Here is a 57,671-nt window from a genome sequence, read left to right as displayed (position 1 = left end):
TACATCAGGTGCTGGTCCTTGACGGGGTTGAGCGGGGCGCCGGCGCGGAGGCGGTCGATGAGGTCGGGGTTCGCCAGGAAGGGACGGCCGAGGGCGACGAGGTCGGCGCCCGCCGCGACGAGGCGGCCGGCCTCGCGGGTGACGTCTCCGGTGGTGACGTCGGGCAGTTTCGGGTTGGCGATCAGGGTTCCGGGCCACGTCCGGCGGATGGTGTGGAAGAGGGCGCTGCCGGGATCGGCGTAGACGATGTGCAGGTAGGCCGGGGAGATCTCGGCCAGGGCCTGGACGAGGGCCGGGTAGAGGTCGTCGATGTCGTCCTCGTACATGCCGTTCGCGGTGACGCCGGGTGAGATCCGCACGCCGACGCGGCGAGGGCCGATGGCGGCGGCGACGGCACGGGTCACTTCGACCATGAAGCGGATGCGGGCCGCGATCGAGCCGCCGTACTCGTCGGTGCGCCGGTTGGTGTCGCGGGACAGGAACTGGTGCAGCAGGTAGCCGTTGGCCGAGTGCACCTCCACTCCTGCGAAGCCCGCGGCGACGGCGTTGCGGGCGGCGGTCACGAAGTCCGTGATGGTGGAGCGGATGACGGCGGCGGTCATCTGACGCGGGACGACGGCGGGCTGGGGCCCCAAGGGCGTGTGGATCGTGTCCGGAAGCGGGACGGGCGACGGCGCCACCGGGTGCAGGCCGCTGTTGTCGGGATGACCGACACGGCCGCCGTGCTGCAACTGCAGGAACATCCGGCCGCCCGCATCGTGCACGGCATCCGTGACGCGCCGCCATCCGGCCACATGCGCCGGGGCATGGATCGCCGGAATGTTCGGGTACGTCTGGCCGACGGCGTTCGGGGTGGCGGCCTCGGCGATGATCAGCCCGGCGGCGGCGCGTTGCGCGTAGTAGGTCGCCATCAGCTCGCCCGGGACGCCCTCGGCGTCCGCGCGGTTCCGCGTCATCGGTGCCATCACCAGGCGGTTCGGCAGGGCGAGTCCGCCGAGGCGGGCCGGTTCGAGAAGACCGTGAAGCTCCATGGTGGTGTCCTTTCAGCGGTGTGAGGGGAATCCGTGGGTCCGGGCGCCGAGGACGACCGCCAGGACCGGCGCGAGGAGCGCGAGGGTGCTCCACGCGAACGAGGCCGAGCCGAACAGGTGCAGGAGGGCGCCGCCGGCGATGCCGCCGCCGGCCATGGCCGCGTTCCAGAGGGTGACGAGCATGGCCTGCGCCGCGTCCGCCGCGTCGCCCCCCGCGTCACCGGCGGCGGTCTGCAGCAGGGTGGGCGCGCCGCCCCACCCGAGGCCCCACAGCGCGACGGCGGCATAGACGAGGGCGGGGCCATCGGCCCACAGCGCCAGGACGGCGGCGGCAGCGGCGACCAGCAGCGTCCCGGCGACGGTCAGCGCGCGCAGGCGGCGGTGGATGTGCGTGCCGACGATCCAGATCCCGGCCAGGGACGCCGCCCCGAAGACCAGCAGGACCAGGTCTGTGGACGAGCCCATGCCGAGCGTGTCGAGGAACGTCGCGATATAGGTGTAGAGGATCGTGTGGGCCAGGACGAAGACGAACGTCACGAACAGCACCGGCGCCACGCCGGGGACGCGGAGGACGTGCTGCCGGGCCGCCCGCTCGCCCGCGCGGCGTCCCGGGAAGTCCGGGACGGACGCGGTGATCCAGCCCAGCAGGACGAGGCTCAGCCCGGTCATGATCAGGAAGGCGGCCTGCCAGCCGAGCGCCGTCCCGAGGAACGTGCCCGCCGGGACGCCCAGGGACAGGGCGACGGGGATGCCGGCCATCGCGATGGCGATCGCCCGTCCCTCCAGGTGGGGCGGTGCGAGGCGGCGGGCGTAGCCGGCCAGCAGCGCCCAGGCGAGCCCGGCCGCGACCCCGGCCGCGAAGCGCGCCGTCATGGTCAGCAGGTAGTGCGTCGACAATGCCGTCACCGTGTTGGCGATGGCGAACCCGGCGACGGTCGCCAGCAGCAGGCGACGGCGACGCCAAGCCGCCGTCGCGGCCGTCAGCGGGACGGCCGTCAGCGCCGTCCCGAGCGCGTAGACCGTCACGGTCTGCCCGGTCGCGGACTCGCTGACGTGCAGGTCGCCGCTCATCGCGGGCAGCAGTCCGGCGGGCAGCGTCTCGGTCAGGCTCGTGATGAAGACCGCCGTGGCCAGCGTCAGCAGCGCGGGCATGGGCAGTCCACGGGCGGACGGCGTCTCTTCGCCGGTGGAGGTCAGTTCCGCGGTAGGCATGGAGCCGACTGTGCCGGGGGGCGCTTCGGAAACGCTGATGGTCCGCTGACGGCCGCCGAAGCACCGCCGGGTACGGTGCGGACATGCGGTTTGGCGTGCTCGGTCCGCTGATGGTGTGGGACGGCGCTTCCGGGGAGTCTTCCGGCAACGGGGAGCCCGTACGGATCCCGGAGGCGAAGGTCCGGGCACTGCTCGCTGATCTGCTGGTGCACGAGGGGCGGCCCGTCTCCGCCGACCGGCTCGTCCACGACCTGTGGGGCGACGACCTGCCCGGCAACCCCGCCAACGCCCTGCAGGCCAAGGTCTCCCAGCTGCGCCGCGTCCTCGGCCGGGACCGTGTGGTGCGGCAGGCGCCCGGGTACCGGCTCCGCCTCGACGGGCCCGGAGACGAGGTGGACGCCGACCGGTTCCGCGCACTGGCGGACCGAGCCCGCGCGGTGGACGAGCCGCGTGCGCGCGCCGGCCTGCTCACCGAGGCGCTGAGCCTGTGGCGGGGGGCGCCGTTCGCCGACTTCGCGGACGAGGAGTTCGCGCGGGCCGCGGCGGACCGCCTGGCCGACGAGCGGCTGGCCGTGCTGGAGGAGCAGGCCGAGGCGCGGCTCGAAGCCGGCGAGCACCTCCTGCTCGCCGGGGAGCTCGCCGGCCTCGTGGCGCACCACCCGTTCCGGGAACGGCTGCGCGCCGTCCAGATGCGGGCCCTGTACCGGGCGGGTCGCCAGAGCGAGGCCCTGGAGACCTACGCCGACCTGCGGAAACTGCTGGCGGACGAGCTGGGCCTCGATCCGGGCCCGGAGCTCGCCGTGCTGCACGAGGCGATCCTGCGGCAGGACGAGCCGCTCGCCCCCGAACCGGGCGCCGCGCCGCGATCGCACCTCCCGGTCCCGCTGACCGAGCTGATCGGCCGCGACCGGTGCCTGGACGACGTCGAGCGGCTCCTCGGCGCGGCGCGCCTGGTCACGCTGACCGGGCCGGGCGGCGTCGGCAAGACGCGGCTCGCCGTCGAGGCGGCCCGCCGGCTCGGCGGAACCGGCTTCCCTGACGGGGTGTGGCTCGTCGAGTTCGCCGGTCAGCGCGGCGGCGCGGCCGAGCTGGCGCAGGAGGTGTCGGCCGTGCTCGGGCTCCGCGACGACGTGCCGTCCGGAACGCCGGCCACCGCCGAAGGCCCCGCGGAGCGGCTCGCGGCGGCGCTGCGCGCCGCGGAGCGGCTCGCGGCGGCGCTGCGCGACCGGCGGCTCCTGCTCGTCCTCGACAACTGCGAGCAGGTCGCCGGCCCCGCCGCCGAACTCGCCGGCCTGCTGCTGCGCTCCGCCGCCGGACTCCGGATCCTGACGACCGGCCGCGAACCGCTCGGCCTGACGGGCGAGACCGTCTACCTGGTGGAGCCGCTCCAGGAGGCCGACGCGGTGCGGCTCTTCGCCGCCCGCGCCGCCGCGTCCGCCCCCGGGTTCTCGCTGGACGACGGCCGCGAGGCGGTCGCGGAGATCTGCCGCCGCCTCGACGGCATCCCGCTCGCGCTGGAGCTGGCGGCGACCCGGGTCCGGGCGCTCGGGGTGCGGGAACTGGCGGCGCGGCTCACCGACCGGTTCGGGGTCCTCACCACGGGACCGCGCGGCGCGCCCGCCCGCCAGCGCACCCTCCGGGCGGTGATCGACTGGAGCTGGGAGCTGCTCGCCCCGTCCGAACGCATCGTGCTGCGCAGGCTCGCCGTGCACGTGGACGGCTGCGGCCTGGACGCGGCCGAGGCCGTCTGCTCGGGCGACGGCGTGCGCCGCGACGACGTTGTCGACCTCCTCACACGGCTGGTCGACAGGTCCCTTGTCGTGATGGCGGACGGAACGTCAGGCCCGCGTTACCGCCTGCTGGACTCCGTGGCGGCGTACGCGATGGAGCGCCTGGAGGAGAAGGACGACCTGACCGGCACCCGCGACCGCCATCTGCGCCATTACCTCGACCTCGCCGAACGCGCCGAGCCGCAACTCCGCGGGGCGGACCAGCGGGCATGGCTGGATCGGCTCGACGCCGAGGCGGCGAACATGCGAGCGGCGCTGGACGAGGCGATGGGACGGCCCGATGCGGCGCGTCTCGCCACGGCCCTGTGCTGGTGGTGGCTGCTGCGCGGCCGCCTGCACGAAGCGCGCCGCACCCTGTCGGCGGTACTCGACGCGGCCCCGCGGCAGGACGCCGAACTCCGGCTGCTCCGCGACGCGTTCGCGCTACTGACAGGAGACCGGCCCGGGGCATCGACGGATCGGAAAATGCCGGGCCGGGCCCTCTGGCTTTACGCCTACGGTCTGTTCCACATCGGTGAGCCCGATGCGAGCGAGAAGACCAACGCCCGCGCGCTGGCCCTCTTCGACGAGGCCGGCGACCGCTGGGGCACCGCCGCCTCGCTCAGCCTGCGGGCGATGCTGGCGCTCGTCCGCGGCGACCTCCGGACCATCGGACGGGACGGCCCCGACGCCGCCCGCCTCTTCCGTGAACTCGGCGACCGCTGGGGCGAACTTCAGACCGTGTCGCCGCTGGCCGTCCTCGCCGAGATCAAAGGGGACTACGCGGAGGCCGAACGCCGCCAGAACGAGGGCCTGCGCATCGCCCGGGAGCTGGACCTCCGGACGGAGGTGGCCGCCCGGCTCTCCGGCCTCGGCAGGCTGGCGCTGCTCGCCCGCGACTGGGACCGGGCCCGCGACCTGCACGAGAGAGCTGGGCGGCTGGCCGTCGAGCAGGGCTACATGTACGGCGAGATGCACGCGCTGATGGGGCTCGCCCTCGGCGCCCGCCGTTCCGGCGACCTCGACGCGGCTGAGACCCTCCTGCACCGCATTCGCGACGAGTACGACTCGTCCGAGATAGGCGAACACCTACTGGAGGCGGAGCTCGGCTTCACCGCCGAACTGCGCGGAGACGCCTCGCGGGCTCTCGCGCATCACCGCCGCGGGCTGGAGATCGCCCGATCGATCGGGGAACCCCGGGCGGTGGCGCTGTCCCTGGAAGGGCTGGCGGGCGCGGCGGTCCTCGGCGGCGACGCGGAACGCGCCGCACGCCTCCTCGGCGCGGCGGACGCGTTCCGCCGCAGCGTGGACGCCCCGCTCCCGCCGGCCGAACGCGGCGACGTCGACCGGATCACGGCCGCCGTGGGCAGGGCCCGCCGTCAATCCTGATGACGGGACGCGTACATCTCGGTGTAGTCGATCATCTCCTGAACGTACTTGGCGACACGGCGCGGGCACCGGCCGTGCTCGTCGGCGTCCTCGGGCGGGGAGACCAGGCTGCGCGCATGGCGCGGGGTGTCCCGGATCTGGACGTCATGGCCATCGGGATGCGGGCAGGGCCGGTCGAGGGCGGAGAGGTCGAACGTCTTGAGGGCCTCGTTGTAGAGGGCGGCCACGGACGGAGCGGCCGAGCCCCAGTAGCAGTGCTGGGCCAGGTGCGCCACGGCCAGGGCGAGCGGCGCGCGCTCTTCGGGGAGCGCGTCCCCCAGCAACCTGCGGGCCGCCCAGACGGCGGCCTTCTCGGCGGTGGGATCGATGCTGCTGTACTTCTGCCGTTCGATGTCGGAGAGCACGGCGTCGAGGTTCGTCCGGCCGTCCCCGGTCAGGTAGCGCGCATCCAGCTCGGGATCGGCGGTCGGGGCCTCGAACCGCTCCTTCCGTGCCTCCGTGAGGTCCGCCACCGTCTGGGCGGCCAGGCCCGCCAGGAAGCCGGAGCAGTTCATGGCATCGAGGTCCACGCCCTCATCGGTGAGGAACCCGTCGTAGGCCTTCCACGCCTCGGGGTCGCCGATCAGAGCCATGACCTCGGCCGCCCCCTCGGGGTCCTCACCGCGGATCACGGGGTGCTTGTGCTCGCCGGGCGACGGGCAGACCGCCTCCCCGTAGACCTCCCCGGCCCGGGAGGCGGCGTCGATCAGGTCGTCAAAGAGAGAGACCTCGGTGATCTGCCACTTGACGTACCAGCGGCCGGCGTACGCGGCGACCATCATCGCGCGCCCCTGCCGGCTGCCGGGATCGGCCCCCAGCTCATTGGCGATCATGCCCAGCGTGTCCGGCGGCTCGCCGTACGGATAGCCGTGGAGCATGTTGGCGAGTTCGTTCGCCAGCTCCTTGAAGTCGATCGAACCGTCGTCCGTGTAGTACACCAAGGCTCCGAATCACGAGGAGATCAGGTGATCTTCAGACGACCCCGCCCGCACATCAGTTCCAACCGGGATGGTCAGCACGTCGAGTGGAACAGGCCGCCGACGGCAGTCGTCTCGGCAAGCCGGTTGTAGAGATCGACGGCCGCGACCGTCTCCTCCACGTGTGCCTCCACCCCTGCCTCCTCCAGCAGCTCCAGGGTCGCGGACATGGTCAGGAGCCGCAGTTCCATACCGCGGCTGAGCACGATGACCGCGCAGCCGTGGTCCAGGAGTTCGGCCGTTCCCTTCGAGAGCTGACCAAGCCCGCTCATAGTGCCGCACGGCAAGCGTTCGCGTCAGGTACGGCGTAGGCCGGAGAGGTCGCGGGTTGTGACCGTGTTGCGGTCGGTGGGGCGGTTTCCCAGAGACAGTTGAGGCCATTGGCCGGAGAGTTCCTGGCGGCTGCGTTCGCTCCAAGCGCGAGCCTCGTCACTGCGGGTCTTGTAGAAGTTGAGGGCGTAGCCACCGGTATGGACGCGGAGAAGCTTGACTGCCTCTCCCCCTGAAGGGAGGAGTTCCTACGGCTCGCGCCGTGGGTGTTTCTGCTTCGTAGCCGACTGCGGAAGGGAGGACCCTTGCCGTCTGACATCAGCTCCACAGACCTCGCCGGGGGTGCCCCCGGCTACGGCTCGACCAGCCGCAAGGATGTTCTTGGCCGCGTTGACGTCCCGGTCATGCCGGGTGCGGCAGCCCGGGCACGACCAGTGCCGGGTGGAAAGACTCAGCTCGGCCAGCAGGTGCCCGCAGTGCGAGCAGGTCTTGGACGAGGGGTACCAGCGGTCGATCACGATCAGGGTGCGTCCGGCGCGTTCGGCCTTGTACTCCAGCTGGCGGCGGAACTCGCCCCACCCGCAGTCGGAGATCGCCTTGGCCAGGCTGTGGTTGCGGACCATGTTGGCGACCGCGAGGTCTTCGATCACGATCACGTCTGCTTGGCGGACGAGGCCGGTGCTGGTGCGGTGCAGGAAGTCGGCGCGCGCGTTGCGGACCTTGCGGCAGGCGCGGGCGACCTTGGTCTTGGCCTTGCGGCGGTTGACCGAACCGGGCTGTTTGCGGGCCATGCGCCGCTGATAGCGGGCCAGGTTGCGCTGCTTCTTGTCCAGGTGGCGGGGGTTGGGAATGGACTCCCCGTCGGAGGTCACCGCGAAGTCCTTCACCCCCAGGTCGATGCCGATCTGGTGCCCGGCGGCCGGCAGGGGCTCGGGGGTGTCGGTGTCGACGGCGAAGGTCACATACCAGCGGCCGTCCGGCTCCCGCGAGACCACCACCATTGTCGGGTTCAGCCCGGCGAGGTCCACCTCATCGAAGGACCACACGAACGTTAACGGCGCGGTGGTCTTGGCCATCCACAGTTCGCCTTCGCGCATGCGGAACGCCGAGCGGGTGTAGTGCGCGCTCTGGCGGGAGGTGCGGGTCTTGAAGCGCGGGTAGTGGGCACGTCCGGCGAAGAAGTTGGCGAAGGCGGCGTGCTGGTGCCGCAGCGCCTGCTGCAGCGGAACGCTGGACACCTCGGACAAGAATGCCAGGTCCTGCGTCTTCTTCCAGGCCGTCAAGGCGGCGTCAGTCTGCTTGTAGGACGTGCGCTTGCCCTCGGCATGGTAGGCGCGGTGCCGTTCGGCAAGGGTCTTGTTCCACACCAGGCGCACGCAGCCGAACGTGCGGCCAAAGGTGGCCGCCTGTTCAGGGTCGGGGTAGGCCCGGCACTTGTACGCCGTCCGCATGACCAATCACCTTACACACCGGATCGGTGCGCGTAAGGTTTTCCGGATGCCAGCGGACCCGGTTCTTGGAACGTCCCGGCTGCGCCGGGCCGCTTCTGACCGAGTCCGAATTACTCCCCAGCCTGAAGTCCGGTCGCAGCGGCCGGACCCCCGCGCCAGGCCCAAACGCGGAAGGTCAGCCGGCGGCGACGGCCTGCAGGCGTTCCTCGCGGAGGCGGCCCGCCCAGGAGTCGTCCAGCGGCTGCAGCTCGGTGCCGACCGCCCAGCGGAGCAGGAGGTCGGCCAGGCCCGGGTTGCGGACCAGGGCCGGGCCGTGCATGTAGGTGCCGAGGACACGGCCGCTGTACGCACCCTCGAAGCCGTCGCCGCCGCCGTTGCCGACGCCGTGCACGACCTTCGCGAAGGGGCGCGCGTTCTGCCCGAGGTGGGTGACGCCCTGGTGGTTCTCGAAGCCGGTGATGCGCGGCACGTTCAGCTCGCCCGCGACGTCCCCGACGATCTCGCCGACCGCGCGCTGCTCGCCGCGTCCCGAACGGATGTCGAGCAGGCCGAGGCCGGGGACGGGCTGCCCCTCCTCGCCGCCGAACTCGTGGCCGAGCAGCTGGTAGCCGGCGCAGACGGCGAACACGACCGCCCCCGACTGGACGGCGCGGGCGAGCCCCCCGTCGCCCCGCAGGCGCTGCGCCGCGAGGATCTGCGGCCGGTCCTCACCGCCGCCGAGCAGGTAGATGTCGCCGTCGGCGGGGACGGGCTCGTCCGACCGGAGGCTGACGGTCTCGGTCGGGATGCCGCGCAGCGCGGCCCGCCGCTCCAGGACGATCGTGTTGCCCTGGTCGCCGTAGGTGCTGAGCAGGTCCGGGTAGATCCAGACGATCTTGATGCGGTCAGACGACACGGCCGTACCTCGTTCGGATGTTCTGGAAGGCGGTGTAGTTGGCGATCACGTCCAGGTGCCCGGGCGGGACGGCCATGACCGCCTGGTCGATGTCGTCCACCAGCGTGAAGGACACCTCCGCGGCCTCCAGCCGGGCGGCGAGGTCGATGCGGCGCTCGCCGGCGACCCACACGGGACGGCCCCTCAGGATGCGGTAGTCGACGTCCCACAGCCAGGAGGTGTCGCGGCCGTCCGGACCCTGCGCGTTGATCGACAGGGCGACCGGGCCGGGCGCGGGCTGCAGGACGTCGAACGCCTCCAGCCAGCCCGCCGGGTTCTTCGACAGCAGCAGCCGGATCGAGCGGCCCTCGTGCTCGACCGTCGTGTACCGGCCGGCGACCGACGTGACCTGCGACAGCAGCGGCAGCGCCTGCTCGGGCGCGACCCCGAACTGCGCGACGACCGCCAGCGCGATCAGGGCGTTCGAGCGGTTGGCCCGCCCGGGCAGGGAGAGCCCGGTCAGCGAGAACGTCCGGCCGTCCGGGCCGGTGATCAGGTCGCCCTTCAGCGCCCAGTCGGGACGGGGACGGGCGAAGTGGCACTGGCGGCAGCGCCAGTCGCTGTCCTCGTCGGTGTCCTGCCGGTCGAGGGGGCCGCCGCACTCGGGGCAGCACCAGGAGTCCTCGCGCCAGTGCTGGCCCGCGGCGACCCACGTCACGCTCTTGGCGGTGGACGCGCCCCAGGTGACCAGCGGGTCGTCGCAGTTGGCGATGACGTGGCTGGTCGGGGACGCCTCCAGCGCCTTGCGCCACTTGCCGGCCAGCAGCCAGATCTCGGCGGCGCGGTCCATCTGGTCGCGGCTGAGGTTCATCAGCGCGACGATGTTCGCCCCGGTCTCCTTCAGGACCATCGGGACGTACTTCTCGTCACACTCCAGCACGCCGTAGCGGGCGGACGGCGCGGACGCGAGCGCGGACACGTGCCCGGTCGGCATGTTCGCGCCGAACGCGTTGGTGGCGACCTCGCCCAGCGGCGTCATCGCCGAGGTGATCAGCCGGGTCGTCGTCGTCTTGCCGTTGGTGGCGCTGACGAGGACGAGCTTGCGGTCCTTGGCGAGCCTGGTCAGCAGCTCGGGGTCGAGGCGGAGGCCGACCCGCCCGCCGATCACCGAGCCGTCCCCGCGGCCCGCCATTCGGGACATCTTGGCGGCCGTACGACCGAGCGCGACGGCCAGCTGCGAACGCAGCGGAAGATCGCTCATGGACTCCGTCTTCTCTGGATGCGCCGGGAAACCGCTCCGAGCCTAGCCGGTGAGCGCGGCGCGCGCGGCGTGCCGGCGGGGTTGAGGGGCGTCCCCGGCGACCGGAACCTGAATTGTGAGCAGCATCACAGCATTTCAGGTAAACCACCTGCGGCAATCTTGACCATTGCCGACATGTCGTGATTCGGTGCCACCTCCGACTGCGGTGTGCCAGATTGACAACCACGCGTCCGAGAACGGCGTCACCCACTACTTTTGTCGGGAGCCCTGCTGGATCGCGGGGAGGCGGTGCCCGCCCCGGCCGGCGGGCCTGGATCGCAAGCGTGGGCAAGCGGCTATAAGGCGAGGTCAGAGCGATGCAGTGTCCGACGTGCGGTAATGACACGCCTGGGACGCTCGGCAAGTGTTCGCACTGCGAGGCGCCGATCGACGTGTACTCGGTCGGGCCCGCCGTTCCCATGGGGGCTCCCGTCGCGGACACCGCCCCGGCGGGCGTCGCCGCCGAGGTGCCCGGCGACCGGACGATGATGACGCCGCCGCCCACCCCGTCCTGGGGCACGGGCGCGCAGCCGGCCGTGAGCCCGGACCTGGCGATGCCGCCCCAGCCGTCGCCGCAGCAGACGGCCCCCGAGCCTCCGGCGCGGCCGCCGCTGCGGCTGTCCGTGGAACCGTCGGACCCGACGCCCGCGGCCGCGTCGCCGCTGCCGCCCGTCGACCCCGAGGACACCGCGGCCTGGACGTTCAACCCGGACGAGGACGACTCAGGCGGCTTCAGGCCCCCGCCCGCATGGGGGAACGAGCAGCCGGCGCCGCCTGCGGAGGAGAAGGCCGCCCCCGCGGCCGGCCCTCCGCCCTCGAACCCGTTCGGGCTGGGCGAGCAGGCCTCGCCCGGCGAGTCGATCGTCCCGGACTCGTGGTTCGCGCAGCCGCGCAGGCCCGAGGGGCCTGAGGCCGAGCCGACGCAGGTGTGGGGACAGCAGCCTCCCGCCGGGCAACCGGCCACCATGCTGGACGCCGACGTGACGCAGTTCGACCCCGGCCCGGGGTCGGCCCCCGGCGCCCAGGGGTTCGGCGAAGACCTCGACCGGACCCGGATGGACCCGGGCTCCCCAATGGGCGCCCCCATGGGCGCCGCTCCCCTCATGGGCCCGATGAACCAGCCGCCGATGGGGCCGGGTCCGATGGGGCCGGGCCAGATGGGCGCGCCCCCCATGGGCCCGGGGATGCAGCCCATGGGCCCGATGGGGCCGGGCGACCCCGCCTTCGGCTACCCGCCGGGCCAGGTGCCGCCGGGACCGAACAAGAACGGGACGAGCAAGCCGCTCATCGCGGCCGTCGCCGCGCTGGTCACGGTCGCGGCCGGCGCCGTCGCGGTCGTCGCGTGGCCGTCCGGCGGCTCGCCCGGGGACGCGAACCCGTCTCCGGCGGCGTCCCAGAAGCAGGTCGCGCAGAAGAACGCGATCCCGCCTGAGACCAAGCAGCAGGCCGCGACGGTGAACAAGCTCATCAACGACAGCGTCGCCACCCGCCGCGTCCTCGCCGGGGCGCTCGGCCGCGCCGGCAAGTGCAAGACGCTGCCGCAGGCGATCCAGGGGTTCCAGACGGTCGCGCAGCGGCGCACGAACCAGCTGAACCGCACGCGGGCCCTCAAGGTCGACAAGCTCGCCAACGGCGAGCGGCTGCGCGGCTCGCTGTCCCAGGCGCTGACGGCGTCGCTGCAGGTCGACCAGGTCCTGCTGCAGTGGGCGCAGGCGAACCAGCGCAAGTGCAAGGGCAAGCCGCGTCCCAGCGCGGCGCACGTTCCGGGGCGCGCCGCCGGTGAGCGGCGCGCGACGACGGCCAAGAAGCAGTTCGTCGTGCTGTGGAACCCGGTCGCGAAGCAGACGGGCCAGCCGCTGCGGAGCTGGAAGCGCGTATAACAGGCGGTAGCGCAGTATTCTCTGACCGTTCGTATTCACGGGGCCAGGGGGGCCGTCATGCGGTGTCCGAACTGCGGAACCGAGACCTCTTCGGCGTCGCCCAGATGCCTGCGCTGCAACGCGCCGCTGCCGCCGTCCCGCGCAGACGACTCGACGGTCCGCGACCCGGAGGACGGCATCCCCGTCCCCCGTGAGCCGGTGCCGCCGCCGTGGGCCGGGCAGGCCCCCGCCCATTGGGGGGCGCCCCCGGACCACACGACCCCCATCGCGCCCTCCGACGACCGGACGGCGGCCATGCCCTCGGAGGAGCGGACGGCGCAGATGCCGCCCTCGTCGGAGGGGACGGCTCACATGCCGCCGTCCGTGGAGCGGACCACGCAGCTCTCCCCCGAGCCGTGGTCCGAGCCCTGGTCCGAGCCCGCGATCTGGCAGCCGCCGGCCCCGCCCAAGCGCAGCAATCTCCCGTACTTCCTGGCCGCGGCGGGCGTCGTCCTTCTGATCGGGCTCGCGGCGGGCATCGTGCTCTGGCCGAGCGGCTCGGACACGCCGCCGGCCGCCACCTCGCCGTCCGCGGTCGAGAGCCAGGGCGCCTCACCAGCGACCGAGAACACCTCCACCGGCACGAACGGCGATCTCGAAGCGCAGGCCGGCGCGGTGGACAAGCTGCTGGCCGACATGGGCGCGACCCGCTCCGAACTCGGCACGGTCGTCACCAGCGGCTGCCCCGTGGACGGTCTGCAACGCATCCTCGACGCGCGCAAGAACCAGCTGGAGCAGGCCCGCGCCCTCGAAGTGAGCGCCCTCGACAACGGGACCCAGATGAAGGACGCCCTCGTCCGTGCCCTGGAGGCGTCGACCGAGTCGAACCAGCGCTACCTGGACGGCGCCCCCGGCTGCCCGTCCGAGGGCGAGGTCGCCGACGTCAACCAGCGAGCGAGCTCCGCCAAGAACGAGTTCATCGGCTATTGGACCCCCATCGCCGAAAAGGCCGGCCTCCCCACCCGCGGCGAAAGCGACATCTGAGTCACCCGGCGCCCGGGGGGTTGAGGAAGGGGAGGCCCTTGGACGGGTCTTCGAAGGGGGTTATGAAGCGGTCGAACCAGCTCAGGACGGGCTCCAGCCATTCGGTCACGCGCATCGTCTCGGCCACGTGGTCGATCTGCTCGTCCTCGTCGAAACCGATCGCGACGGTGGAGAGGTCCTGGAAGAAGCCGGACTGGTCGTCGTCGCCGTAGAGCGCGCTCACGGCGATGGGGCGGTTGCGCTCCAGTTCCATCGACAGCGGGTGGCGGCGCAGGGCGCGGAGGCGGTGGCCGAGTTTGGCGTCCGGCGGCTGCTTGAGGCCCGGGAGCTGGTAGTCCATTCGCGGCGCGAGGGCGTGCTTGTCGGGGGCGCCGCCGCCGTAGGGGAAGAGGCGGTCGAGCTCGTGCAGCCATTTGACCTGCGGGATCACCCACTGCGGGCCGGGGGCGGTGGCGGGGGCGCCGCCGCCCAGCAAGCGCTGGGCGACCTCGGCGACGGCGGCGGTGAGGTCGGCGGGAAGGTAGGCGTTGCGCAGCGACCGTGACCGCCGGGTCACGGCCCGTTCCAGGACGGTCGCCAGCGCGCATTCGCGGAGCCGGGGGGCGAGCCGCGACCAGGCGCGGCCGAGGTCGGGCGGGACGGCCGGCATCGGGCGGTTCACGACGTGCGCCAGCACGAGCGTGTCGGCCCACAGGCGGAGCCAGGCCCAGTCGGCGTGGCCCGCGATCAGGTCGGCCTCGCGGAGTTCCCACAGGGTGCAGGCCCGGCCCGAGCGGCATTCGCAGCCGCAGGCGGCCGAGCGGCGGCCGTCCACGGGCGGCGGCGGGCCCGCCAGCTCGGCTTCGCGGCCCTCCCCCAGCGGGACGCGGACGCGGAGCGGACGGTCCATGCCGTCGGCGAAGACGGCGGCGACGCCCGGGCGCAGCGACACCACCTCGCGGGACTGGTCGGCGTCCAGGTTCATGGCCGCGCCGACCTGGTGCCGGTCGTCGTACGCCGGCAGCCGGTGGACGACCTTCAGCGCGGTGTTCTTGATGACGTCCGGGACGAGCTTCGTCGGGATCTGCTCGGCGACGATGATGCCCTCGCCGTAGGCGCGGATCTCGGCGAGCATCCCGGCGAACAGCTCGACGGCGTGGGAGCTGCCGCGTTCCGGGCCGCGGTTGCGCAGCAGGCGGTGCGCCTCCTCGATGACGATGACGTGCCGGAGCGCGGAGCCGGCGGCGCGGTCGCGGTTCCGTTCCCGCATCCGCAGGTGCTCCACGATGCGGATGATCAGGGTGCCCATGAGGAACGCCTTGTCCTCGTCGTTCGCGACGTCCTCGATGGCGAGGACGATGTTGTCGCGGAGCATCCCGCCGATGTCGGCCGGGTGGCCGCCCTCGAAGAACCGTCCGGCGGAGCCGATGCGCAGGGAGCGGAGCCGGACGTCCACGAAGCCCTGCACGTCGGCCATCAGCTCGCGCCCGTACCCGACGTCCTGGATGACCTGGAGCGCCGCGTTCTGGAGCTGCTCCAGCGTCGGGACGGCGGGCTCGATCAGCGAGCCGGGCACGCCCGCGCCGGTCACGACGTCCCACCCGTTGTTCTCGTAGACGCGCTGGAGCGCCTGCGCCATGATCTGCGGGAACGGCTCCTCGGCGTCGAACGCGGCCTGGAACAGGGCGCGCACCATGTCGATGTGCGCCTGGACGGGGTAGCCGGGCTCGGGCGCGAGCGGGTTCACCGACAGCGGCACCGAGTCCGGGTCGGACGGGTTGACGACCGTGACGGGCCCGCCGAGGTCCTGGATGCGGCCCGCCATCGCCGCGTACTCCGACTTCGCCGGCTCGATCGCCAGCCACGGGACGCCGGCCCGGGTGAGCTGCTCCAGCAGGTGCCGGACGGTCTGCGACTTGCCCGCGCCGGTCGCGCCGGTGACGAACACGTGCCGGTTGATCGTGGAGCGCGGGACGGTGAACCGGCCGACCTCCCGGTCCTGGCCGTCCAGGATGGCGCCCAGCTCGATCTGCGCGTCCCCGGCGCCGGGCGCCGTCTCCGACGTGACGTCGAAGTACCCGGCGTCCAGCACCCGCAGGCCGGGGACCTCGCGGCGCGGCAGCCCGGCGAGCGCGGCCAGCGCCCCGGCCGTCGCGACGAACGGGAACCGCTGCTCGGACTCCGCCATCGGGCGGACCGGCGCGGGCGCCGTCCCCGGGCTCAGCATCTCGGCGAACGATCCGCTGCCCTGCCCCGACCGCAGCCGGTACGGGTGGTGGCCGAGTTCCATCGACCCGACCAGCACGGGCGCGATCTGCCCGAGCTCGTCCTGCGACGCGGCCCCGGCCACGACCCGGACCTGCCACAGCCCGGCCTCGCGGAACGCGTCCAGCTCGGCGAGCCGCCGGTCGGCGCGGGCGACGGCGAGCCGGGCGTTCTCGTCCTCGCCGCGCCGCAGCATCCGCAGCTCGTGGTGCAGCTCCCGCATCTCGGTGTCGATCAGCCGCTCGTCGCACGGCTCGGCGACCACGAACCAGCCGAACGGCCGCTCCATCAGCGTGACGAGCGTCGCCTCGAACAGCCCGGGGCCGCCGTCCGCCCCGGCCCCCTGCGGCGCGAGACGGCCGGGGCAGCGCGTCCACGCCATCCGCTCCGCCCGCCGCAGCCACCCGTCCCCGACCGGGACGCCGCGCGCGCCGCTCGGGAACAGCAGCCCGTGGGTCTCCGCGTCGGGCTCCGGCGTCCCGATCGGCCCGGCGTTGGTGATCAGCTCCAGCGGGGCGCCTCCTCCCGCCGACAACCAGCCGACGACGAACGGCCTGCCCAGCCGCGCGGCCGAGAGCGCGGCGGGCAGCACGCTGACGAAGTCCCACTCGGCCGACGCGTCCCGCTGCGGAGCCGGAATCGCCTGAATCCGGTACCAGGGCCCCGGCAGCACGAACGGCTCCGCGGCGCGCATGGCGGGCGGCGGCCCTCCCGGGGGTGGGCCCGGCGCCCTGCGGTAGGGCGGCATCCCGGGCGGCGGCGATCCAGGGGGCGGGGTCACGTCAGCATCCTTCCGCGCCCCCGGCCCGCACGCCAATGCCCCGTCAGGAAGCGGACGGGGGGTCGGCCTTGTGCCTGCCGTTGGGCTTCAGTGGCGGGACGATCCGGGCCGGGCGCGACCCGGCGCCGCGCGGCAGTGCGTGGCGGGCGCGCGGCACCCGGGGCGCGGGCACCTCCTGCGGCGCCTCGGGGGGCTCCGGTGTCTCGTCGTCCGCCTGTTCCGGGGCCCGCTGCTGTTCGCGGAGGTACTCCTCGTACTCCATCGAGTGCGCGGTCGGCAGCGTGATGATGCCGGGGTTGGCGTCCACGAGCAGGGTGCGGCGGCCCGTCGCGCCCGAATGGGTGAAGACCATCGCGGTCGGCGGCAGCTCCTGCAGTTGCGGCGGCTCGACGAGCAGTTCCCGGAACCGCTGCTTGTCGGGACGGCGGCGGTCGGCGACCGTCCGGCCCCACGCGGTCGCCGAGCTGATGCCCTCCACCAGGACGGAGTCGTCGGCGGCGGGCGCGGGCAGCGGCGACCAGACCGGGTCGGTGAGGCCGTCGCCGCGCGGCCGCGCGAACGCGACCGTGCTGGCGTAGCTCTCCCCCGCCACGTCGAACAGGGTCTCCCCGGCCGCGTCGGTGATCTCGGCGACGAGCAGCGGCTGCCCGGCGCCGATGTGCTCTGCGGCGACCCGCGCGTCCTCGGGGTTGCCGAGCCGCATGAACCCGACGGCGGCGTGCCCGCGCCGGCCGAGCCGCTCCCGCACGTGGCCGGGGATCGACCGGTACATCAGGACGAGCCCGGTCCCGGTGGCCTCGCAGGCGTCGATGAGCCGGTCCAGGACGTCGCCGCGCAGCTTCTCGGCGCCGCAGAGGAAGAGTGTGTGATCCCAGCGGCCGCCGGGCGGGGCCTCGCGGACGCGGTGCGTGAGCGCGGTCGTCACGTACGTGCCGAGGATGCGGTTGGTGAGGACGCCGGCACGCCGGTCCATCGACACGACGTGGAGCCGGGACGGCGGCAGCCGCACCGGCTCGGTGGCGAGCTTCTCCAGCTTGCGGAGCTGCGCCTCAAGCGCCCACGCGCGGCGGACGACGATCCGGTCGGTCGCGTCCCGCCCGAACAGCGTCGCGATGCGTTCGAGCTGCTCGTCGTCGAGGAGGCCCTTCCGCAGGTCGTCGCGCGGGTCGCCGACCTGGGCGAGGACGCGCAGCGCCGCCGTGATGCGCGGGATCGTCGTGTCCGGGCCGAGCACCTCGATGAGCCGTTCCAGGATCGAGTTGTCGAACGACAGGTCGCGGGTGCCGCCCTCCTCCTCGCCCGCGCTGACGACGAGCGACAGCACGTCGGCGAGCGCCTCGGGGTTCAGGCCGCGGGTGACGTCCAGGCGCGGGAGGTCGGCCGGCAGCACCCAGACGAGCGGGTCGTCGCCGCGGTCGGCCGCGAGCCGGAGCAGGTCGTGCGCGACCGCGCCCTCGGACAGGTCGATGACGGTCAGCCGGGCGCCGACGGCGAGCCGGGCGGCGCCCATGGTGGTCACCGCCGCGGACCATCCGGCGAGCGTCCCGCCGACGACGTCCACCCGGTCGACCCCGGGCGGGACGGCGACCGGGTACCACTCGCGCTGGCTCTCGTACGCCGAATGGCGGCGCTCCCACTCGGCCCGTTCCTTCGCGTACGCCTTCTCGGCCGCCTCGCGCCTGCGTTCACGGGCGGCCCGCTCGCGCTGCTCCGCGTCCCGCTCCTGCGCGAGCCTTTCCCGGACGCCCTTCTCGTCCCGCCACAGCCCGCCTCCGGTGATGGCGAGGACGACCGCGCACGCCAGCAGCGCCACCCCGGCGAACGCCCACGGGATGATGCCGGCGATGCCGCACAGCAGGAACAGGGCGACGAACACGAGCGTCCCGCCGAACGCGATCCGCAGCGGCCGGCCGGCCATGTCCTCGCCGGGGCGCCGCGCGGGCGGCGGCAGCGGGGCCCGTTCGGGCGCCTCAGGCCGGCTCGGGGGCGGCCCCGGATCGGGGTGCACCTGCGCGTAGCGCCAGCCCACATGGACGCGGTCGGCCTGTGTGAGCCGCGCCATCGCGGACCCGCTCGCCATGTCCGTCACGTCGAGAGACCCCTGGGAGTCGCGGGAATGTAGGGAACGCCTGGGGGTTGCCTGTTCGGTTGCTTATGGTCGGTTTGCTACAAGCACAGGGTAAAGAGCTTCCCGCGTTCCCGCGCCGCGTTCAATGGAACAGCACCCCGAACACCCGACTTCTCCCGTCAATTCGGTCACCAGGTCAGCCCGTGGGAAAGATCGGACACCCCGCTTCCGCGGGTTGTCCGCATCCGGCCACCCTCAGGCGCCGGGGGCCGCCTTCACCGGCATGAAGGTCTCCAGTTCCATCGTCGGGTGCGGGTACTTCCACTCGACCCCGTCGAACGGGACGTACATCCCCTCGGGCGTGTCGGCCAGGAAGTAGTTGCCGTTCCACTGGTTGGGGTTCGTCACCGGCGAGCCCTGGGGGTACCGCGAGCCGAGGGCCTCGTACTTCACGCCGACGCCGAACATGGCGTAGACGGCGGCGTCCACGAAGTTGAAGTACGAGATGTCGCCGCGCAGGTGGGTGTCCTGGAGCGCGACACCGTGAATCCGGTCGCGGGCGAAGTACAGCGAGCTCAGGTCCTTGACGACCTGGTTGAAGTCGTGCGCCCCGTCGTGGTGGATCAGCGCGCGCGTCGCCTGCTCGGCGCGCAGCACGTTCGCCACGTAGGTCGGCAGGTCCCCGTGGAACATGCGGACCCGCGTCATGGCGCCCGGGAAGATGCGGCGCACCCGTTCGCGGGCGAACCGGAGGAACACCGGGTTGACGTCGACGAGGTCGAGTTCGAGTCCCATCGGCTCGACGCAGCCGGCGAGCACCGCGGCGGAGCCGCCCATGAAGACGCCGACGTCGACGAGCCTGGTCAGCGCCCCCCGCTCGCGCTCGACGCAACCGAAGACGTCGTAGTAGTGCTGCGCGCTGCACTGGTCCTCGTAGGCGAGGTTCACGTCCTGGGACCGGGACGCGATCCGGTCGAAGACCGTGTTGCGTCCCTTGAAGACGGTGAGGTCGGCGTGGTGCCCGCTGAGGATGGGAATGCCGAGCCGCTCGTGCAGGTTCTCGGCGTCCTCCAGGGCCGGGTCAGGTTCGAGGAACGTCCCCCACGTGGCCTCGTGCATCGCCACGGTCGCGACGTAGTCCGTCATTGTCGGCTCCCTCTGCTGGAGATGTGGTCATCGCGGCCGGCCGGGCGTCCTGCGCAGCCGGGCGGAGAGCGCCCGCCCGAGATGCGACACCGCCTCGCCCAGTTCGGGCTCCCCGGCGGGAGGCGCGACGCTCTGACCCGGTTTCTCTGCCGGCTCCTGCGGTTCCCGGCGCCTGGCCGCGAGCTCGGTCCTGGACCGGTCGAGCTCGGACCGCAGGCGGGCGATCTCCCGCTGCTGGGCGGCGACGGTCTCGGTCAGGCGGTTCGTGTCGTCCGTGCGCGCCTCCGCCTCGTACTGCAACTGCAGGATGCGGGTGTAGGAGGCGATGCGGTTGTTCTCCATCGCCGCGAGCAGACGTGAGGACGTGTAGGGCCGCAGCGCCTCGAAGATCTCGTCCGCTCCGGGCGACCCCGCCCTGGCCAGCACGCCGAACCCGAACACGGCCGGGACGATCCGGAACCTCCAGTCACCGGCCTCGTCCAGCGCGTCCTCGACGGCCGTGAGCACGCCGTTGCGCGGGCCCCCCGCGTGCTCGGCCACCGTGAACGCGCCGCCGCCGACGAAGCCCGCGGGGGTGAGGTCGTCGTGCCACACCGTGGGGCCGTCCGCCGTGGCCGGGTGCAGGTCCTCCGGGTCCAAGGGCGACGGCTGGTAGTAGAAGTCGCGGCGCCCGCACGGCCACAGCACGTCGTGCAGGACGACCACCGCGTCCGGCGCGTTCGCCATGATCCAGGCGAGTTCGTCGCGGACCACCGCGTAGTTGTGGTCGCCGTCCAGGACGTAGAGGTCCGCCACCGGGAGTCCGGGGAGCACCGCCGGGGACAGGCCCTCCACGAGGTTCAGCCGCGGGTCCTCGGCGAGGACGGCGCGCAGGTCGTCGTCGGGCGCGGGCTCGACGCAGTGCACGGTCGCGCCCAGATCGGCGTACAGCGAGCTGACCTGCCCCGACTCCACGCCGACCTCGACCACCGTGGCGATCTCCCGGCAGCCGGAGATCGCCTCGTACAGTTCCCGGAACACCGACATCGAGTGCAGCAGCAGCGGCTGTTCGCGGGCGGCGCGGGCCTGCTCGTGCGGGTCGCCGGGAGACCCCGCGGCGGCCGCCCCGAAGTCACGTCGTGTCACCGAGCTTCCTCCTGGCCACTCGTCCCGCACCGGCGGCGACGCCCTTGACGCCGGCCGCCCGGTACTCCTCGCGGAGCCGGTCGGTGAGCCGCGCGGCCCGGGCGGACCGCTCCGCCTTCCGGTCGACCGGCATCCGCGGCGCCATGCCGGTCATCGACTGCGGCAGCATCGCGAACGCGATCGTGACCTGTCCCGACGACACCGCCGGCACCCCGGCGCGGCGGGCGAGCGGGAGCCACACCGCCGCGTAGAAGGTGTCGAACTCCATCAGGTTCCCGCCGAGGTAGCGGCAGTCGGCGTAGTGGAGGCCGACGAAGTCCTCGGGCTTGTCCCAGCGCAGCACCCGCTCGCGCTGCCGGCCGCCGGCGATGACCCTGGCCTCGATCCAGTCGACCCGCACGATCGCGGGACGGCCGGGGATGGCGAGCGAGATGTCGACCGTGTCGTGGTGCTCGAACGACAGCCGGGAGAACGACAGCCCGTTGTGGTTGATCCGGACGCGGCGGCGGATGGGCTCGTGCCACCGGTCGTCCGCCGTCCGGTACCGCAGCCGCGTCTCGTACCTCTCCCCGGACGGGTCGAACGCCGCCGCGTCGACGGCGCCGTCCGCGACGGCCCGTGCCATGGCGCCGAGCCCGGTGTCGGAGGCGGCGAGCAGCCCGGGCCAGAACGAGTCGCGCATGTTCAGGTCGTCGAGGTCGCCCGGCGACAGGTAGGGGACGGCGGGTTTGAGGTCGGCGGGCAGCAGCGTCGTGACCAGGGACGAACCGAAGTTGTCCTCGTGGGTCCAGTTGCCGAAGACGGCGGCCTCGTCGGCGGTGGGCGACTCCAGCGCGGCCACCAGGATCCGGGCCAGCCGGTCCCGCGCCGCGCGCGGGCGGGCGAGGTCCGGCCACGCCCCGCCGGAGGCGGCGACGTATCTGTTCCACATCCGCTGGAACGCCAGGACGCCGTCCTGCACGGTCCGGCGCTCGGCGTTCTGGGACGGCGAGTCGGCCGTCTGGCCGAGGACCGGCGCGCCCTCCTCGGTGTAGCCGATCAGCGATCCGCACAGCGCGTTGACGCACTGCTCCACGATCTCGGGGCTGCGCGTGACGGTCGCCGCGACGTGCGCCGGGTGCCCGGCCTGCGCCAGATAGCCCTCGGCGCGCAGCCCGGCCATGTAGACCCGCTCGGCCCGGTTGTCGGTGGCCAAGTACAGCCCGGCCGGCCGGACGTCGATGCGGGCGATCTCCAGGGCGCGCGCGAGCTGGCGCTGGATCGTCCCGCCCCAGCCGAGGTCGACGAGCGTCAGCTCGCCCGCGGCGAGCGCCTCGTCGTCGAGCGCGCCCGCGTCCCGCAGCGACTTGATCATGCGTTCGCGGGCGGCGGTCACGGTCACCGCGAGCCGGTTGCACAGGTGCGGCGTCTCGGTCAGCGCGCGGGCGACCCGGTCGGCGATGTCGCCGTTGTCGATGACGGTGTCCAGCTCCGTCGCGAGGCCCGGCACGTCGCCGGGCTGCAGTTCCAGGACGGACAGGGCCTGCCGGACGGTCAGCCGGTAACCCGTGCGGACGAAGGCGTGCACCGCGGCCGTGTCGTGCGGGTCGAGCCCGGCGAGCGAGGTCACGAAACGGGACAGCCACACGGGGGCGGCGCGGACGTCCCAGCCGCGCGCCGCGGCGGCCTCGTTGATCAGCCGGGAGAGTAGCTCGCCCTCGCGCATCGAGCACCAGAGCCGGCGCGTCCCGGCCTCGTGCGCCTTCCACGCCGCCCACTCCGCGAAGCCGGTCAGCACCGGGCCGAGGACGCCCGCCCCGTACCGCCACGCGACGTCGAGCGCGGAGGTGGTGAACGGGACGCCCGAGTGGACGGCCTTGGCGCGCAGGCTGGTGAGGCCGAAGTCGCCGTGCCGGTCGTCCAGGTCGGGCGCGTGGTCGCCGAACGGCTGGACGGGCTCCTTCTCCCGCTTCAGGACGTCCAGGTAGTCGTCGTCGAGCCTGCGGTAGTGCACCGTGCGGATGCCCAGCTCGCCGGGGACCTCGTGGTCGGCGACCTCGTGGTCGCCGATGTGCACGATCTGCTCCGGGCTGCGGCCGAGATCGCGCAGCACGATCTCCCAGAGCCCGGACGCCTTGGCGGTGCCGTGCTGGTTCGACCGGAAGATCCGGACGCCCTCCATCGGGCCCAGCTCCGGCCGGTCGAGGAGCCGGGCGAGCTGGTCGTCGGTGAAGTACGTGTCGGAGACCAGGACGACCTGGATGTCCTGCTTGCGCGCGGCCTTCACGATCTCGGCGACGTCCAGGTCCACGACGGTCAGCTCGCGCTCCAGCAGGAGCTCGGCCTCGACCAGCTGCTCCAGGGGCGCGGCGCCGAAGACGCCGTCCGGCATGGCGCGCCAGATGTCGAACAGCGAGACCTCGGTGCCGAGGGCGTCGCGGCCGCGGCGGGCGGTGTCCTCGGCGGCGATCCGCATCCGGCGGAGCGTCGCGTCGGTCACCCACCGCGGGCAGAGCCCCGCGTCCCGCATCCGGGACGCGAGCAGCGCGAACGCGTCGGCGGGCCGCGGTACCCGGCGCCAGAGCACGGTGTCGAAGATGTCCAGGGACAGGACGGTGCACGCCTTGTCGGCGATGATTCGGTGGACGTTGTCGAGCAACGGACCGCCGGATACCTGCTTGGTCAACGCCGCACCTCTCCCCTGGTCCTGCACGCGCTCCCGGCGGCCCCCGCCGCGGTCCGGGACACCTTATCCACCGAAAGCTCCCGATCCGCCGAGATCCCCCGGTGCGGCCCCCATGCGGACGCCGGCATCGCCCGCGGCGGCTTCGCGGGCGGCGGCGCGGCGGGCGGCGCGGTCCTCGCGCACCAGCCGGCCGGCCTCCTCGGTCGGCCCATCGAAGATCACCCGGCCCTGCCGCATGGTGACGCCGCGGTCGCAGAGCCCGACGAGCATCTTGATGTCGTGCGCGACGATGACCATGGTGCGGCCCTCGCCGCGCAGCTCGCGGATGCGCGCCAGGCACTTCTCCCGGAACGGCGGGTCGCCGACGGCCAGCACCTCGTCGATCAGGAACACGTCCGGCTCGGTGTGCGCGGCGATCGAGAAGGCCAGCCGCATGAACATACCGGACGAGTAGAACTTCACCTGGTCGTCCAGGAACCGCTCGACCCCGGAGAACTCGACGATCGCGTCGAACTTCCGGGTGATCTCGGCCTGCGACATGCCGAGGATCGCGCCGTTGAGGAAGACGTTCTCCCGGCCGGTCAGCTCGGGGTGCAGGCCGGCGCCGACGTCGATCAGCCCGGCGATCCGGCCGCGGACGAGGACCGACCCGGCGTCCGGGCGCATCACCCCGGAGATGAGCTTGAGCAGGGTGCTCTTGCCGGAGCCGTTGAGCCCCATCAGCCCCACGGTCTCGCCCTGGCTGATGGTGAGGCTCACCTCGTCCAGCGCCCGGAACCGGTCGGACAGGCTCTGCCCCCGGAACGCGCGGACGCTCATCTCCTTGATCGAGCGCGCGTGCCGCAGCGTGAAGTTCTTCGTGACGCGGTCGATCACGATCGAGGGGGCGGACGGTGCCAACGGTGGGGAGGTCAACGGTCACAGCTCCTGGGCGAAGCGCGTCTGCATGCGGGAGAACGCCGCGTGGCCGGCGGCGAACACGAGCACGCTCACCGCCAAGGAGACGGCGGCGTGGGCGTACAGGTGGGGCGGGAAGGCGAAGTCGCCGTGGGTGCCGGAGAACCAGAAGGCCCGCTGAAACAGCGAGACCGCGCTGACGAGCGGGTTGGCGAGGTAGACGTCCAGCACCCAGCCGGGCGCGTGCGTCTGGACGTGGGTCCACGGATAGATCATCGGCACCGACCAGGTGATGACGATCATCGAGATGTCCACGACCTGCTCCAGGTCGCGGAAGAAGACGTTCACGGCCGAGCACAGCAGCCCGAGACCGAACCCGAAGACGAGCACGATCGCGAAGCCGAAGGCGGCCGCGCCGAGTTCGGCCGGCGACGGGCGCCACCCGGCGGCGACGGCCCCGCCCAGCAGGATCATGAGCCCGGGCAGGAAGTGCACCAGCGAGACGAGCACCGAGGCCGCCGGGAACAGCTCGCGCGGCAGGAACACCTTCCGGACGAGCGGCGCGTTCCCCGTCACCGACCGGGTCGCCGAGTGCAGCGTCTCGGTGAACAGGTTGATCAGGACCATGCCCGAGAACAGGTAGACCGAGAAGTCCTCGACCCGGTCGTCCATGCCGAGGAAGATGCCGATGACGTAGAAGTAGACGGCGAAGTGCACCGCCGGCCGCACATAGGACCAGCCGAGACCCAGCAGCGAGCCCTTGTAGCGCGCCCTGAGCTCGCGGCGGACCAGCAGCCGCAGCAGGTACTTCTCCCGCAGCGTCTGGCGCAGGCCGCCGTCGCCTCCCGGCGCCCGCAGCCCCTCGTCCGCGCGGATCGGCGTGACGGTCACCGGGGCCCGCTCCCGTCCGCCGTGTTCCGTGCGGGGGGACGACCCCCCGCACCCCCCGGAACCGCATTATCGAAGGTCGCCCGCCACGCCTCGGGTGAGGAGATCTCGGCCATGGCGGCCCGGTACCGGCGGCTCAGCTCCGGCCATTCACGGCTGAGCCTCGCGTGCAGCAGCGACGTGCGTCTGAGCAGCGTCCGGAAACGCTCCGGGTCGCGCTGGTACCAGGCGACCTTGGTGCCGTCGGCCGAGGAGACAAGGGCGCTGTCGACCTGCGACAGCAGGCTCCAGTGCCGGTCGATGTGCGGGACGACCACCTGCGGGTTCCCCTCCGAGCCGGAGTCCACCGGCCGGAGCTGCCTGAGGGTGCCGAGCATCGCGCTCGTCAGCACGTTCACCTTGCCCTTCGGCGGCTTGAACCCGCGCCCGCGCTTGGGCGGCTTGTTCCTGCGGACCTGCGGGAACTCCTCGTGGCTGGTGCGGTTCTGCGCGTCCGGGAACGCGGCGCGGAACGCCAGGATGTCCGGGAGCTTGGTGGAGATCCCCGCGTGCATGTGCTCGGGGCCGCTCAGCACGTCCTCGATCGCCGACAGCATCAGCTCGGCGGTGGAGTACTGCATGGCGAGAGCGTGCTTCACCGAGATGATGTAGCTCTCCTTGACCAGGTTGCCGCCCCGCTCGTACGGCGAGTGCATCAGCGCGGTGACCAGGCGGTTGCGCTCGTGGAAGTACGCCTGCCAGTCGATGCCGTCGTCCTTGTCCTGCCAGGGGACGTGCCAGGCGGCCATGCCGGGCAGCGACACGGTCGGGAAGCCCGCCTCGCCTGCGCGGACGCAGTACTCGGCGTCGTCCCACTTGATGAACATCGGCATCGACAGCCCGACCTTGCGGACGACGTCGGTGGGGATGAGGCACATCCACCAGCCGTTGTAGTCGACGTCCACGCGCCGGTGCAGCCACTTCGTCTTGCGGAGGCTGCCCGAGCTCGTCTTCGCGCGGGGGTTCGGGTCGGGCGGCAGGGCGAAGTCGTGCTCGCGCTTGGTGTGCGCAGCCTCCTCCCACCACCAGCGGTACCGGCCGATGGTCTCGCCGTAGGCGTGCAGCTGCGAGCGGACGAACAGGTTGAACATGTGCCCGCCCACGATCGTCGGCGTGCGGGCGAAGTCCCCGAACGCGACGGCGCGCAGCACGCCCTCGGTCTCGGTGACCACGTCGTCGTCGAGAAGAAGGACGTAATCGCTCGTCCCGGCCTTGAGGGTCTCGTCCATGGCCCGGGAGAACCCGCCGGATCCGCCGAGGTTGCCCTGCTCGATGACGCGCAGCTTCGGGCCGAGCGCCGCCGCGGCGCGCTCGTAGTTCGCGTCGTCCCGGACGCGGTCGCTGCCCTGGTCGACCACGTAGACCGCGTCCACCACGTCCAGGACCTCCGGGGCGCCGCCGAGCGCGAGGAGCTGGTCGACGCAGAAGCCGGGACGGTCGAACGTGGTGATGCCGAGGCTGACCCGCCCCTGCCGGACGGGCCCGGACGCGCTCATGTCCGCGCACCAGTCGGCACGCTCCAACACAGCGTTGCCCTCCCCGGCGAGGATGTCCATCCAGTACCAGCCGCCGTCGATGAACGGGCGCAGCGGCAGCCGGAACGTCTCCTCGCGGGATGTCTCGGAGTCGACGCGGACGGAGTCGACGCGCTGGATGTGCCCCTTCGCGCTGGACCGGTAGACGATCACGGTGGCCTCGCCGCGCACGCGGACCCGGAGGACGACCTCCTCCACCGACGTCCAGCGCCGCCAGTAGCTGGCGGGGAAGGCGTTGAAGTAGGTGGCGAACGAGACCCGGCGCCCCACCGGCACGACCACGCTGCGGCGGCCCACGTCCTCGGCCAGGCCCGTGACGATGCCGTCCTCCGCGGCGGCCTCGGCGGCGACCGCCTCCGCACCCCGGGCGATCTCGCCCTCGACGTACAGCTTGAGGACGTCGAGGTCGCGGTCCACCGGCATCACGACGCGCTGCAGCACCCGCAGGCCCGCGGCGTCGCCGGACTCGCCGGACGTCTCGGCATGCTCGGTCACTCGTCCACACCTCCACGTAGCCCGGGCTGAGGGGACGGCCCCCGAGATCCCCCGGGTCTGTTATTAAGACGCGAGCCCTCGCCGAAATGGGGACGCAGCCTGTTGTCGACCATGCTGAGCGCGCTCGCGATGGCCATGTGCATGTCGAGGTACTTGTAGGTGCCGAGCCGCCCGCCGAACAGCACGCCTTCCTCGCGGCTCGCCAGCTCGCGGTAGGCGAGCAGGCGGGCCCGGTCGGCGGCGGTGTTGACCGGGTAGTACGGCTCGTCGCCGCGCGCCGCGGCACGGGAGTACTCCCGCATGATCACCGTCCGGTCGGCCGGGTACTCGGCACGCTCCGGGTGGAAGTGGCGGAACTCGTGGATCCGGGTGTACGGGACGTCCTCGTCGGCGTAGTTCATGACCGGTGTGCCCTGGAAGTCGCCCGTCGGCACGACCTCCGTCTCGAAGTCCAGCGTCCGCCAGCCCAGCTCGCCCTCGGCGTGGTCGAAGTAGCGGTCCAGGGGGCCGGTGTAGACGACGGGCACGTTGCCGACCACGTCGTCCCGCAGGTCGAAGAAGTCGGTGTTCAGCCGGACCTCGATGCCCGGATGGTCGGCCATCCGCTCCAGCCAGGCGGTGTAGCCGTCGACCGGGAGCCCCTCGTGAGTGTCGCTGAAGTACCGGTTGTCGAAGGTGTACCGCACCGGCAGCCGCGTGATGATCTCCGCGGGCAGGTCGCGCGGGTCGGTCTGCCACTGCTTGGCCGTGTACCCGCGGATGAACGCCTCGTACAGGGGGCGGCCGATCAGCGAGATCGCCTGCTCCTCCAGGTTGGCCGGGTCCGTCACCTCGGCGGCCTGCCCGGCGATCAGCGCCCGCGCCTCGTCCGGGGTGAAGGCCCGGCCGAAGTACTCGCAGATCGTGCCGAGGTTGATCGGCATCGAGTAGACCCGGCCCTTGTACGTGGAGTACACGCGGTGCCGGTAGCCGGTGAAGGCGGTGAACCGGTTCGCGTACTCCCACACCCTCTCGTTGGAGGTGTGGAAGAGGTGCGCGCCGTAGCGGTGCACCTCGATGCCCGTCTCCGGCTCCGGCTCGCTGTAGGCGTTCCCGCCGATGTGGTCGCGGCGGTCGAGCACGAGCACGCGCAGGCCGAGCGCGGCGGCGCATCGTTCGGCGACCGTGAGCCCGAAGAACCCCGAACCGGCCACCACGAGATCAACGTTCACTGAGCGGTGTCCATCCCGTCTCGTGCGGGGAGCGAAGGACCTGGCCGCGCCCGGGCACCGCCGATCCATATGTACGGAATGCGGCTAAGATACCCGGGGTTCGATCGGTACCGGCGCAGGAATCCCAAGGATCGCGGTGGCCCCACCCACTCCCGGCAGTGCGGCACAGAGTCCGCGCCCCGCGGTCTTCCTGCATGTCGGGGCGGCCAAGAGCGGCACGACGTTCCTCCAGCACGCGCTGTGGCACAACCGGCACCGGCTGCGCGAGCACGGCGTCCTCTACCCGGGCCGCGACCTCGCCGCCCACGTCCGCGCCGCCTTCGACCTGCGCCGGACGTTCTTCCGGGAGGCATCCGACCCGGCCACCCGGGGGGCGTGGCGGGAACTGGTCGCCGAGGCCCGCGACTGGCCCGGAACCGTCATCATCTCCCAGGAGCTGTTCGCGCCCGCCAGGCCCAAATGGATCCGCCAGGCCATGACCGACCTCGATTTCGCCGATGTTCACGTGATCTTCACCGTGCGCGACCTCGGCCGGCAGATCCCGGCGCACTGGCAGGAGGACGTCAAGAACCGGTTCACGACCCCCTTCGGCGAGTTCGTGACGGCCCTGCGGCGGCAGGACTGGCGCGCCTACGAGAGCGCGCGCCTGTTCTGGGGGCTGCAGGACCCCGTCGGGGTGCTCGGCCGCTGGGGCGCGCACCTGCCGCCGGAACGCGTCCACGTCGTCACACTGCCCCCGCCCGGGGCGCCCCGCGACCTGCTGTGGAGGCGGTTCTGCAGAGCCACCGGCCTCGTCCCGGACGCCTACGACCTGTCCCGGACGTTCGGCAACCCGTCGCTCGGCCTGTCCGAGACGCAGTTCCTGCTGCGCCTCAACGAGGAGCTCGGCGGCCGCCTCGGCTGGCACGTCTACAACGAGGACGTCAAACTCTTCCTCGCCCAGCACGTACTGGCCGGGCGTCCTCATCCGGTCAGGATCGAACTGCCCCGCGAGCACGTCCCGTGGGCGACCGGGCGGGCCATCGAGACGGCCGAGGCGCTGCGCGCCGCCGGATACGACGTGGTGGGCGACCTGTACGACCTGATGCCGCAGCCGGCCTCCGGCCCCGCCCTCGGACGCGCGGTCGCGCCGCCTCCCGACGAGCCGCGCTGGGCGGAGATGGCCGACGTCGGCGTCGATGCCATCGCGGCCCTGCTGCGGCGCGTCCAAGAGAGGCGGGAACGCGGCGACGCGGTGCCGGGCGCGGAGATCCCCGTCCGGGACCAGATCGACATGCTGCGGGCGGGCTCCGCCGATCTGCTGGACACGACCGGCCGGCTGGTCCAGGACGCCGCGCCGCTCGTGGAACGGGCCAAGCGCAACGCGAAGGAACGCTATCCGGCGGCCGGGCGCCTGCGCGGCGCCTACCGCAGGATCCAGGGCCGGCCGGGACGGCCCGACGCCGACACGAGAACGAGGTGAGCGCCCGCATGGGGGACCGCGGAAAGTCCGTCTACCTGCACGTGGGAGCGCCCGCCGCCGAGGCGGCCTTCCTGCACCGCGCGCTGTGGCTCAACCGGCGGCGCCTGGGCGACGCCGGGGTCTGCTACCCGATCGCCGGTCCGCAGGAGCACTTCGCGGCCGTGATGGACCTCCGGGAGATGAGCTGGGGCGGCCACCGGGACCCGAACTGGGACGGCGCCTGGGACCGGATGGCGCGCCGCGCCCGCGACTGGGACGGCCCCACCGTCGTCTTCTCCCAGGCCCTGCTCGGCGGCGCGACCGAGCAGCAGGTGCGGCGGGCGGTGGAGGCGCTGGAACCGGCCGACGTGCACGTGGTCTACGCCACGCGCGACCTGGGCTGGCAGCTGATCCTCGACTGGCAGGAGCAGATCCGGCACACGCACACCATCACCTTCGAGCGCTTCGTCGACGATCTCGTCGCGCGCGGCATCGACGCGCCCGAGCCGTACGGGGAGATGTTCTGGGGCCTGCACGATCCTGTCCGGGTGCTGGGGACGTGGGAGCGGGCGGTGCCGAAGGAGCGCGTCCACGTCCTCACTTTGCCGGCGCCCGGTGACCGTCCCGGCCTGCTGTGGGAGCGGTTCCGGACGCTGATCGGCGTCGACGACGGGGTCTGCGATCTCGGCGGCATCGCCGGGGACGAGCCCATGCCGGCGATCGAGGCGGAGCTGCTGCGCCGGCTGAACGAGCGGATCGGCCCGGCGCTCGGCGGCGACTACGAGCGCATGGTCCACGAGCACCTCGTGGGGCAGGGCCTCACCAGCGGGACCGCCGGCACGGGACGTACCCGTATGGGCCTGCCCGCGCGGCACGCCGACTGGGCCGCGGAGCGGACCCGCGAGCTCGCCGGCTCGCTGCGCGCCTCGGGCTACGACGTGGCCGGCGACCTGGACGAGCTGACAACCTCCCGGGCCCCGGAGGCCGCCATGCTGCCCGGCGACGTCCCCGAAGAGCTGGTCGCGACCGCGTCCGTCGGGGTGGTGGCGCACCTTCTGGAGGAGCTGGCGCTGGCCCACGAGCGCGTCGGCCTCGCCCACCTGAACAGCGAGATGGAGGGCGTGCGGGAGAACCTTGAGCGGCTCATGGACGCCGCCGCGTCTCCGTCGCCGGCGCTGCAACGCGCCGCCCGGCGCGCCACGGGCAGGCGGAACGCGTGAAGCGGGGCCCGAAGACCCGCGGCGGTCCGTCCGTCACCGCGGTCGTCGTCACCTACAACCGGCGGGACCTCCTGGACGAGTCGCTGACCGCGCTCGGCGCCCAGACCCGCGTCCCGGACCGGATCATCGTCGTGGACAACGCGTCCGGCGACGGGACCGCCGCGATGGTCGCCGACCGGTTCCCGGACGTGGACCTGCTCGTCCTGTCCCGCAACATCGGCGGGGCGGGCGGCTTCAGCGCCGGAATGGCCCGGGCGCTCGGCAGCGGCACCGCGCTGCTGTGGCTGCTGGACGACGACACGGTCCCCGAACCCGGGGCCCTGGAGGCGCTGCTGTCCGCCCGCGAGAAGGCCGCGACCGGGGAGGACGGGCCGCCCGCGCTCCTGGCCAGCCGGGTCGTGTGGACCGACGGCCGGGACCATCCGATGAACACGCCGCGCCCGAAGCCCCGGGCGACGGTCGCCGAGTCGCGGATCGCCCGCGCGGCGGGCTGCGTGCCGATCCGGTCCGCGTCCTTCGTGTCCGTGCTGGTGGACGCGGCGGCGGTACGGGAGCGCGGGCTGCCGGTCGCCGACTACTTCCTGTGGAACGACGACTTCGAGTTCACGACCCGGCTGCTGCGGGGCCGCCGCGGGCTGCTCTGCCCGGCGAGCATCGTGGTGCACAAGACCAAGGAGTTCGGCGGGGCGGACGCCGACCCGGGCGACCGGTTCTTCTACGAGGTGCGCAACAAGATCTGGCTGTTCACCGGCAGCCCCGGGCTCGCTCCGCCGGAGCGCGCCCTGTACGCCGGTTCCACGGTGCGCCGCTGGGCCCGCACCTTCGCGGGGTCCTCCGACCGGGCGGTGCTGCGCCGCGCCCTGGTCCGCGGAGTCAAGGACGGGCTGTTCACCCGGCCGAGACCGACCGCGGCGGTGCTGCGGGAGACCGGAGTCACCTCGCCCTCGGGCGGCGGCGCCGATGGTCGAGACGACTAGCCGCCCTCGGGACGACACGGCCCGCCCGGCTCGGTGGCTCGCCGGGCCGGCGCTGCCGCTCGTCCCGGCCGCGCTGACGCTCGCCGTCTCCCTCGTCGGCATCGGCACGCCGTCGCTGTGGCTGGACGAGGCCGCCACGATCAGCATGACCACGCGGTCGTACGGCGACATGCTGGCCGTGTTCCCGCATCTCGACCTCGTCCACGCCCTCTACTACATGATCATGAAGCCGTGGGTGGCGGCGTTCGGGACGAGCGAGCTCTCCTTACGGATGCCGAGTGCGCTCGCCATGGCGGCGGCGGGCGCGGGCGTCGCGGTCATCGGCCGGCGCTGCCTCGGGACGTCCGCCGGGCTCCTGGCCGGGCTGGCGTGGGCCGCGAACCCCCAGACGAGCCGGTGGGCGCAGGAGGCGCGCTCCTACGCCCTGACGGCCGCGGTCGCGGTCCTCGCGACGTACCTGCTCATCCGCGCCGTGGACCGTGCAGAGCGACACCCTTGGCGATGGTTCGCCGGCTACGTCCCGGCGGTCGCCGCGCTGGGGTTCCTGCATCTGGACGGGGCCCTGCTGGTGGCGGCGCACGCCGTCACCTTGCTGCTGACGCGCCCCAAGGCCGGGACGTGGGTGCGCTGGCTGGTCTCGACGGCGGCGGCGACGGCCCCGCTCGCCGTCCTGGCGCTCGCGGCGCAGGATCAGAAACGCCAGGTGAAATGGCTCCCCCGGCCGTCCTGGGACGTCGCCTGGACGCAGGTGCAGTTCCTCACCGGGACCACCGCGCTCGTCGCGCCCGTGGTGATACTCGCCCTGATCGGCATCGTCGCGGCCGTCATGAAACGCTCGCGTGAACCCGGTGAGGCCGCCTCCCGGGGAGCGCCCTCCCTGCCCGCCGTCGCGCTGCCGTGGGCCGTGCTGCCGACCGTGCTGCTCCTCGCCGCCAGCGTGCACGAACCGATCTTCTACTACCGGTACACGACCTTCTGCCTGCCCGCCGTGGCGCTGCTCGCCGGCGCGGGACTCGCCGGGATCTTCGATGCGACGCCCCGCCCGGCCGTGCGGACTGCGCTGACGGCGGTCGCGGTCGTGGCGCTCGTCGGCCCGTCCGTCCATGACCAGATGCACATCCGGCGGCAGGACAGCCGTCCGGAGAACATGCACAAGGCCGCGGACGTCATCCGCGCGCACGCCCGGCCGGGCGACGCCGTCGTCTACCTCGCGGGGGCCGTGCGGTGGAGTGCGGCCACCTACCCGGATGTCTTCGGGCGGCTCCGCGACGTCGGCATGGAGGTGGACCCGGTGACCGACGCCAACCTCAAGGGCCGCGACGTGCCCCCGCGCGACCTGCCGCCGAGGCTCGCCGGCGCGGACCGGGTATGGGTGATGAACCACCGGTCGCTCAACCCGCACGGCCCGGTCATCGAGCGGCGGGAACTGGCGGTGCAGGCCGCCGGGCCCTGGCGGCAGGCCGGGGTCTGGACGTACCGGGGCGGCTGGCTCGCCCTGTTCGAGCGGACCGGCCCCTACCGCAGTTCCAGGTAGTCGAGCTGCCCCTGCCCGTCCAGGCGGCGCAGGCCGACCGTGTTCCAGCCCGCGGCGAGGTCCACCGTCACCGTGGCGGACGCCCAGCCGGCGACCTCCGTGGCGTCCAGCCGCAGGGACGCCGCGGCATAGCCGTTCACCGACACCTCCAGGTCCAAGGCGCGCCCCGACCGGTTGGCGTACCGCGCCAGGACCGGGTAGCGCCCGGCGGAGGGCGCGAACACGGGCACGTCCACCCGGCAGCCGTCGCGGGCGAACGGGCCGATCGCCCTGCCGCCGGACGCGCCCCGCCGGCCGAACGCCGGGACGCAGCCGTTCAGCCGCGCCCGCTCCGCCTCGTAACGGACGGGGACGCCCCGGACGACCGGCCGCGCGCCGTCCCAGCCGAGGCGGGCGGCGTACATGCCGCGGGTCACCTTCGAGCCGCCGTGATGGCCGAGGATGCCGTGGAAGAACAGGTAGTCGCCGGTCTCGTCGGCGAACACGTCCGCGCTGCCCGGCCCCTCGATCCGCCTGCCGTACATGCCGGTCGACTGGACCGGGCCGCCCTTCCGGTACGGGCCCTCGATCGAGGACGCCACCGCGTAGCGGGTCTGGTAGTTCGACTGGAAGTACCAGCCCGCCGAGTACAGCAGGACGTACTTCCCGCCCCGCCGGACGAGGTCCGGCGCCTCGACGAGAACGGGTTCGCCGGCCGCGCGCGTCATGATCCGCTTCGCGGGCCCGGCCAGGCCGAGCCCGTCCGGGGTCAGCCTGACCAGGTAGATCGCCGCCGTCTTCCGGGCGTCGCTCTTGTAGAGCAGGTAGCGGGCGCCGTCCGGCTCGATGAAGGACGCCGGGTCGATCGCGCCGCCGAGGTTCAGCGGGCAGACCAGCGGCGCGCCCTCCCGCGGGACGAACGGTCCGGCGGGCGAGGACGCGGTCGCCACCCCGATGCACTGCTCGTCGCCGCCCTTCCGGCGAGCGGAGAAGTACAGCACGTACGGGCCGGTTCCGCGTGGCGGGACCACCTCGGGCGCCCACGTCCAGCCGCCGGACGCCCACGCGGGGAGCCGGGCCAGGCCGTCGCCGGGCGACACCGTCCACGGCCCGGTCGGCGACGGAGCCGTCGCGACCGGTAGCCTCGTGTCCGCGCTGTTGGTGCCGTACGCGAAGTACCTCCCGGCCACCTCGATCACGGCCGGGTCGGCGAAGGCCCCGTCGATCACCGGCTTGACGGGCGAGTACCCGGCCGGGTCGAGCGCCGCCGGCGCCCCCGCCGGGCTCGGCAGCGGCGCACCCGGCGCCCCGCCGGAGCCGGGCCGCGGCGCGGGCCGGCCGGAGACGGCGAGCCCGACGACCAACGCGACCAGAGCGCTGATCGCGACCCCCGCGACCAGCGGCATCAGCGTTGCGAGCGCCCGCAGGCCCCGGTTCGTGCTCCTCATGGCACCCGCATCATGCCAACAACCCAGGCAGAACGGCCAACCTGCCCGGCTACGCGGAGCGGCGGCCGGATCGTTACGCTTGCCCGGCGATCGCATCACGGAGGGGACACGGACGTTGATCCGACATCGGCGGCTGACGGCCGTGCTGTGCCTGGTCGCCGCCCTCGGACTGAGCGGTTGCCTCCTCCAGCCGGACGAGCCGTCCGGTCAGGGGGCGGGCAAGCCGCCGAAGAAGCCGAACATCGTCTTCGTCCTCACCGACGACCTCTCCTGGAACCTCGTCGCGCACATGCCGCAGGTGCAGCGGATGCAGAAGGACGGCCTCACCTTCAGCGACTTCATCATGGCGGACTCGCTCTGCTGCACCTCCCGGGCCACGATCTTCACGGGCCGGTACCCGCACAACACCGGGGTGCGCACGAACTTCCCGCCCGACGGCGGCTACGAGGTCTTCAAGGCCAAGGGCGGCGAGCAGGCGTCGTTCGCGCCGTCCCTCCAGAAGGCCGGCTACCGGACGGCGCTGCTCGGCAAGTACATGAACGGCTACCAGCCCAACGACACCCAGGGCTCGACGAAACCGTACGTGCCGCCGGGCTGGGACGAATGGCACGTCAGCGGCAACGGGTACCCCGAGTACGACTACAACCTGAACGAGAACGGCCGCCTCGTCCACTACGGTTCCGAGCCGCAGGACTACCTGACCGACGTGCTGGCGGACAAGGGCGTGGAGTTCCTCAAGCGCTCCAGCGGGTTCGGGCCGTTCTTCATGCAGATCGCGACCTTCGCGCCGCACGGCCCGTTCGTGCCCGCGCCGCGGCACGCCAAGCTGTTCGGCGACCTGAAGGCGCCCCGGCCGCCGTCGTTCAACGAGGCGGACCTCCGCGACAAGCCGTCCTGGCTGCGGTCGCATCCGAAGCTGCGCGGGCCGGGGATCGACCGCATCGACGCGGGCTTCCGCGACCGGGTCCGGATGGTCCAGTCCGTCGACGAGATGGTCGGCCGGATCCGGACGGCGCTGAAGGACCTCGGCCTCGACCGCGACACGTACCTGGTGTTCGGATCGGACAACGGCTTCCACATGGGCGAGCACCGGCTGGCCGGCGGGAAGATGACCGCGTTCGACACCGACATCCGGGTGCCGTACGTCGTCGTCGGCCCGGCCGTCCCCGCCGGGCGGGAGGTCGGCGAGATCGCGCAGAACACCGACCTGGCCCCCACGTTCCAGGAACTGGCGGGTGCGCGCCCGGCGGTGGCGGCCGACGGCCGGTCGCTCGTCCCGTTCCTGCGCGGCGCGAAACCCGCGGACTGGCGCGAGTCGGGGCTGGTGGAGCACGTCAAGCCGGCGCCGTCCCCGCTGGACCCCGACCGGCAGGACTCCGCGCCCGGCTCGCCGACGACCTACAACGCGCTCCGCACCGATGACATGCTCTACGTGGAGTACGCCGACGGGCAACGCGAGTACTACGACCGGGCCCGCGACCCGCACGAGCTGACCAACATCGCCGCCGGGCTCCCGGAGGAGCGCCGCCGGCATCTGTCGGCCCTGCTCTACGCGCTGACTCACTGCGCGGGCGCGGGCTGCACCTCCGCCGGACGGAGCCGCTGAGGGATTTCGTTCCGATATGCGCCGCTATCATCGCTGACGACTGCGGAGCACAGGGCCAGGTGCGGTGTGAGACGCGCAGTGAGAGATGTGCAGAGTGAACGGATGCTGGGAGAGCGGGTGTGACTGCAACCGGAAAGCCGGATGACGACCACGAGGGTGAGCGTCCCGAACCCGGGCAGACGGCCGAGAACCCGCCCCCCCAGCGCTGGCTGGAGGAGGACCAGGACTCCTGGTCCGGCGCGTTGCTTCCCGAGGACGACCCGGAGGACGACCCCGAGGAAGAGGACGTCTCCGCGGACGCGCCCGAGGACTACCCGGAGAGCGACGATCCGGAGAGCGACGACCTGGAGGCCGACGCTCCCGAGGACGATGTCCCCGTAGACGACGTCCCCGTGGACGATGCGGAAGGCGACCTCGCCGAACGCACCGTCATGGATCACGCCCTCGAAGAGACCTCGCACACGATGGTCCTGCCGAGGGCCCGCAAGCCGGCGACGGGCGGCCCGGCGGAGGACGCCGAGAAGACGATCATTGACGGGGAGGACGCGGCCCCGTCCGCCCTCCCGGCTCCCGTCGCCGACGCTCCGGCGACGTCCGCCGACATCCCGGTGCCGCCCGCCTTCTTCGGGCAGGACCCGGAGATGACACGGGTGGAGTTCCCCGTGCCGCCGCCGTCGTCCTACCGGCCGGACGACCCGGAGGTGACGCGGGCGGAGTTCGGCGCCCCGCCGCACTTCTCCAACCAGCAGGAGGACCCGGAGGCGACCTGGACGGAACCCCCGCCACCGTCGCCCTTCCCCCACCCGCAGGAAGAGCCGGACGTGACGAGGGCGGAGCCCTTCGCGCCGCAGCCCTTCGCGCCGCAGCCCTTCGCGGCGCAGCCCTTCGCGGCGCAGGCCCCCGCGCCGCCGCAGCCCCCGCCCGCGCAGAACCCTCCGGCCACCGAGCCGTTCCCCTACGCCCAGCAGGTGCCGGGCGCCCAGCAGCTCCCGGGCGCGCACCAGCTGCCGAGCGCGCCGAGCGCCCCTCCGCCGGCCGCGGAACCGTTCCCGTGGGCGCAGCAGATCCCGGGCGCACAGGCCCCGGGCCCGGAGGCCGCCCACCCGGCGCCGCCGCCGCCGGTGATCGAGGAGCCGTGGCGGACCGTTCCGCCCGGCGGCTCCGGCGGACGCCGGCGAAGCCTCAAGAAGCCGCTGCTCATCGGCGCCGCCGGGCTCGCCGCGGCGGCACTGGTCGCGGCGGCCGTGCTCGTGGTGCCGGGCCTGCTCGGCGACGACGACAAGGGCGGTGGCGGCGGCGGCGCCAAGCTGGCCGGTGCGCTTTTCCCCGTGGACGGCGCGGCCCGCACCGACGGCCGCGACCAGCAGATCACCGGCGTCGCGGCGCGCGGCTCGACGGTGGTCGCGGTCGGCGGCGAGAGCGACCCGCTCGACTCCCGCGGCATGTTCCTCGTCTCCTCCGACGGCGGCCGCACGTTCAGATCCGTGCCCCAGCAGGACACCGACGGCGGCGTGGCGCCGCCCGGCGGGGTGCCCGTGGCGGTCGGCGCGTCGCCCCGCGGCTGGGTCGCGGTCGGCAACCGGACCGGGGGCGCGGGCGCCGTGTGGACCAGCGAGGACGGCAAGGAGTGGCGCAGGCAGCCCGACGCCGTCGGCGACGTCTTCCACGCGAACGACCGCGTGAACCGGATCGTCGGCACCCGCGACGGGTTCCTGGCGATCGGCGAGAACTCCCCGAAGGGCGACTTCAGCGACTCGCGGCCGGCGGTGTGGCTGTCGGAGGACGGGCGCCGCTGGGAGGCCAGGACCGACGACCAGATCGGCCTGCAGGTCGAGAACGGCGGGTTCTCGCTGGTCGAGGCCGCCGCGAGCGGTGACGCGATCCTGCTGGAGGGGCTGATCACGCCCGACTCCAAGAAGCCGGGTCCCTACCGCAAGGTCTGGCGGTCCGACGACGGCGGCCGGTCGTGGTCGACGTCCGACGTGCCGGTGCCGGGCGGCAGCCGCGGCCTGATGATCGGCGGCGGCGGGTCCGGGTTCATGGCGATGCGCGAGATGAAGTCGTCCGGCAAGCTCTTCGGGCAGGCGTACACGTCCAAGGACGGCCGGTCGTGGAGCAAGGCCGGGAAGCTGACGTCGTCCGGCTACCAGCGGACCAGCGGGATCATCTCCGACGGCCGTGGCTTCACCGCCGTCGTCGTCAGGGGCGGGGACGTGCTGCTGGCCCGCAGCGCGGACGGCGCGACCTGGAAGGACGCCGGCACCGCCGAGGCGAAGACGGGCCGGGAGATGCTGGGCATGGCCGCGGCCGGCGGCCAGACGATCCTCGTCGGCCGCGAACCCGGCGGCGGCGACATGGACCCGATGCTCGGCGTCTGGGACGAGAACGGCGGCGCGGTCCCCGTCGACCTGTCGAAGGTGCCCGGCGCCATCCGTCCCGACCACGCGGTCAAGGCGGTCGGCGCCACGGGCGACCTCGCCGTCGCGGTGGGCAGCGCGAGCGGCGACGCCGCCGTCTGGTCCTCGCGGGACGGCGCCTCCTGGAAGCCCGCGCAGGGCCTCGGGGCCGCGTTCACCCGGCCGGGCCCGCAGCAGCTGAACGACGTGGCCGCGGGCGGCGCGGGCTGGCTGGCGGTCGGCTACGACCAGGCCACGCCGCGCCGGCCCCTCGTCGTCACCTCGAAGGACGGCGCGACGTGGCAGGCCGCCGACTCGGCGTCCGCCTTCGCGGCCGGCAGGGACGGCGTGCCGGTCACCTACGCCGCGGCGGCCGGCTCCGCCGGATACGTCGTCGTCGGCACGCAGGGCTACTCCGTGGCGACCTGGTACTCGCCCGACCTGAAGAACTGGACGCGCGGCGCCGGGACGGACCCGAAGATGATGGCGGGTACCAAGTCCGCCAGCCGCTGGATGCTGGACGTCGCGTCCGGCTCGTTCGGATACGCCGCGGTCGGAGGCAGCCGGGACGGCAAGGGCAACCACCCGTCCGTGTGGCTGTCGCCGGACGGCAAGCGGTGGACGCTGCAGGAGCTTCCCGTGCCCGGCGGCGTGACCGAGGGGCACCTCACCCACGTCGCCGTCAAGGGCAGCACTCTGGTGGCCGCGGGCATCGGGGCGACGTCGAAGGGTCTGGACTGGCTCGGCTACGTCTCCACGGACGCCGGCAAGACGTGGCGTCCGCTGGAGTCTCCGAGCGGCGGCTCGCCCGCCACCGTCACGGCGCTGACCGCGACCCCGAAGGGCTTCGCCGCGACCGGCACCACCGGGCGCGCCGGCTCGACCGACGTGGTGTCGTGGACATCCCGGGACGGCTCGTCCTGGCAGTCCTCGACGCCCGGCGGGACCGGGCTCGGCGGGGTGGGCGACCAGCAGATCACCGGGCTCACCGCGCTCGGGAGCACGCTGCTCGGGGTGGGCCGCAGCGCCGACTCGAACGGCGGGCAGCCCGTCCTGTGGAGCCGCCCCGTCCCGTGACGGCGGGTGCCGTCGCGGTCTACGCGTCGGGGTGCGGCGGGGTGGCGTCGAGGCCGGGGAGCCTCTCGTGCCCCTCCGCGGCCGGGCGGGCGTGGCGGGGCGTGTACGTGGCGGGCTGCGGCCGCACGCGGGCGTCGTCGCGGTCGCGGGAGCGGTTGCGCCGGGCGCCGTAGGGGGCGACGAGGGCCCGGTAGAAGGGCTTGCGGATCATGGTGGGGACGAGGCGGTAGCCGCCGCGGACCATGACGTTGCGCCAGTACTGCGGCTGGGAGATGAAGCCCTCGCGGCGCATCTCGCGCTGCAGCCGCAGTTCGGAGCGGAGCAGGTCGCGGCCGCCGCGGCGCTCGTAGGCGCCGTCCCCGACCCGGTAGTAGACGAGGGGTTCGGCGACGTTCACCATCCGGGCGCCGTTGGCGATCATCCGGACGAACAGCCAGTAGTCCTCCATGAGGGGGAGGTCTCCGTAGCCGCCGGCGGCGACGACGGCGCTGCGCCGGTAGACGACCGTGGGGTGGTTGAACGGGTCGTGGAGGCGGGAGTAGCGGGCGATGTCGGCGGGGTCGCTCGGCGGGGTGCGCCGGCCGACGACGTCGGTGATGTCGGCGCGGAACTCCAGCAGCCCGGCGCCGACGAGGTCGGCGCCGGAGCGGACCAGCGGCACCTGGGTCTGGAAACGGTGCGGCATGGCGACGTCGTCGGCGTCCATGCGGGCGACGATGTCGTGGCGGGCGGCGTGCAGGCCGGCGTCCAGGGCCGGGCCGAGGCCGCGGTTGTGCTCCAGGTGCACGAACGACACCTCGACCGGGCCGGCCGTGACCAGCTCGCTCAGACAGGCGGCCAGGTCCGGCGGGACCGGGCCGTCCTGGACGAGGACCACCTGGTCGGGCCGGAGCGTCTGGTCGTGCACCGCGCTGCGGAATGCGTCCCGGACGTGCTCCGCACGATCACCGCCGTAGACGGTCATCAACAGGGTGAAGGGTTCGGGCTGCATGCGTCCGTCCGGGGGGCGTGGCGGCGGCCGTGGAGCCTCGTGCGGGGTGGGCGGCTCCGGGCCAGGGTCGGGGGATAGAGGTGCGCCGTCCTACAAGGGACGCTTTAGTGGGGTTAGTGGTTTGCGCGGGCCAAGATACCGGTGCGATGTGACTACATCAGGTCTGGGCGCAAATATCGCGGTCAGCACGGATTTCTCCCGCAACTTTCGGTACCGCCGGGTTCAGCCCGCGCAGCGCGGCACCGTCCCGGCCGATGACCAGGTAGACATAGCCGGGCCGGGCGGACGCCCAGGGCCGCGGCTGGTGCCCGGGCACCGCGATCGCCATGCGCGCCGCCTGCCGTTCGGCGCCCGTCCCGTAGAGGATCTGGGTCTGGGCGTAGCGCTTCGTGCTGGTGCCGACCTTGACGACCTGGTAGCCGCGCTCGGTGAGCTGGTCGGCGGTCCGCTGCGCGAGGCCCTCGGTGCCGGACGCGTTGAAGACGCCGACCATGACCTGCGCGGGCGGGACGGGCTGGACCTGGTTCTGCGCGGGTACCGGCGCGGGCTCGGGCACCTTGTTGTCCTCGCGGATCGACTCGAACAGCGGCGCCGCGAGCGCCTGGTCGAACTGGACACGGTTCTTGTCCTGCGGGAACGCCTGCACGGGGACGGTGACGAACCGCACCTTCCCGGCGCTCATCCCGCGAAGCGACCCGGCGAGCTTCTGCATCACCGACAGTGTGAGCTTGTCGTCCGCCTTGATGGACTTCGTGGCGGCGGAGAGGAAGCCGTAGGTCCGGCCCGGGTCGGTGAGCATGCCCTTGTCGGTGGCCTTCTTGACGACCGACGCCATGAACGCCTGCTGCCGCTTGATCCGGTCGAGGTCGGAGCCGTCGCCGAGGACGTACCGGGTGCGGACGTAGCCCAGCGCCTGGTCGCCGCGGACGGTCTGCCTGCCCGCCTTGAGGTGCAGTTCGGCCTTGGGGTCGTCGATGCGCCTCGGCACGCAGATCTCCACGCCGCCGAGCGCGTCCACGACCCGTTTGAAGCCGGCGAAGTCGACCTCGACGTAGTGGTCGATGTGGATCCTGGTGAGCGACTCGATCGTCCGCCAGGTGCAGGCGGGGCCGCCGTTGGAGAACGCCGCGTTGATCATCCCGAACTGGGCCGGGACGGTACTGCCGTCCTTGCGCTCGCAGGCCGGCATCTGCACCATCGAGTCGCGCGGGAAGCTGATGCCGATGGCGCTCTCCCCGCCGGGCGAGATGTGCAGCAGGATCGTGGTGTCGGAGCGCTGCCCGGCCTCGGTGCCGTAGCGGGCGTTCTCCCCGGCGCGGCTGTCGGAGCCCATCAGCAGGATGTTCAGCGAGTTGTTGAGCTTGGCGGGCCGGTTCTCGCCGAGCCTGCCGTCGACGTTCTCGCGGTCGATCTGGCCGTCCAGCCGCCGCCAGAACCCGTAGAAGGTGAGGCTGCCGCCCACCAGGACGACCGAGAGCACGATCGACACCCAGCCGAGCACGCGCCAGAGACGCCCCCGCACCGGCGGTTCCGGTGGCGGCGGGGCGCTGACCGTGAAGTACACGGGTGAGGGCGCGGCGGCTGACTGCATCCGTAACATTTCAGCACAGATTGGACATGCGCCACCTGGGTCACGGGAAAAGACCCAGGCCATGACCGGCCCCCGGCGGTGACATTTGTCCTGCCGAGCCGTGGACGCATGAATCTGCCGCGCCGCCGCGGATCTCGCGACGCTGGAATCACAGCGAACGAGACCGAGGAGAGGTCGATGAACGAACTGGCAGAAGCGCGCATGAAGGCCCTGTCCCCGCTGGTGGTGGACGTCGCCGTCCCGCTGGGGATCTACTACGCGGCGCACAAGGGCCTCGGCATCGACCTGGTGACCTCCCTCGCGCTCAGCAGCGTGGTCCCCGCCGTCCGCACGGTCGCCGGCTTCGTCAGGGACCGGGCGTTCAACGCGCTGGCCGGCCTGATGCTCGCGGTGAACGCCGTCGGCATCACGCTCAGCTTCGTCACCGGCGACCCCCGCCTGATGATCGCCAAGGACTCGGGGATCAGCAGCGTGATCGGGCTCGTCATCCTCGGCTCGGCGCTGCGCGGCCGGCCGATGATGACGGCCGGGCTGAAGCCGTTCATCACCAGGGGCGACGCTGCCCGCGAGGCCGCCTGGAGCCGGCTGCTGGACGGGTCGCGGCGATTCCGCACGCTGGAGCGGCGGTTCAGCGCGATCTGGGGCGCCGCCCTGCTCGCCGAATGCGTCGCCCGGATCGTCGGGGCCTACACGATCCCCGTCGAGACGATGGCCTGGCTCGGCGCCGTGTTCCTCATCGCCGCCCTCGTCGTCGCGGCCGTCGTCAGCGGCGGCGCCGCGACCGAGGAGATCAAGGCGATGGTCGACGCCGAGACCGGGCGCGAGGCCGCCGCGGTGCCGGCCGTGGCCGCCTGAAGCCGCGTCCCGGGACGAGGAGAGAGAGCATGCGACGCCACGGGATCAACTACGACACCGGCTTCTTTCCGGGCCGCGTGAACACCCGCCCGCACTTCGACCGGGCCGACGTCCGCCGCGACATGCGGGCCATCGCCGAGGACCTGCACTGCGGCGCCGTCCGGATCAGCGGCGGCCGGCCGGACCGGCTGAGCGTCGCCGCCGAGGAGGCCGCCGCGGCGGGGCTGGAGATCTGGTTCGCGCCCTTCCCCTGCGAGCTGGTGCCGGCGGAGATGCTGGAGCTGTTCACCGAATGCGCCGAGCGGGCCGAGGACGTGCGGCGCGGCGGCGCGGAGGTCGTGCTCGTCACCGGCTGCGAGGTCAGCCTGTTCGCGGACGGGTTCATCCCCGGCGCGGACACCCACGCCCGCATCGCGGCGATCCTTTCCGGGGACCCGGCCGTCTACGCCTCGATGCGGGACGCGCCGAGCGGAGCTCGTCCTTTGATTGGTGGCGGGTGGGGGCTGGAGGACGGTGCGCCGCGCCAGGTCAACGCCTTCTTCGCCGAGACCGTGGCCGCCGCCCGCGCGCGCTTCGGCGGGAAGATCACCTACGCGGCCGGCCCGTGGGAGGACGTCGACTGGGGCCCTTTCGACATCGTCTCGGTCGACGCCTACCGTTCCGCCGAGAACGCCGACGCCTACCGGGAGGAGGTCCGGCGGCACTTCGCGCACGGCAAGCCCGTCGCCGTCACCGAGTTCGGCTGCTGCACCTATTCGGGCGCGGCCGATCGCGGCGGGACGGGCTGGATGATCGTTGACCGCGACGCCGAGCCGCCCCGCCTGGACGGGACGTACGAGCGCGACGAGCGGGAACAGGTCCGCTACTTCCGCGAGCTGCTGGACGTCTTCGAGTCGGAGGGCGTCGACAGCGCGTTCTGGTTCACCTTCGCGGGCTTCGGGCTGCCGCACGACCCGGACCCGGCGCACGACCTCGACCTGGCGTCGTACGGCGTCGTCACGATGCTCAAGGACGGAACGTGGCAGCCCAAAGAGGTTTTCCACGCCATAGCCGCCGCATACGGCGCACAGAGCCGATGATCTACCCGTAAGGGATGATGTACGGTCCTGCCCATGGGAGAGGCCGGTCAGCTCGACGCGCTTGAGCGGGCCGTCGAGGGGACACTCGCCGAAGGGTCGTTCGAGTTCGACGGCGACGAGGCGGTGCTCCGCATCGAAGGGTCTCTGGTCCTCACGACCGGCTGGTTCCTCGGGCTCGGCGCGGGCGGCGTGGGGCTGCTGCTCGCCGGGGCGGTGCTGTCCCTGACCGGGCTGCCGGACGAGGCGCGGTGGGCGCTCGCTCCCGGCGCCGTCCTGCTCGGCCTGGTGGGGGGATTCGTCCTCCTGCTGCGCTTCACCCCGCTGGCCCGGCTCTGGTCCGACCTGGAACTGCGGTTCGCAGAGCAGGCGATGGTCCACCGGCGGACACGGGTCCCGTTCGGCGAGCTGCGCCCCGAGCATCTCGTATGGAAGAACGGGCGGTTCTTCCGGCGCCTCTACGTCCGGCACCCGGCGCTCCGCAAGCAGCTCGCCGGGTTCTTCGGCAGCGAGGAACGGCAGGCCGCCGAGTTCCGGCAGCGGCTCTGGGAGCTGATCTCCGCGCCCGACCTGCCCGGCGTCCTCGCCCACGGCGGCGCCCTCACCCCGGTGCAGCGCTGGATCATCGCGGCCGGCGCCCCGTACGGCGCGATCAACGGGTTCCGGGTGGACCGGCTCGGCGCCGCCCCCGGCACGGCCGCGGCCGCCGACCGCCGCGCCGCGCACGACCTGCTCCAGGACCCGTGGGGCGCCTACGACCTGGAGCAGCTCCTCGGCGCCGTCAACTGGCTCGTCCAGGACGGGCACCGCGCCGACTTCACCCAGGACGCCCTGCTCGCCGCCCGGCCCGCCGCCGCGCAGGAGGAATACGGGTCGCTGCTCAGCGAGGTGGACGGCCTCATCGCACGCGACCAGCTCGAACCGCCGTTCGTGGAGCGGCTCATCGAACTGGTCCGGGTCCGCTACGGGGACGAGGGCGGCTCGTACGCGCGGCTCGTCCCGCCGCTGCTGCGGGACGAACCCGGCGCGGACGCCAGCGAGGAGGGCGCCGAACTGGCGCTGTTCCTCCACCAGCTCTTCAACGACCGCAACCACGCGGCCGAGGAACTGCACCGGCTGAAGGCCCTCGCCGACCCCGCGCTGCGCGCCAACGTGGGCCGGTTCCTCATCTGGGACTACGGGCGCGCGCTGATGCTCTACCGCTGGGGCCACATCGTGGGGTGGCTGGCCGAGGAGTACTGCTGGGACCGGATGCTGCCGCTGGCGCTCGACATCCAGCGGCGGTACACGTCCTGGCACGACATGGCCACCTGCTACCTCCAGGGACGGTTGCTCTGGTCGGGCGGCGGCGGGAAGACGCAGGCCGAGTACGAACGCCTCATCAAGGAGCTCGCCACCGAGCCGCGCAGCCCCTGGAACCTCGTCCCGTGGGACCTCGAACTCACCCGTGACTGGACCTGACACGCCACAAAACCCCCGAAACCACCGAGAGTGACGTATCTCTCACAGTCCAGGAACCTTGCGGCACAAGGGCTCACCGACACGGTCCCTTCTACAAGGGAAATCTCCCCTGAAATCACCGCGAGCCTGCCGCTAGTCTGGCCGCACCTCAATCGGCACCCCGCCTGTACACCCGCCCGGAGCGACCATGAACCCCCCACCTTGGCCCGGTCAGCAACCACCCGGCCAGCCGGGTTTCCCGCCGCCGGCGACGCCTGCCGTACCCCCGGCCGGACCGCCGCTGCCCGGCGGCCCCGGATTCCCACCTCCCCGGCGCAGCGGCGGAGGCGGCGCGCTCGTGTGGCTGCTCATCGTCGGCGCCGTCCTGGTGCTGGCCGTGGTCGGCACGGGCGCCGTCCTCGTCCTCGGCGGCGATGACGACCACTCGGACCGGACGTCGACGCTGCCGTCGGCCACCAGCGTCCCGACCTACCAGTCCACGACGGAGCCGAGCCCGACGTCCAGCGGCGGCGCCGTCGACCCGTCCGGCGTCCTCGGCAGGACGATCCGGACGGCGAAGGGCAACACGTTCACGCAGGCGGGCACGCGCACCGAGTCCTGCATCACCCGCGCGAACTCCGTGCTGCTGCCGGCGCTGCGCACCCATCCGTGCGTCGGCAGCATGTACTCGGCCGTGTACGCCAGCCCGTCCAGGCAGATCATCACGTCCGTCTCGATCCTGAAGTTCGCCACGTCGACGGACGCGTCCATCGTCAAGGGCTACACGAACCAGGAGGGCTGGCCGAAGCTGCTGACGCCGTCCGACGCCAGCGGCCTGCCGCAGCCCCAGGCCGACCCCGCGTACTGGACGCGGACCTGGACGCAGGGCGCGAACGTGATCTACGCCCAGTCCTACTGGTCCAGCGGCGGCCCGACCGGCGGCCGCGACGGAAGCGTCTTCGCCACCGCCGGCGAACTCGGCGTCGAGGTCACCAACACCCTCCTCTGGAGCAACTGACCAGTAACCAGCGAGCAAGAGCAAGGGCCCGGAATCCACCGGGCCCTTGCTCTGTCTGGTCACACAGGATGAAGGGCAAGGTGCGTTCACCCCTCCTTCTCGGACGGTCTTCACCGTGATGTCCCTCACGGGACCCAACGGAAATCGAAGGAGAAGAACGTTGCGTAATCTGGAACTGCAGAGCAACGAACCCGCCGCCGCCGCCGAGGAGGGCGCTCTGGCCCTCCGGGGAGAGGCGTGGGCGGCCGACAAGGATCGCCTCGACGCCGACGAGAAGGTGACGGTGGTGTTCAGGGGCGAGGTCAACGGCACCCACCACGCGGAGCTGACCTTCCAGGTCAGCCAGAGCAGCTCGGCGCCGGAGATCAAGGCCGCCATTCTGGCGGCCGCGGCCGAGCGCCAGGGCGCCACGGACGAGCACCCGGACGAGCAGCGGTAACACAAGCCGCAGCTCTGAAGGGACGGCCGCATCGGTGACGGTGCGGCCGTACAAGTGGAGCGGGCCCGGCATCACCGGGCCCGTTCTCATCTCGCCCGCTCGCGCACCGTGGCCGTCCTGGCTCCGGAACGGCGAACCCCGCCGTCCGCGGTGGGGCGGGACGGCGGGGTTCGGGGACGCGCGGTCTCAGGTCAGATCGCGACCTGGAGCCCGGCGACCTCGCCGGTCTTCGCGGTGACGGTGTTGTCGATGCTCACCCCGCCGGCCGCGAGGACGCGCACGGTCCAGTCGCCGTCGGCGGCGAAGAACCGGAACACGCCCTCGTCGCCCGTGACGACCTCGGCGGTGAACTCGCCGGTCGAGTCGAGCAGCCGGGCATAGGCGCTGGACACGGGGGTGCCGTCACGGGTGACGGTCCCCTGGATGACGGCCTCGTTGGTCAGGTCGACGGTCGCAGGCAGATGCGCCGTCTGCTCAGGCGCTGCGCAGCCCTGGGTCATTTCTCCTCCATCTCCGTGTGCACGGAATAACCGCGTGGACTTACTTGGCGGCGCCGAGCTCGATCGGCACGCCGACCAGCGAGCCGTACTCGGTCCACGAACCGTCGTAGTTCTTCACGTTCTCCAGGCCGAGCAGCTCGCGCAGCGCGAACCACGTGTGCGAGGAGCGCTCGCCGATGCGGCAGTAGGCGATGGTGTCCTTGTTCAGGTCGACGCCGGCCTCGGTGTAGAGCTCGCGGAGCTCCTCGTCGGACCGGAACGTGCCGTCGTCGTTGGCCGCCTTCGACCACGGGATGTTGGCCGCCGTCGGCACGTGGCCGGCCCGCTGCGACTGCTCCTGCGGCAGGTGCGCCGGGGCGAGCAGCTTGCCGCTGAACTCGTCCGGCGACCGGACGTCGATCAGGTTCTGCTTGCCGATCGCGTCCACGACCTCGTCGCGGAAGGCGCGGATCGTCAGGTCCTGCGCCTTGGCCTTGTACTCGGTCGCGGGACGGGACGGGACGTCGGTGACCAGCTCGCGGGAGTCCAGCTCCCACTTCTTGCGGCCGCCGTCCAGCAGCTTGACCTTGTCGTGGCCGTACAGCTTGAAGTACCAGTACGCGTAGGCGGCGAACCAGTTGTTGTTGCCGCCGTAGAGGATCACCAGGTCGTCGTTGGCGATGCCCTTGCCGGACAGCAGCTGCTCGAACCCGGTCTGGTCGACGAAGTCGCGGCGGACCGGATCCTGCAGCTCGGTCTTCCAGTCGATCTTCACGGCGCCACGGATGTGGCCCTTGTCGTAGGCGGACACGTCCTCGTCGACCTCGACGAGGACGAGACCGGGGTCGTCCAGGTGCGCATCGACCCAGTCGGTGTCCACCAGGACGTCTGAGCGGCTCATGTGAGAACCTCCCTCTCGGAGCGGAATTTCGCGGTCGTACGTCGGATGAGGAGATACATCTCGCAGCCGAGGCAGAACCCGAACACCGCGTTCAGGAACGCCGCCGCCAATGCGAGGGCGGTGGCACCGATTCCGAGCCAGGTGATCCCCGTCGCGTACCCGGCCGTTCCCACCAGGGCGAACGCGAGACCGACCCCCTGCGCGAAGCGGGGCGGTGCCGCGTCCTCCAGTTCCCTGGGCGGAGCGAGCCGGGGACGGATCAGCACTTTGAACACCAGTCCGTACGGGGCGTACCGGAGGCCGAGGAGGGTCGCGATGGCGAACACGACGGCCTGAGCGGCGAGCAGTGCCCAGCTTCCGGTCACCAGCACCGCGACGAGGACGACGGTCGTGACATATGCGCCGAAACGCGGCCCACGCGGATCAACCTGCATCGGGGTGCTCCTGGCGGAGTGGAAGCGTGCGTACGAGCTGGAAGGAAAGGTGCTCGGGGGCGGACGGGCTCGATGCCTCAGGCCATGCGACAGAGCGAGGCGGCCACGCGGCAGAAGTCCACCGCGCGGCGCTTCGTGAGCATCTGCTCTGTCCAGTAACGCACGGACACGATGTTAAGCCGACAATCCACGCGCTGTCACTTCCGTCTCGCCTTCCGAGACAGTGACATTCGTCTTAGCCCAGGTCATCCCGGTATGGCTCACGGAATGGCCTCGCCCAGAGCAGCGATGACGTCGGGTTTGCGGGGCGCCCCGGTGGCGCGGCGGACGACGCGGCCGGCCTCGTCCAGGACGAGGACGGTCGGGGTCCGGACGATTTTCAGCCGGCGGACGAGATCGAGATGCGCCTCGGCGTCGAGCTCGACGTGCGCGACGCCCTCGACCATGTCGCTCACCTCGCCCAGGATCCGGCGGGTGGCGCGGCACGGCGCGCAGAACGCGCTGGAGAACTGCAGCAGCGTGGCCTTCTCGCCCAGGTCGGCGCCCAGGTCGTCCGGCCGGACGGTCTCGCCCATCTCGCCGCCCTTCTCCCGGCGAGCGCGCAGCACGCCGTCACGGTGCCGCCTGAGAAGGCCGAACACCGTGGCCGCGATGAGGACCGCCGCCGCGATCAATGCTCCGGTCATCGCGCAGAACAACCCCGGAGGCCCGCGACTTCTTCCACAGCCGTCCCGTCAGGTGGGGATGGTGAGCAGCGGCCGTCCGTCCTCACTGACGATCTCGAACGAGAACAGCTGGCCGCGCGGGAACATCGTGGACCCGCGGTACTCACCGTAGCCCTCGTCGTACGGGACGTACCAGCTGCCGAGCGCGTCCCGGCGGCCGTCCCGCGCGATCACGAGCAGCTTGCAGTGCGACCCCTTCCTGACCCCGGCGAGGTGCAGTTCCACCTCCGTGCCCCACTGCTTCCGGTGAAGCACCACATAGCCCTTGATGTTGGACTTCGAGTTCTCGGCGGTGATCCGCTCGCCCGCCGTCGTCGGGGCCGGCGTCGACGTGGCGGAAGGCGGCGGTTTCGCGGCGGTGCCGTCACCCGTCCGGGACGGGAACAGCAGCCCGCCGAACAGGCCCCCGACGACCAGGAGCAGGCACGCGGCGGCGGCGAGCGGGGCCCACCCCCGGCCCCGCCCGCCGGCCGGCCGCCCCAGCGGTCCGAGCCATCCCCTCCGTCGTTCGGCCGCCTTCACCAGCAGCCCGTCCAGGAGCTCGGGCGGCGGCCCGGCGATCTTTTCGAGCTGCTCCTCGTCGACCCGCCCGAGCAGCGCGGGCAGCCCGGCCAGCCCGGCCAGCTCGTCCCGGCAGGCGGGGCAGCGCTCCAGGTGGGCCTCCACCTGGCTCCGCTCCCCGGGATCGAGCGCGCCGAGCACGTACACACCGAGCGCGGTGCGCACGTCCGTGCAGTCGTTCATGGCGCCAACCCCCGCTCCTCCAATGCGAGTTTGAGCGCCCGCAGTGCGTAATAGGTGCGGGACTTCACCGTGCCGGGCGGGATGCCCAGCGTCTTGGACGCCTCCGCCACGGACCGGCCCTTGTAGTACGTCTCGACCAGGACCGCCCGGTGCGGCGGGCTGAGTCCGGCCAGCGCCTCGGCGACCGTCCAGGACTCCAGCGCCCGGTCGATGTCGTCCGAGCCCGCGGCGGTCATCATGACGTGCTCGTCGATGCCCGTCTCCGGGGGACGCGCGCGTTTCGCGCGATGCGCGTCCACGACCAGGTTCCGCGCGACAGTGAACAGCCATGGCCGGACGGGACGTCCCGCCAGCGCCTCCGGGTGTTTCCAGGCGCGCAGCAGCGTCTCCTGCACGACGTCCTCTGCCTGGGTTCGGTCCCCGCCGGTCAGCCGCAGGACGTATCCGAGAAGAGGACCCGCGTGTTCGCTGTACAGGGCGCGAAGCAAACCCTCATCCGCGGTCGGACCCACACCACTGACACGTACGCCCCGCCGGACCGGTTCACGGGGCCCGCGGCTATTTCTGCTGAAGATCGTTCAGCCGCACGTTCTCGGCGGTCGCGCTGACCCGCAGGCCGTCCGGGGTCGGCTGGATCTCGCTGATCCGCGACCCGACGGGCAGATCGGCGACCGGGACGACCCAGGTCAGCTGCTGCTTCACCAGCGCCAGCGGGATCTGCTGGGCACCGTTCGACCCCACCGACACCGGCGTGACCGCGATTCCCTTCGAGGTCGGCTTGACCTGCACCACCGCGGTGCCGTTCACCGGGACGCCCAGGACGTTGCCGGTCATGTCCACGGAAAGGTCGTCGCCCTTCGGCCCGATCCGCTTGACCTCCTTCGGCGCCTCCTTCTTGATCACGTCGTAGGGGACGACGGCCGAGGCGGTCGCGGTGCGCGCGGTGACGTTCGCGGCGTTGCCCTTGGTGACCTCCGACAGCGGTGCGCTCACGCCCCGCATGTCGACCTTGACGCCGGTGACCGTGACGCCCTGCTCCGTCCAGTCGCCGATCGCCACCTCGATGTGCTTGTACTCGCCGCCGATCGCCTGCGTCAGGAAGGGGATGCCGTGAATGGTGACCTCGGGCCGCTCCTGCAGGTTGTACTGCGCGGCCACCTGCTCACCGATCTTGTTCTCCGCGGTCCGGACGCCGAACCGGTCCGCGAGGACCAGCACCACGGCCGCGAGCACCAGCAGCCCCAGCAGCACTTTCCGCATGTCTCTCCTTCGGACTCCGGCACGCGATCGCCACACCCTAATGCGCAAACGGGCAGCAAAGGGTCGCACTGGAGAATGACCTTGCGCGGCGGAGAATCACTCCCCTGTGAGATCAACCACCGGCGAACGGCGGCAGGACCTCCACCACGCCGCCCTCCGGCAGCGCCACGGAATCGTGCGGCCGGGTCCCCACCGGCTCCCCGTCGACCAGGAACGAACTCCGCCCGACGACCCGCGCGAACTCCCCGCCGCGCCCGTCCCGGGCCGCCGCGATCGCCTCCGCCAGCGTCCCGGCGTCGTACGGCTCCTCATGCGTCCCGGCGGCCGCCTTCGCCGCCGCCCAGTACCGCATCGTTCCCTTCGCCATGATTCAAGCGTCTCATCCGCCGCCGGCGGGGCTTGGCCAGGTCGCGCCATGGCCGCGCCGGGTGACTCGGTTATGCTCTTGGGTGAGGGATCCGGGCGACGAGGCCATGGAGTTCATCTGAAAGCCCCTTCATGGCCACCTCGTCTTCGAGCCGCTGGCCGTTCGCCGGGGCTGGAGGGTGAGCCGCCTGGGTCCTACGTCTTTGAGACGGGAGGCGGCACTTGAGCAGCTTGCTCTTGCTGACCAACGCGTTGGAGCCCTCCGACGAGGTCCTGCCCGCGCTGGGGCTTCTGCTGCACTCCGTGCGCGTGGCGCCCGCCGAGGCGTCCGCGCTCATCGACGCGCCACCGGCCGACATCGTGCTGGTCGACGCCCGCCGCGACCTGGTCCAGGCCAAGAGCCTGTGCCGGCTGCTGCGCACCACCGGACTCGACTGCCCGCTGCTCGCCATCGTGACCGAGGGCGGCCTCGCCGCGCTCAGCCCCGAATGGGGCCTGGACGACGTCCTGCTGCAGACTGCGGGCCCCGCCGAGGTCGAGGCCCGGCTCCGCCTGGCCGTCGGCCGCGCCGCCGCCGTCGCCGACGCCGACGAGGTGCCCGGCGAGATCCGCAGCGGCGACCTCACCATCGACGAGGCCACCTACACCGCCCGCCTCCGGGGCCGGGTCCTCGACCTGACCTTCAAGGAGTTCGAGCTGCTGAAGTATCTGGCCCAGCACCCGGGCCGGGTCTTCACCCGCGCCCAGCTCCTCCAGGAGGTGTGGGGCTACGACTACTTCGGCGGCACCCGGACCGTGGACGTCCACGTCCGGCGCCTCCGCGCCAAGCTCGGCGCCGAGTACGAGTCCCTGATCGGCACCGTCCGCAACGTCGGCTACCGCTTCGTCCCCGACCACCGCCCCGGCGAATCCGAAGAGAAGACCCCCGCTCGCGCCTAAGGCATTTTTCTCCTCCTTCGGGCGCGGCGGCCCTCCACAGTCGATAAATGCGGCGCGATCGCTGCCGGTGGCCTGACCTGCACTGGCGATCTTGTGTGACGCCGCCACGACCGTCGCGCCGACCGGCTCCGGCTCAAGGGCCAACTGAGCTCGACGGGCCCCGTCGACAGTGCGGCGACCACGCCGAGCACGTTGAGGACCGTGCCCGGCCGGTAGTGACATGCGAACTGGCCGTAGCCGGTCCCGCCGCACCCGTCTTGGGGGAGCACGACCCATGCGAAATCGACCAGGCCGCCGAGCACCCAACCACACACGCCTAGGGCGAAGCCGAGCCCTTGAAGCTGAATCGCCTCATGGTCACCACCACCCTGGTCACGAAAGCAACGGCCAGCATCCCCAAACCCCATCCAGCTTTCGACAAGGAGAAGGGCGTATGCTCAGGATCGGGCTGATGCGGCCAAGTCACAATGGCCAATACGAACAAGACCATGGCCGCTATCCAGGTCACACCAATAATCTCGTACTCAGCTAAGAACCGACGGCCTTCACTTCACCCGTGATCATTATCCGCACAAGACTAGAGGATCACCGAATCGCCATGGATCACCCTCACCCCTTCATAAGATGGGTCGATCAGTGCAGCAATGCGACGCGCCTAGTGTTTGTGCTGGCGACCAGGCCAGTTGCCCGGGTCGGTCACGCCGCTTGACGTACCCGTTCACGCATCCCCTCGAAGTGGCGGAGCGGCTGATCACCGTCATCAACGCGCCCCCACAGACCTTCGCGCCGGGGCGTCTCGCGCACTGGGCGGCGATCCAAGCTGATCGTGGGACACGACGAGCCTGCAACTCTGCGGCAATCCACAAACGATGTCTGGGGATCGCCATCGAGCAACCTGAACTGGCAACATGGTGGCGTCCACGGGACACCGGCGTGGAACCGGTGGGTAGCGTGAGTCCGTGCGAGCCAGGGAAGGTTTCTTAGTGCCGATGGCAGCAGAGGCAGCACCGCCTTGGTATACGAATATCTTCTTCGTCATCGGCGCGGTTCTGGTCGTCGCAATCGTCCTCATCGGGATCTCCCTGGCGATCCAACGTCGCCGACTACAACGTGCGTATGAAGCACAGCCTCGCGCCGCCTCAGTGCAGCGAACGACACAAGCGACCCTCTCGGAACCAACGCAGCCGTCATCGGACCGGTTCACACCGCTGGAAGAACTCGGCCGCGGCGGCATGGGGGTGGTCTGGCGCGCCAGGGACAGCGTTCTGGGCCGGCAGGTGGCGATCAAACAACTCCTTCCACCCTCCGGACTCTCTCCCGACGCAAGCAGGAACATGCGAGCACGCATGCTCCGCGAGGCCAGAGCCGCCGCACAGCTCAACCACAGCAACGCCGTGACCGTCCACGATGTTCTCCTGGATCAGGACTCCGTGCTCATCGTCATGGAACTGGTCAAAGCGCTGACGCTCACCAAAACGGTGGAGCGCGAGGGCCCGCTTCCTCCTGCACGGGTCGCCGCAATCGGTATCGACATCCTCGATGTGCTGGCGGAGGCGCATGAACTCGGAATCATTCATCGCGACCTCAAACCCGCGAACGTCCTCGTCCGCCAGAACGGCTCGATAAAGCTCGCCGACTTCGGCATCGCCCGGTTCGAAGGCGACCCGACGCTCACCGAGGCAGGTGCCATCATCGGCACCCCGGCCTACATGGCTCCAGAGCAGATCCGAGGGCTGGAGAGCACACCCGCCACCGACCTGTGGGGGCTTGGGGCAACGCTCTTCTACGCCGTTGAAGGGCAGTCCGCCTTCGGCGGGCCGAGTCCGACAGCGGCAATGGCCGCCGTCCTGACCGACCCACCGCTCACCCCACAGCGCGCAGGTACGTCTCTGGGTCCCCTGCTGACCAGCTTGCTCGCGAAAGATCCGGCCGACAGGCCATCGCCACCACAGATACGTTCCGAACTCTCACAGCTCACACAACACGTCTGAGCGTCACCGCCTCGGTCAAGGCCACCCGTCACCCCACCCCGCAAGCCAACCAAGGCCTGGCCGCCCACACCGCTGGCGCGACTCATCCGGCCACAGCAACAGAGCGCACCGGCACCACCGCCAACCTGCGAAGGCGTAAACACAACAGAGGTCCGCCTCCAGCGGTGCCCCGCCGGAAGTAGCAATGATGGAGGCTTCCGGGCATCGACTCTCCGGTACACCTCATCTGGAAAAACGCGGTGCGAATGCGCTGACGGGTGTCGGTCGCCCCGGTCACTGATAGTGGCCAGTTGCGATTCTCCACTGGCGCCCAGTCCGTGGGGAGGCAACTGGCCGCCAGCGGCTACGTAGCACTACCAGCAGGGCAGGTGTCGCCGCAGGGCTGTGCAGGCGGACCGACGTGTGCGGTCGCTCTGCTGGGTGTGGCGCCCGGTTCCACTGCTTGTGACCGTGAGCGGGACGCAGGCTCGGCGGTTCGGGGTGTCCCGGCTCAGGCGGCGCGGACGCACCGGCCTCCCTCGGTCTTGGGAACCATGAGACTCACGTTCGGTCCGATCTGCTGCTTGCGCTCCACCAGCGGCCGGTGGACGGTGTCGTAGCGGGCGAAGGCGACTCGGTGGTCACCGCCTGCGGCGGCGAGTTCCCCCCGCCAGCCGGTAGGCGCCGACCAGTGCCAGCTCGGCGCACGCGCCCGGGAGGCGCACCAGGCGGCGTCCCCGACCAGCGCGATGCGGCCGGTGGACCAGGAGTTCATTCGCACCTGCCCCAGGGCGTCGAAGTAGAAGTCGGGGTCGGCCAGCGCCGAGTCGAGCGGTTCCCGCGTACGCCAGGAGGTGTCGGCGGCGAAGGCCGCGCTGACCAGACGCCTGTGTTCGGCGATGTCGCGATGGTCGTGGTCCAGCGGCGTGGAGCGGAACATGAAGTACGCCTTGGCCGGGCGTGGTTGCACGACCGGTAGATCCCGGTCATCTTCCCCGGGGTGTTGAACATCGTCACCCAACGGTCCTCGCCCAGGGCGGAGGTGTTGGCGAACGCGAAGTAGTGATCCTGAACGCCACGAACCGCTCCTCGGGGCCGAACGCCGCCCGCCGCACGTTGGAGTGCATCCAGTCGGCCCCGATCACCAGCGCGAAGGCGGGCGGGCGCGTGTTCGAAGGTGACCGTGACGCCGTCCTGGTCCTGCTCCAGGGTGTGGACCGAGTCGCCGAACAGGATCTCCACGTCCCCGACGACCTCGTGCAGCAGCGCGACCAGGTCACCGCGCATGATCTCGACCGAACCGGGGTCGCGGGTGTCGATCCGGGCGACCACGCGGTCGGCGGCGTCCACGAACTTCATGCCGTGCACGTCGGTGGCCAGTTCCCGCACCTGGCTCGTCCAGCACGACTCGGCGCAGTTTGGCCCATACCGGGGCACCCGCTCCACTCGGCGAAGCGAGGGTAGATGATCTGCCAGGAGGCGGCGAACACCGGCGGGACCTGCCGCCAGGTGCAGTCGGCGGTGGCCACGAACTCGATCGCCGCCAACACCTCGCGGTCGCCGGCGCGGCGCCGCCCACCGCCCTGCGGGTACGTCGGTGCAGGCGGCACCACCCGCTGGAACGGCTTTCACGGCTCGCCTGGAACCAGACGCTCCACCATCGTCACCGCGAAACATCACCGATCAAACCAAACGAAAACGATGTCCTAGGCGGCCTGTTGGCATGGGGGTGGACGACTGGTCGGCGTGGGCCAGGCTGATGGGGTAGTGAGGGCGGGTTCGTCCCTGTCGGGCGGGCGGGTGCGGTAGGTGTAGCGGCCGTCTTCGTCCTTCGTGATGCGGAGCCGCTCTGGGTTGGTGTGTTTGTAGCGGTTGTGCCAGCCGCAGCAGAGGGCGAGTTGGTCGATGTCGGTGGGTGAGCCGAGGGCCCATCCGTTCACGTGGTCGATTTCGCACAGTGTTCCGGGGACTTCGCAGCCTTGGACGGCGCAGGTCGGGTAGAGGGTTTCCAGGACCTGGCGCTGGGGGGCGGTGGCGAATCGGACCTTGTGGCCGAGGTAGAGGGGGATGTTTCCCTTGCCGAGTAGGAGGGGTGAGACGCCTGCGTTGAGGGCGATGCGGCGGGCTTGGGCGGCGGGGATGGGGGTGCCGTCGGTGAGGCGGGCGGGGGCTTGGCCGCCGGTGAGGGTGTCCAGGTCGCAGATGAGGGTGACCTTGGTGGCCCGGTGCCCGCCCGACAGGACGCAGGTGAGGGCCGCTGCGGTGCGTTCGGACAGGTCGCGCTGGTCGTCGGTTCCGGCGGGCTTGGCCAGGGGGCCGAGTGTCCCGTCCCAGATCGCGGCGTCTTCGGCGTTCAGCCAGCCCTTGATGTAGCGGCCACCGTCCAGCGAACGGGTCGAGTCGACCCAGGACCGCTCGTACCCGCGCTTGGCATCCTCGGGGACCGCTTCGATGCC

The 57,671-nt window shown here is 72.1% G+C and carries 46 protein-coding genes and 1 pseudogene (2 of these 47 running past the window's edge); 16 read left to right on the top strand and 31 right to left on the bottom strand.

What is annotated here, in order from left to right:
• On the bottom strand, positions 1 to 1,031 hold the 5' portion of the coding sequence (locus ACQPZP_RS06050; protein WP_433476638.1) for an alkene reductase. 61 nt of this gene lie to the left of the window's left edge; the window shows 1,031 of its 1,092 coding nt (coding positions 1-1,031); the start codon lies at positions 1,029 to 1,031; its stop codon lies off the left edge, out of view.
• Between the two features lie 12 nt (positions 1,032 to 1,043).
• Positions 1,044 to 2,243, bottom strand: coding sequence for an MFS transporter (locus ACQPZP_RS06045; protein WP_433476637.1), 1,200 nt, complete (start codon positions 2,241 to 2,243; stop codon positions 1,044 to 1,046).
• Between the two features lie 83 nt (positions 2,244 to 2,326).
• Here ACQPZP_RS06045 and ACQPZP_RS06040 point away from each other — a divergent pair, with 83 nt between their 5' ends.
• A complete protein-coding gene (locus tag ACQPZP_RS06040) occupies positions 2,327 to 5,401 on the top strand; it encodes a BTAD domain-containing putative transcriptional regulator (protein ID WP_433476636.1) in 3,075 nt (1,024 codons plus the stop codon).
• On the opposite strand, the gene ACQPZP_RS06035 is transcribed toward ACQPZP_RS06040, so the two are convergent.
• The 5 genes from ACQPZP_RS06035 to ACQPZP_RS06015 form a co-directional block, all read right to left on the bottom strand.
• A complete protein-coding gene (locus tag ACQPZP_RS06035) occupies positions 5,392 to 6,378 on the bottom strand; it encodes a hypothetical protein (RefSeq protein WP_433476635.1) in 987 nt (328 codons plus the stop codon). The two genes, ACQPZP_RS06040 and ACQPZP_RS06035, sit on opposite strands and share 10 nt — an antisense overlap.
• A 74-nt stretch (positions 6,379 to 6,452) precedes the next feature.
• Positions 6,453 to 6,689, bottom strand: a complete 237-nt coding sequence (locus tag ACQPZP_RS06030; RefSeq protein ID WP_433476634.1) for a hypothetical protein — start codon at positions 6,687 to 6,689, stop codon at positions 6,453 to 6,455.
• Positions 6,690 to 6,935: 246 nt separating this feature from the next.
• On the bottom strand, positions 6,936 to 8,138 hold the full coding sequence (locus ACQPZP_RS06025) for an RNA-guided endonuclease InsQ/TnpB family protein (protein ID WP_433476633.1): 1,203 nt from the start codon (positions 8,136 to 8,138) through the stop codon (positions 6,936 to 6,938).
• 175 nt (positions 8,139 to 8,313) lie between these two features.
• On the bottom strand, positions 8,314 to 9,033 hold the full coding sequence (locus ACQPZP_RS06020; RefSeq protein ID WP_433476632.1) for a type 1 glutamine amidotransferase: 720 nt from the start codon (positions 9,031 to 9,033) through the stop codon (positions 8,314 to 8,316).
• The gene (locus ACQPZP_RS06015) at positions 9,023 to 10,273 is read right to left on the bottom strand and encodes a MurT ligase domain-containing protein (protein ID WP_433476631.1); all 1,251 of its coding nucleotides are present in this window, start codon (positions 10,271 to 10,273) and stop codon (positions 9,023 to 9,025) included. The genes ACQPZP_RS06020 and ACQPZP_RS06015 overlap by 11 nt, the downstream gene beginning before the upstream one ends.
• A gap of 356 nt (positions 10,274 to 10,629) precedes the next feature.
• Here ACQPZP_RS06015 and ACQPZP_RS06010 point away from each other — a divergent pair, with 356 nt between their 5' ends.
• On the top strand, positions 10,630 to 12,192 hold the full coding sequence (locus ACQPZP_RS06010) for a hypothetical protein (protein WP_433476630.1): 1,563 nt from the start codon (positions 10,630 to 10,632) through the stop codon (positions 12,190 to 12,192).
• Positions 12,193 to 12,249: 57 nt separating this feature from the next.
• On the top strand, positions 12,250 to 13,215 hold the full coding sequence (locus tag ACQPZP_RS06005; RefSeq protein ID WP_433476629.1) for a hypothetical protein: 966 nt from the start codon (positions 12,250 to 12,252) through the stop codon (positions 13,213 to 13,215).
• Between the two features lies 1 nt (position 13,216).
• On the opposite strand, the gene ACQPZP_RS06000 is transcribed toward ACQPZP_RS06005, so the two are convergent.
• The 9 genes from ACQPZP_RS06000 to glf all read right to left on the bottom strand — a co-directional run bounded on the left by ACQPZP_RS06000 (position 13,217) and on the right by glf (position 28,309).
• Complete coding sequence (locus ACQPZP_RS06000; RefSeq protein ID WP_433476628.1) at positions 13,217 to 16,240, bottom strand: ATP-binding protein; 3,024 nt, start codon at positions 16,238 to 16,240, stop codon at positions 13,217 to 13,219.
• Positions 16,241 to 16,283: 43 nt separating this feature from the next.
• Entirely contained in the window at positions 16,284 to 18,320 is a 2,037-nt protein-coding gene (locus ACQPZP_RS05995) for a hypothetical protein (RefSeq protein ID WP_433476627.1), read from the bottom strand.
• 243 nt (positions 18,321 to 18,563) lie between these two features.
• Entirely contained in the window at positions 18,564 to 19,454 is an 891-nt protein-coding gene (locus ACQPZP_RS05990) for a class I SAM-dependent methyltransferase (protein ID WP_433476626.1), read from the bottom strand.
• Positions 19,455 to 19,481: 27 nt separating this feature from the next.
• Positions 19,482 to 20,579, bottom strand: a complete 1,098-nt coding sequence (locus ACQPZP_RS05985; RefSeq protein WP_433476625.1) for a class I SAM-dependent methyltransferase — start codon at positions 20,577 to 20,579, stop codon at positions 19,482 to 19,484.
• A complete protein-coding gene (locus ACQPZP_RS05980) occupies positions 20,566 to 23,244 on the bottom strand; it encodes a hypothetical protein (RefSeq protein ID WP_433476624.1) in 2,679 nt (892 codons plus the stop codon). The genes ACQPZP_RS05985 and ACQPZP_RS05980 overlap by 14 nt, the downstream gene beginning before the upstream one ends.
• A 63-nt stretch (positions 23,245 to 23,307) precedes the next feature.
• Positions 23,308 to 24,159 (bottom strand): ABC transporter ATP-binding protein, encoded by an 852-nt coding sequence (locus tag ACQPZP_RS05975; protein ID WP_433476623.1) that lies wholly within the window; start codon positions 24,157 to 24,159, stop codon positions 23,308 to 23,310.
• A gap of 3 nt (positions 24,160 to 24,162) precedes the next feature.
• A complete protein-coding gene (locus tag ACQPZP_RS05970; protein ID WP_433476622.1) occupies positions 24,163 to 25,032 on the bottom strand; it encodes an ABC transporter permease in 870 nt (289 codons plus the stop codon).
• A complete protein-coding gene (locus ACQPZP_RS05965; RefSeq protein ID WP_433476621.1) occupies positions 25,029 to 27,098 on the bottom strand; it encodes a glycosyltransferase in 2,070 nt (689 codons plus the stop codon). Before ACQPZP_RS05965 ends, ACQPZP_RS05970 begins: the two co-directional genes overlap by 4 nt.
• The gene (glf, locus tag ACQPZP_RS05960) at positions 27,095 to 28,309 is read right to left on the bottom strand and encodes a UDP-galactopyranose mutase (RefSeq protein WP_433476620.1); all 1,215 of its coding nucleotides are present in this window, start codon (positions 28,307 to 28,309) and stop codon (positions 27,095 to 27,097) included. The genes ACQPZP_RS05965 and glf overlap by 4 nt, the downstream gene beginning before the upstream one ends.
• 136 nt (positions 28,310 to 28,445) lie before the next feature.
• On the opposite strand from glf, the gene ACQPZP_RS05955 reads away from it, so the two are divergent.
• The 4 genes from ACQPZP_RS05955 to ACQPZP_RS05940 are packed head-to-tail and all read left to right on the top strand — an operon-like array spanning position 28,446 to position 33,481.
• Positions 28,446 to 29,771, top strand: coding sequence for a hypothetical protein (locus ACQPZP_RS05955; RefSeq protein ID WP_433476619.1), 1,326 nt, complete (start codon positions 28,446 to 28,448; stop codon positions 29,769 to 29,771).
• An 8-nt stretch (positions 29,772 to 29,779) separates the two neighbouring features.
• Positions 29,780 to 30,970, top strand: coding sequence for a hypothetical protein (locus ACQPZP_RS05950; RefSeq protein ID WP_433476618.1), 1,191 nt, complete (start codon positions 29,780 to 29,782; stop codon positions 30,968 to 30,970).
• On the top strand, positions 30,967 to 31,947 hold the full coding sequence (locus tag ACQPZP_RS05945) for a glycosyltransferase family 2 protein (protein WP_433476617.1): 981 nt from the start codon (positions 30,967 to 30,969) through the stop codon (positions 31,945 to 31,947). Before ACQPZP_RS05950 ends, ACQPZP_RS05945 begins: the two co-directional genes overlap by 4 nt.
• Complete coding sequence (locus ACQPZP_RS05940) at positions 31,931 to 33,481, top strand: glycosyltransferase family 39 protein (RefSeq protein WP_433476616.1); 1,551 nt, start codon at positions 31,931 to 31,933, stop codon at positions 33,479 to 33,481. Before ACQPZP_RS05945 ends, ACQPZP_RS05940 begins: the two co-directional genes overlap by 17 nt.
• Here the strand turns inward: ACQPZP_RS05940 and ACQPZP_RS05935 are convergent.
• A complete protein-coding gene (locus ACQPZP_RS05935; RefSeq protein ID WP_433476615.1) occupies positions 33,463 to 34,908 on the bottom strand; it encodes a family 43 glycosylhydrolase in 1,446 nt (481 codons plus the stop codon). The two genes, ACQPZP_RS05940 and ACQPZP_RS05935, sit on opposite strands and share 19 nt — an antisense overlap.
• A 115-nt stretch (positions 34,909 to 35,023) precedes the next feature.
• Here ACQPZP_RS05935 and ACQPZP_RS05930 point away from each other — a divergent pair, with 115 nt between their 5' ends.
• Both ACQPZP_RS05930 and ACQPZP_RS05925 read left to right on the top strand, forming a co-directional pair.
• Positions 35,024 to 36,514 (top strand): sulfatase family protein, encoded by a 1,491-nt coding sequence (locus tag ACQPZP_RS05930; protein ID WP_433476614.1) that lies wholly within the window; start codon positions 35,024 to 35,026, stop codon positions 36,512 to 36,514.
• A 119-nt stretch (positions 36,515 to 36,633) separates the two neighbouring features.
• The gene (locus ACQPZP_RS05925; RefSeq protein WP_433476613.1) at positions 36,634 to 39,987 is read left to right on the top strand and encodes a hypothetical protein; all 3,354 of its coding nucleotides are present in this window, start codon (positions 36,634 to 36,636) and stop codon (positions 39,985 to 39,987) included.
• A gap of 19 nt (positions 39,988 to 40,006) precedes the next feature.
• Here the strand turns inward: ACQPZP_RS05925 and ACQPZP_RS05920 are convergent, their stop codons facing one another.
• A complete protein-coding gene (locus ACQPZP_RS05920) occupies positions 40,007 to 40,978 on the bottom strand; it encodes a glycosyltransferase (RefSeq protein ID WP_433476612.1) in 972 nt (323 codons plus the stop codon).
• A 157-nt stretch (positions 40,979 to 41,135) separates the two neighbouring features.
• Positions 41,136 to 42,569 carry an LCP family protein gene (locus ACQPZP_RS05915; protein ID WP_433476611.1) on the bottom strand — a complete coding sequence of 478 codons (1,434 nt, stop codon included), beginning with the start codon at positions 42,567 to 42,569 and terminating at the stop codon, positions 41,136 to 41,138.
• Positions 42,570 to 42,746: 177 nt separating this feature from the next.
• Between ACQPZP_RS05915 and ACQPZP_RS05910 the strand changes: the two genes are divergently transcribed.
• The 5 genes from ACQPZP_RS05910 (at position 42,747) to ACQPZP_RS05890 (ending at position 47,397) form a co-directional block, all read left to right on the top strand.
• The gene (locus tag ACQPZP_RS05910; RefSeq protein ID WP_433476610.1) at positions 42,747 to 43,424 is read left to right on the top strand and encodes a VC0807 family protein; all 678 of its coding nucleotides are present in this window, start codon (positions 42,747 to 42,749) and stop codon (positions 43,422 to 43,424) included.
• A 29-nt stretch (positions 43,425 to 43,453) separates the two neighbouring features.
• On the top strand, positions 43,454 to 44,503 hold the full coding sequence (locus ACQPZP_RS05905) for a hypothetical protein (RefSeq protein WP_433476609.1): 1,050 nt from the start codon (positions 43,454 to 43,456) through the stop codon (positions 44,501 to 44,503).
• Positions 44,504 to 44,536: 33 nt separating this feature from the next.
• Positions 44,537 to 45,961 carry a DUF1266 domain-containing protein gene (locus ACQPZP_RS05900; protein WP_433476608.1) on the top strand — a complete coding sequence of 475 codons (1,425 nt, stop codon included), beginning with the start codon at positions 44,537 to 44,539 and terminating at the stop codon, positions 45,959 to 45,961.
• A gap of 187 nt (positions 45,962 to 46,148) precedes the next feature.
• Entirely contained in the window at positions 46,149 to 46,958 is an 810-nt protein-coding gene (locus ACQPZP_RS05895; RefSeq protein WP_433476607.1) for a hypothetical protein, read from the top strand.
• A gap of 160 nt (positions 46,959 to 47,118) precedes the next feature.
• Positions 47,119 to 47,397: a hypothetical protein gene (locus ACQPZP_RS05890; protein ID WP_433476606.1), complete on the top strand. Its 279-nt coding sequence runs from the start codon at positions 47,119 to 47,121 to the stop codon at positions 47,395 to 47,397.
• Between the two features lie 191 nt (positions 47,398 to 47,588).
• Here the strand turns inward: ACQPZP_RS05890 and ACQPZP_RS05885 are convergent, their stop codons facing one another.
• From ACQPZP_RS05885 to ACQPZP_RS05845, 9 genes are all read right to left on the bottom strand, one after another.
• Positions 47,589 to 47,897, bottom strand: a complete 309-nt coding sequence (locus ACQPZP_RS05885) for a DUF1416 domain-containing protein (protein WP_433466551.1) — start codon at positions 47,895 to 47,897, stop codon at positions 47,589 to 47,591.
• 40 nt (positions 47,898 to 47,937) lie between these two features.
• On the bottom strand, positions 47,938 to 48,777 hold the full coding sequence (locus ACQPZP_RS05880; RefSeq protein WP_433476605.1) for a sulfurtransferase: 840 nt from the start codon (positions 48,775 to 48,777) through the stop codon (positions 47,938 to 47,940).
• A complete protein-coding gene (locus ACQPZP_RS05875; protein ID WP_433476604.1) occupies positions 48,774 to 49,211 on the bottom strand; it encodes a DUF4395 domain-containing protein in 438 nt (145 codons plus the stop codon). The genes ACQPZP_RS05880 and ACQPZP_RS05875 overlap by 4 nt, the downstream gene beginning before the upstream one ends.
• A 77-nt stretch (positions 49,212 to 49,288) precedes the next feature.
• Positions 49,289 to 49,354 (bottom strand): putative leader peptide, encoded by a 66-nt coding sequence (locus ACQPZP_RS05870; protein WP_353819285.1) that lies wholly within the window; start codon positions 49,352 to 49,354, stop codon positions 49,289 to 49,291.
• Positions 49,355 to 49,471: 117 nt separating this feature from the next.
• Positions 49,472 to 49,786 carry a TlpA family protein disulfide reductase gene (locus tag ACQPZP_RS05865; RefSeq protein ID WP_433479560.1) on the bottom strand — a complete coding sequence of 105 codons (315 nt, stop codon included), beginning with the start codon at positions 49,784 to 49,786 and terminating at the stop codon, positions 49,472 to 49,474.
• A gap of 159 nt (positions 49,787 to 49,945) precedes the next feature.
• Positions 49,946 to 50,680, bottom strand: a complete 735-nt coding sequence (locus ACQPZP_RS05860; RefSeq protein ID WP_433476603.1) for an anti-sigma factor family protein — start codon at positions 50,678 to 50,680, stop codon at positions 49,946 to 49,948.
• The gene (locus ACQPZP_RS05855; protein ID WP_433476602.1) at positions 50,677 to 51,168 is read right to left on the bottom strand and encodes a sigma-70 family RNA polymerase sigma factor; all 492 of its coding nucleotides are present in this window, start codon (positions 51,166 to 51,168) and stop codon (positions 50,677 to 50,679) included. The genes ACQPZP_RS05860 and ACQPZP_RS05855 overlap by 4 nt, the downstream gene beginning before the upstream one ends.
• Before the next feature lie 70 nt (positions 51,169 to 51,238).
• On the bottom strand, positions 51,239 to 51,940 hold the full coding sequence (locus ACQPZP_RS05850; protein ID WP_433476601.1) for an LmeA family phospholipid-binding protein: 702 nt from the start codon (positions 51,938 to 51,940) through the stop codon (positions 51,239 to 51,241).
• A 112-nt stretch (positions 51,941 to 52,052) separates the two neighbouring features.
• Positions 52,053 to 52,307 (bottom strand): MoaD/ThiS family protein, encoded by a 255-nt coding sequence (locus tag ACQPZP_RS05845; protein ID WP_433476600.1) that lies wholly within the window; start codon positions 52,305 to 52,307, stop codon positions 52,053 to 52,055.
• A 221-nt stretch (positions 52,308 to 52,528) separates the two neighbouring features.
• Here ACQPZP_RS05845 and ACQPZP_RS05840 point away from each other — a divergent pair, with 221 nt between their 5' ends.
• A complete protein-coding gene (locus ACQPZP_RS05840) occupies positions 52,529 to 53,245 on the top strand; it encodes a winged helix-turn-helix transcriptional regulator (RefSeq protein WP_433476599.1) in 717 nt (238 codons plus the stop codon).
• A gap of 989 nt (positions 53,246 to 54,234) precedes the next feature.
• On the top strand, positions 54,235 to 55,236 hold the full coding sequence (locus tag ACQPZP_RS05835) for a serine/threonine-protein kinase (protein WP_433476598.1): 1,002 nt from the start codon (positions 54,235 to 54,237) through the stop codon (positions 55,234 to 55,236).
• A gap of 490 nt (positions 55,237 to 55,726) precedes the next feature.
• Here ACQPZP_RS05835 and ACQPZP_RS05830 read toward each other — a convergent pair whose 3' ends face one another.
• The 3 genes and pseudogenes from ACQPZP_RS05830 to ACQPZP_RS05820 form a co-directional block, all read right to left on the bottom strand.
• Positions 55,727 to 56,185, bottom strand: a complete 459-nt coding sequence (locus tag ACQPZP_RS05830; protein WP_433476597.1) for a hypothetical protein — start codon at positions 56,183 to 56,185, stop codon at positions 55,727 to 55,729.
• Positions 56,186 to 56,599: 414 nt separating this feature from the next.
• A pseudogene (locus tag ACQPZP_RS05825) lies at positions 56,600 to 56,828 on the bottom strand (transposase); the annotation flags it as partial.
• Positions 56,829 to 56,921: 93 nt separating this feature from the next.
• A protein-coding gene (locus tag ACQPZP_RS05820; protein ID WP_433476596.1) for a DUF222 domain-containing protein crosses the window boundary here: on the bottom strand, positions 56,922 to 57,671 show its 3' portion. The gene runs 519 nt beyond the window's last position; the window shows 750 of its 1,269 coding nt (coding positions 520-1,269); the start codon falls outside the window, past its right edge — the gene reads right to left on this strand; its stop codon occupies positions 56,922 to 56,924.

Origin of the sequence: Spirillospora sp. CA-142024 (assembly GCF_050942325.1) — a bacterium.
GTDB lineage: Bacteria > Actinomycetota > Actinomycetes > Streptosporangiales > Streptosporangiaceae > Spirillospora.
Note: the sequence above shows the minus strand (reverse complement) of the source record. Positions and strands in the feature narration are given on the sequence as shown.

What these genes read in the sequence shown, in the direction of transcription:
- ACQPZP_RS06045 (WP_433476637.1), bottom strand. Translation starts at nt 2,243, where the DNA reads ATGCCTACCGCGGAACTGACCTCCACCGGCGAAGAGACGCCGTCCGCC.
- ACQPZP_RS06040 (WP_433476636.1), top strand. Translation starts at nt 2,327, where the DNA reads ATGCGGTTTGGCGTGCTCGGTCCGCTGATGGTGTGGGACGGCGCTTCC.
- ACQPZP_RS06030 (WP_433476634.1), bottom strand. Translation starts at nt 6,689, where the DNA reads ATGAGCGGGCTTGGTCAGCTCTCGAAGGGAACGGCCGAACTCCTGGAC.
- ACQPZP_RS06025 (WP_433476633.1), bottom strand. Translation starts at nt 8,138, where the DNA reads ATGCGGACGGCGTACAAGTGCCGGGCCTACCCCGACCCTGAACAGGCG.
- ACQPZP_RS06015 (WP_433476631.1), bottom strand. Translation starts at nt 10,273, where the DNA reads ATGAGCGATCTTCCGCTGCGTTCGCAGCTGGCCGTCGCGCTCGGTCGT.
- ACQPZP_RS06010 (WP_433476630.1), top strand. Translation starts at nt 10,630, where the DNA reads ATGCAGTGTCCGACGTGCGGTAATGACACGCCTGGGACGCTCGGCAAG.
- ACQPZP_RS06005 (WP_433476629.1), top strand. Translation starts at nt 12,250, where the DNA reads ATGCGGTGTCCGAACTGCGGAACCGAGACCTCTTCGGCGTCGCCCAGA.
- ACQPZP_RS05995 (WP_433476627.1), bottom strand. Translation starts at nt 18,320, where the DNA reads ATGGCGAGCGGGTCCGCGATGGCGCGGCTCACACAGGCCGACCGCGTC.
- ACQPZP_RS05990 (WP_433476626.1), bottom strand. Translation starts at nt 19,454, where the DNA reads ATGACGGACTACGTCGCGACCGTGGCGATGCACGAGGCCACGTGGGGG.
- ACQPZP_RS05950 (WP_433476618.1), top strand. Translation starts at nt 29,780, where the DNA reads ATGGGGGACCGCGGAAAGTCCGTCTACCTGCACGTGGGAGCGCCCGCC.
- ACQPZP_RS05940 (WP_433476616.1), top strand. Translation starts at nt 31,931, where the DNA reads ATGGTCGAGACGACTAGCCGCCCTCGGGACGACACGGCCCGCCCGGCT.
- ACQPZP_RS05935 (WP_433476615.1), bottom strand. Translation starts at nt 34,908, where the DNA reads ATGAGGAGCACGAACCGGGGCCTGCGGGCGCTCGCAACGCTGATGCCG.
- ACQPZP_RS05920 (WP_433476612.1), bottom strand. Translation starts at nt 40,978, where the DNA reads ATGCAGCCCGAACCCTTCACCCTGTTGATGACCGTCTACGGCGGTGAT.
- ACQPZP_RS05915 (WP_433476611.1), bottom strand. Translation starts at nt 42,569, where the DNA reads ATGCAGTCAGCCGCCGCGCCCTCACCCGTGTACTTCACGGTCAGCGCC.
- ACQPZP_RS05910 (WP_433476610.1), top strand. Translation starts at nt 42,747, where the DNA reads ATGAACGAACTGGCAGAAGCGCGCATGAAGGCCCTGTCCCCGCTGGTG.
- ACQPZP_RS05905 (WP_433476609.1), top strand. Translation starts at nt 43,454, where the DNA reads ATGCGACGCCACGGGATCAACTACGACACCGGCTTCTTTCCGGGCCGC.
- ACQPZP_RS05900 (WP_433476608.1), top strand. Translation starts at nt 44,537, where the DNA reads ATGGGAGAGGCCGGTCAGCTCGACGCGCTTGAGCGGGCCGTCGAGGGG.
- ACQPZP_RS05895 (WP_433476607.1), top strand. Translation starts at nt 46,149, where the DNA reads ATGAACCCCCCACCTTGGCCCGGTCAGCAACCACCCGGCCAGCCGGGT.
- ACQPZP_RS05885 (WP_433466551.1), bottom strand. Translation starts at nt 47,897, where the DNA reads ATGACCCAGGGCTGCGCAGCGCCTGAGCAGACGGCGCATCTGCCTGCG.
- ACQPZP_RS05880 (WP_433476605.1), bottom strand. Translation starts at nt 48,777, where the DNA reads ATGAGCCGCTCAGACGTCCTGGTGGACACCGACTGGGTCGATGCGCAC.
- ACQPZP_RS05875 (WP_433476604.1), bottom strand. Translation starts at nt 49,211, where the DNA reads ATGCAGGTTGATCCGCGTGGGCCGCGTTTCGGCGCATATGTCACGACC.
- ACQPZP_RS05865 (WP_433479560.1), bottom strand. Translation starts at nt 49,786, where the DNA reads ATGGGCGAGACCGTCCGGCCGGACGACCTGGGCGCCGACCTGGGCGAG.
- ACQPZP_RS05860 (WP_433476603.1), bottom strand. Translation starts at nt 50,680, where the DNA reads ATGAACGACTGCACGGACGTGCGCACCGCGCTCGGTGTGTACGTGCTC.
- ACQPZP_RS05850 (WP_433476601.1), bottom strand. Translation starts at nt 51,940, where the DNA reads ATGCGGAAAGTGCTGCTGGGGCTGCTGGTGCTCGCGGCCGTGGTGCTG.
- ACQPZP_RS05845 (WP_433476600.1), bottom strand. Translation starts at nt 52,307, where the DNA reads ATGGCGAAGGGAACGATGCGGTACTGGGCGGCGGCGAAGGCGGCCGCC.
- ACQPZP_RS05835 (WP_433476598.1), top strand. Translation starts at nt 54,235, where the DNA reads ATGGCAGCAGAGGCAGCACCGCCTTGGTATACGAATATCTTCTTCGTC.